Consider the following 57,671-nt stretch of genomic DNA (forward strand, 5'->3'; position numbering starts at 1 on the left):
TTTATTTGTCGTTTGGGTGTTTTTTATTCTAAAAGGCGAGTTTTTACTACTCTTCTACCCCTATATACCCTTTAATCGCCCATAATAAGGAGAAAAGATGAGTTCAATAAGAAGTTATAAAGGTATAAAGCCTCAGCTTGGTGAGCGAGTTTACGTCGATTCAACATCTGTTTTAGTCGGAGACATCGTTATTGGGGACGATTCTAGCGTTTGGCCGTTGGTTGCTGCGCGTGGTGACGTTAATCATATCCACATCGGCGAACGAACAAATATCCAAGATGGCAGTGTATTACACGTGACACACAAGAATCAGGAAAACCCAAACGGCTATCCATTAATTATTGGTAATGATGTCACTGTCGGTCACAAAGTCATGCTGCATGGTTGTGAGATTCACGATCGCGTATTAGTAGGTATGGGAGCAATCGTTCTTGATGGTGCAGTTATACAATCTGAAGTGATGATTGGCGCTGGCAGTTTAGTTCCGCCTGGCAAAGTATTAGAAAGTGGTTACCTCTATGTTGGTAGCCCGGTAAAACAAGCACGCCCACTGTCAGAAAAAGAGCGCGCTTTTTTACAAAAGTCTTCAGATAACTACGTCCAGAATAAGAACGACTACATGAATGAAGTCGAAATCATTGGTTAGTCATCCGATAATCTAGTTAATCAATTACAATGTGGCCTTCTTCATTGAAGGCTTCATCTTCTATGAGCTCTTCGGCCATTTCTTCCAGATCAAAGCGTAAGGCTAAAAATGCTTCTACAGCTTTTTGCTCATCTTCAATATCCAAGCCACTCATTTTTGAGAGTTGTTGTTTCGTGACGTAGCATTCAATCAGTGCGCCCGATTGCTGCGCAGGAAAGTGGATTGATTGTGATGATTCATCCCAGGACTGGATGTCTGGGAATAAAATGGATTGATTCATCGATTATTGACCTTCAAGATTTTTTCTAAGCTCACGTAAAATCTGTTTAGCGCCAGGACGCAAACCACGCCAGAGCATAAAACTTTCTGACGCTTGACCGACCAACATTCCTAAACCGTCATAAGCTTGAGCTGCACCATGTTCTTTAGCCCATTGGTTAAACTTGGTATCACCACCGCCATACATCATGTCATAGCTTGTGCTGTTGGGAGCAAAGATAGCTGACGATATTTCAGGAAGTTCGCCACTCAGCGAAGCTGACGTTGAGTTAATAACGACGTCGTATTCTTGAGTAATACTGTTCATCTCTTTCGCTGCCACAGGCCCGTAATCTGAAAACAGCGCTGCCAATTCTTTAGCTTTAGAAAATGTACGGTTGGTTACCGTCAATGAAGCAGGCCTTTGCTCAAGTAACGGAAGAATTACTCCTCGAGAAGCGCCACCAGCTCCGATGATTAGGATACGAGCGCCTTCTAAAACGACTTGGTGCTGCAGTAGGTCTTGCACCAGACCAGCACCGTCGGTGTTGTCACCGATGATTTCACCATCATCAAGCTTTTTGAGTGTATTCACAGCTCCGGCAAGTTGGGCACGCTCTGTTAAACGAGTGGCAAACTGATACGCCTGTTCTTTAAAAGGCAAAGTGACATTACATCCTTTACCACCTTCAGCAAAAAACACGTTCACGGCTTCAATAAACCCGTCGACAGGGGCACATTCGGCTGTGTAAGTCAGCGATTGATTCGTTTGGCGAGCAAAGAGTGTGTGAATAAATGGCGACTTACTGTGCCCGATGGGATTACCAAACACCGCATAGCGATCAACTTGCTGAGTCATTTCCTTACCTTTATTCCTTACCTTAATATAGAGAAAAACAGGGCCATCTGATTAAAGATGACCCTATCACTATCTTTCTATATAGAAAAGGAGATTCAGCGCTTACCAGTCACGTGGTTTTAGGTATCGCTCGTAAAGCTCGGCTTCAGGTGTCCCAGCTTCAGGCTGATAACTGTATTCCCAGCGTGCTAGTGGCGGCATGGACATAAGAATCGACTCCGTACGTCCACCACTTTGCAAACCAAACAAGGTGCCACGGTCGTACACCAAGTTAAACTCAACATAACGGCCACGACGATACAACTGAAACTCTCGCTCTCGCTCGCCAAACTCAATATCTTTACGTCGTGCCACGATTGGCAGATAAGCCTGACAGAAGCCTTCACCCACCGCTTTGATGTAATCGAAACATTTGTCGAACTCCCAATGGTTCAAATCATCAAAGAACAAACCACCGACACCACGAGTTTCGTTTCGATGTGGAAGGAAGAAATACTTATCGCACCAAGCCTTGTGATCCGAATAGACTTCATCACCGAACGGGGCACAGATTGCCTTCGCGGTATCGTGCCATGACTGGCAGTCTTCTTCGAAAGGATAGAACGGCGTTAAGTCGAAGCCACCACCGAACCACCAAATCGGATCTTCTCCGTCTTTTTCTGCAATAAAGAAGCGCACATTGGCATGTGACGTCGGCACATACGGGTTTTTAGGGTGAATAACCAAAGAGACTCCCATCGCTTCAAAACGTCGCCCCGCCAATTCAGGACGATGCGCTGTTGCTGACGCTGGCATTTCTTTGCCTTCTACATGAGAGAAGTTCACTCCACCTTGCTCAAACACGTCGCCATCACGCAGAACACGTGAACGACCACCACCACCAAGACGCTCTCCCGGCTCACGATGCCACGCATCTTCGACAAAGACGGCCTTTCCATCTTCTTGTGCTAACTGCTGACAAATGGAATCCTGAAGCGACATCAGGAACTGCTTTACGGCATGCTTATCGATTGCTGACATACGTTATTACCTATTATCTGGTACCTAATTGAAGGCTGGTAGGCAGGGTTAGCCCTGTCTTAATATTTGCGAGGTTTTGGCGTCACGAATTTCACTTGGCTTATCACGCCCGCTGGTTTCACCACGAAGAATCGCCACCAGCTTATCACCCAGCTGCTGCTCAACTTCTTCTGTCGTCATACACGGCGGCAAGCCTGAAAGATTCGCGCTGGTAGAGGTTAACGGCTTTCCGAATGCATTACACATTTTTTGCACCAAAGGATGATCGGTCACACGAACTGCAATCGAATCAAACTGCCCTGAAACCCAATTAGAGACTTTATCGCTCGCAGGCATGATCCAAGTGTAAGGACCAGGCCAGGTGGCATGAACTTTATCTAACTGCGCTTGCGTCAGCTGAGACTCGTCAATGTAAGGTAATAGCTGATCATAGCTGGCAGCAATAAGGATGAGCCCCTTTTCTACCGGGCGCTGTTTTAGTTCCAGCAGCTTTTGGATTGCCTCTGGATTATCAGGATCACACCCGACGCCAAAAACACCTTCTGTTGGATAGGCAATCACTTCGCCTTGCTGTAGTGCATTGAGCACCTGTTCAAAGTTATCCACCGATTACTTCCTGATTATCTGACTGTATTATTTTCTCTATACCTAAGTGTACAAAGATTCATTCTCAGAGACTAAAGCAATTTTTTTATAAAATGTATCAATAGCATTTACAAAGGCGCGCAAACGTTTGCTTGAGATAAAAATCCCCGTATAATGCGCACAAATTTATCAGCTCACCTAATTTTGCAGCTTGAAGGAGTTTGAGATGAAAGTCGGTATCATCATGGGTTCTAAATCAGATTGGCCAACCATGAAACTAGCAGCGGACATGCTGGATCAATTTGGCGTGTCTTACGAAACAAAAGTGGTGTCAGCTCACCGTACTCCTCAACTATTGGCTGATTACGCAAGCAGTGCGAAAGAGCGCGGCATCAAAGTAATCATCGCAGGTGCGGGCGGCGCAGCTCACCTACCAGGTATGGCGGCGGCATTCACGAGCTTGCCAGTACTTGGCGTTCCAGTTCAGTCACGTGCTCTGAAAGGAATGGACTCTCTGCTGTCTATCGTACAAATGCCTAAAGGTATTGCGGTCGGCACGTTAGCGATTGGCGAAGCAGGTGCGGCAAACGCCGGTATCCTGGCAGCACAAATTCTGGGTACGCATGATGAAAGTATCATGGCGAAGGTAGAAGCATTCCGCAACGAACAGACAGAAACGGTTCTGGCTAACCCAAACCCAGCTGAGGACTAATCGGATGCACGTACTGGTTCTAGGAGCTGGTCAGTTGGCTCGTATGATGTCTCTGGCTGGTGCACCTCTGAATATTCAAATCTCTGCTTACGATGTGGGTAGCGGCAATATCGTTCACCCTCTTACTCAACATGTGCTTGGTCATGGTCTGGAAAATGCCATTGAGCAAGTCGATGTGATAACAGCAGAATTCGAACATATCCCTCACGATGTGCTCGACATCTGTGAAGAGAGTGGAAAGTTCCTTCCGAGCACAGAAGCGATCAAGGCAGGCGGTGACCGTCGTCTTGAAAAAGCTCTACTCGACAACGCTGGCGTGCGTAATGCGAAATACTACGTGATTGAAACACGTGAAGATTTTGACCGCGCGATTGAACACGTGGGTATGCCAATGGTACTGAAAAGTGCATTAGGCGGTTACGATGGTAAAGGCCAATGGCGCTTGAAAGAAGCTTCTCAGGTAGACGCTATCTGGACGGAAATGGCCGAGTGCATCGCAGCAACACCAACCCAAGCTATAGTGGCTGAAGAGTTTGTTCCATTTAACTGTGAAGTATCTTTAGTTGGTGCTCGCGGTAAAGATGGCAGCATTGAAGTTTATCCACTGGCAGAGAACGTGCACACTGATGGTGTACTGAGCCTTTCTACCGCCATTGATGAACCAGAACTTCAAACCCAAGCCAAGCAGATGTTTACTGCGGTTGCAGAAAGTCTGGGTTATGTTGGCGTATTAGCCCTAGAGTTCTTCGATGTAGATGGCACTTTACTGGTGAATGAGATCGCGCCACGCGTTCACAACTCAGGTCACTGGACACAGCAAGGTGCAGAAACCTGTCAGTTTGAAAACCATTTGCGCGCGGTTTGTGGTTTGCCACTAGGCAGCACAAAACTGGTTCGCGAAACGTCGATGGTTAATATTCTCGGTGAAGATACTTTGCCAGAAGCCGTATTAGCGATGGATGGTTGCCATATTCATTGGTATGGTAAAGAAAAACGAGCAGGACGCAAGATGGGCCACATTAATGTGTGTGGAGACTACCCTGGCGAACTTCATCGCAGATTATGTGCGTTAGGCAAAGTACTGGATGCAGAGGCTTTCCCTGCCGTGCATGATTTTGCCAAGCAGTCTCAAGCTTAGAATCCAGCTAAAAACAACAAAGGGTCGCATCATGCGACCCTTTTTAATTGGTAGTTTCGTTTACTTAGCTTGCGTATGCTGACACTTGCGGTTAGCGCACTGTAACTTCACCCCGCTGGCGAGCTTCTTCTCAACCAGCAATGAAAAACCGCACGCTTCGCAACGGCCTTTGACCGGTGGCAGGTTCACGGCAAACTTACATTTCGGGTAGTTATCACACGCATAAAATGTTTTGCCGAAGCGTGTCTTACGCTCAACTAAATGACCTTTACCACATTCAGGACAAGCATGCTGTTCTTGTGACTGCTTTTCCGGTTCAGGCTGGTTAATAGACTCAATATGATGACAAGCTGGGTAACTGCTGCACCCGACAAACATGCCATAACGTCCCTGGCGCAACACCAATTCATTGCCACAGTCGGGGCAAGGTACGCCCAATTCTTTGACGATGTGACCATCGTTACTGTGCAGTGCTTTGATGTAATCACAACCTGGATACTGGCTACAACCAAGGAATGGGCCGTGCTTACCGTGTTTTAGCGTCAAGTCTGACCCACACTTAGGACACGGCTCATGTTCGAGCGCATGTTCATGGGCAGAGAAAAGGCTGTTGTCGATTTTACTACTCATACTTACCGTTTAATTGAAAGACACACCAAATACACAAGCTCGTGTTCACATCCAACGGAACACGAACTTGTTGGGATTAGGCTTAATGAAGGATCCCTTGTTCTTTGGTGTACAACAGCTCTTCCATCAGCGTATAAGCGTTCTCATTACCCGGTACATTGAACAGCACCATCAGAATGATCCATTTGAGGTCTTCAAGCTCAAATTCGTTTGTTTCCAGTCCCATCACCCGATCAATCACCATTTCACGAGTTTCTGTTGTTAGGACATTAATTTGCTCGAGGAATAACAAAAAGCCTCGGCATTCTAGATCCAAACGCTGCATCTCTTTCGCAGTGTAGATACGAGTCGATGACGATGCGATACAAGCCGATATAGCAGAAGATGTATCACTTTGCTGCAGCGCGGCAAGCTCTTCTAACCAGACAAGGGCTTTGTAGATATCTTTTTGCTGGAAGCCTGCACGAAGCAACTCATCTTCCAACTCGTCTTGTTCGACCTGTAACTCTGCATCGCTATGGATGTAGGTTTCGAATAGATACATCAGTATATCCATCATCATAGCTAGCCCCTCCCCTTTCGAATATAGCCACCTGAAACTGCAACAACGTGCCCTGAGAGCTCAAGCTCTAAGAGCTGCATCATGACTTCCTGGACAGGTATATTGGTCCTGCTTGCAAGAATATCAACTGGTGTAGCCTCATTTCCTACGTTAGCTAACAGCTGAGGAAATGGCAATTCTTCTTCATCAATTAAGGTAGAAAATAAATCTCTGCTCTGATTAACAGACCAATCAAGTAATGACTGTATTTCATCGAGTACATCTTTTGTCTTTTCTACGAGGCAAGCACCATTGCGAATCAAATGATTTCCGCCACTGGCATTTTTCGCATTAATAGAAGCGGGCAGAGCAAACACTTCTCGTCCTTGCTCAAGCGCATAACGCGCCGTAATTAAAGAACCGCTTTTCTCTGCCGCTTCGACAACAAACACCCCCAGAGATAACCCACTAATAATTCGGTTGCGACGTGGAAAGTGTTCCGGCCTTGGTTTCGCATTGGGGCGAAATTCTGAAATCAGTGCACCGCTCTCTGCGACGCGCTGCGCCAACCCCCGGTGCCGCGCTGGGTAAATATGAGCTAAGCCAGAACCAAGAACTGCTATCGTCTTTCCTCCCGCTTGCAACGCTCCGTCATGCGCATGACCATCAATGCCCAAAGCTAATCCACTGGTTACAACAAGATCATTACTAACGAAATCTGCAGCAAAGTGTCGGGCGTACTGTAATCCGTCAACACTCGCGTTACGGCTTCCCACCATAGCAATCTGAGGCTGAGATAAACACGTAGGATCGCCTTGCAAAAACAACAGGGGCGGCGGTGCAACAATCTGTTTAAGTAGCGGAGGGTAAAGCGGGTCATCTAAAGTCAGAATATGGTGACTCGAAGCGAGCTCTTTCCAATTGAGGCAAGCTTCAACTTCTTTATCGGCTGACGTCCAAGCCTGAAGTTGCTTCTGACTTAATCCAAGGCGCTGCAGGTATTCATGAGAGGAGTTGATGATGTTTCGAGGCGTGTCTTTAGCTAGTAACTTGTTCAGCTTGACCCCGCCTATGCCTGGCAAGCAACTTAGCTTTAGCCAGGCAACAAGGTCATTCTCATTGAGTGGTTTCATCTGTGACAGGCACTTCAGCAAGAGGCGAAACGACCGTTACCTCGTTACTAATTGGTTTAGTACTGTTAGTGATCAAAGCCAAGCTGAAGTATTCATAAGGACGGATTACCAGCAGTTCACCCACTTTACTTTGGGGCAGAATAATTGCTTTATCGAATAAACCCACCTCTTTTTGGAAGCCATCGCCATCTTTAGCAACCGGATGAGCGTCTTCTTTAAGATCAAAAACACTGCCTTGTTTCAGCTTATCCGCCATTCCTTTATCAATAACAACAACCTGATTGGTTGAACTGAAGCGAATACCTTCGATATTTCCCAGGAGCTTCGCAGTACTACCCTGCGGCGAAGGAAGGGGATAGAACGTCGTGGAAAACTCGCCACTCTCTACCATTTGATTTGGTAAGGCGATGTCATTACGGAGAATTTCTTGTAACTGAGCGGTGATTTTTAATCCAGAAAACGCTTCAGATGCATCCACCAACTCCCCTTTTGCGATCAAGCGCAATGCGGTGATTTCCTTTGAAACGTCTTCACGAGAGTAAGTCTCGACCGGGCGATAAATCGCCCATTCCGTCGCGGTCTGCTCACCGCTGATGTACAACACATCTTCTGCGGTCAAATACCGACTGCCTTTGGAACTGCCCATCACTTTGACTGCATTGTCGAGCGTCTCTTTATCTACCAGTCGGTCAGAACTGAGATAAGGCATCACCAGACCTTCCGCAACCGTCGGCACAGCCTTCTTTTCGGTAATTCGAGCCTGTGGACTCAGTTTTTTAACGGGCTTTAAGCTTAGGACTGGCTGACCGTTAATCCACACCAGTGACAACTTATCGCCGGGATAAATCAAATGTGGATTATCTATCTCTGGGTTAATTTGCCACAAGCGGGGCCACAACCACGGACTGTCCAGGTACATCGCCGAAATGTCCCATAGAGTATCGCCTTTCACTACCACATAGGTTTGTGGGGCATCCGCTTTGACTGCGAGCGGTTTAGAGTCAGCATTTGCTGCTGCAGTGAAGGAGAATAGTAACGGCAACATAATGCTGGAAACATTGCGAAAAATGCGATTCATGCCCCTCATCCTTGGTCTATTAAGCAGTAGTTGGTATGGAAATTAATGCAAGGATGCTGTCATTTAGGTCATAAAATGTCTAGAATTGAGCCAACAAGGTTTGTGCTGTTTCGGCACAGTTCAATATTTCGAGTGAATATGTCTGTATTACAAGTATTAACATTTCCAGATGATCGCCTACGCACAGTAGCTAAGCCTGTGGAAGAGGTGACACCTGAAATTCAAAAAATCGTCGATGATATGATTGAAACCATGTACGACGAAGAAGGTATTGGCCTTGCTGCAACGCAGGTTGATATTCATAAGCGTATCGTAGTGATTGATATTTCAGAAACTCGTGATGAGCCAATGGTGCTTATCAACCCTGAGATTCTGGAAAAGCGCGGCGAAGATGGCATCGAAGAAGGCTGTCTATCGGTACCGGGTGCTCGCGCCCTTGTGCCTCGCGCCGCTGAGGTTACCGTTAAAGCATTGGATCGCGACGGCAAAGAATTTACCTTTGACGCTGACGACCTGCTAGCGATTTGTGTTCAACACGAACTGGATCACCTACAAGGTAAATTGTTTGTTGATTATCTATCGCCTCTGAAGCGTAAGCGCATTCAGGAAAAGCTGGCGAAGATCAAACGCTACAACGAAAAGCAGCTAAACGCTTAATCGCGACCCATACCAATTAAGAAGGAAGTCTACCTTGAGTCAGTCTTTACGTATTGTCTTTGCAGGTACTCCGGATTTCGCCGCCCGTCACTTGGCGGCGTTGTTGTCTTCGGAGCACGAAGTAATTGCAGTGTATACTCAACCAGACCGCCCTGCGGGTCGCGGTAAAAAGCTTACTGCAAGCCCGGTTAAAAACATTGCACTAGAACACGACATCCCTGTTTATCAACCAGAAAACTTCAAATCAGATGAAGCGAAACAAGCGCTGGCTGATCTGAACGCCGATATCATGGTTGTTGTGGCTTATGGCCTTCTGCTACCACAAGCGGTATTAGACACGCCTAAGCTCGGTTGTATTAACGTACACGGTTCTATCCTGCCTCGCTGGCGTGGTGCGGCACCAATCCAACGTTCTATTTGGGCAGGTGATGCAGAAACTGGCGTAACCATCATGCAGATGGATATTGGTCTGGATACGGGTGATATGCTGAAAATCGCGACGCTACCAATCGAAGCGACCGATACCAGCGCATCTATGTACGAAAAGCTTGCCGACCTTGGCCCGCAAGCGCTGATTGATTGTCTGGCAGATATCGCTGCGGATAAAGCAGTGCCAGTTAAGCAAGATGATGAGCTCGCAAACTACGCGAAAAAGCTCAGCAAAGAAGAAGCTCGCATCAACTGGAGCGAAGAAGCAGCACACATCGAGCGTTGCGTTCGTGCATTCAATCCTTGGCCTATGAGCCATTTTGAAGCGGCTGAAAACAGCATCAAGGTTTGGCAAAGCCGAGTAGCAGAGCAAACCAGCGATAAGCCAGCTGGCACAATTGTGCAAGCAGACAAAACCGGTATTTATGTAGCGACAGGCAATGGCGTATTAGTTCTGGAGCAACTACAGGTTCCTGGTAAAAAAGCCATGCCAGTTCAAGACATTCTGAACTCGCGTGCATCTTGGTTTGAAGTTGGCACCCAGCTAATTTAAGCCATACTAGGGTGCGTTATTCCCCTAATAATACGAACTTTTAGAGGGCAGAGATGCCCTCCTTTACTTTAAGGTACTCATCATGAATGTTCGCGCTGCGGCTGCCAACGTCTTGTATCTTGTCGTCGACAAGGGCCATTCTCTTTCTAGCGCTCTACCAGCGGCTCAACAAACCATCCGACCTCGTGATCACGCGCTTTTGCAAGAGATCTGTTACGGAGCACTTCGCTACTTACCTCGCCTTGAAACCATTTCAAGCCAGCTAATGGATAAGCCTCTGAAAGGTAAACAGCGTGTTTTCCATCACTTAATCCTGGTTGGTATTTATCAGCTGAGCTTTATGCGTATTCCTGCGCATGCAGCCGTTGGTGAAACCGTTGAAGGCACTAAAGATTTAAAAGGCCCTCGCCTGCGTGGTCTGATTAATGCGGTATTGCGTAATTACCAACGCAACCAGGAAGAGCTTGACCAGATCGCTGTTAGCCACAACGCTGGTAAATATGGCCACCCAAGTTGGCTACTTAAGCTGCTGCAAGACGCTTACCCAGAGCAGTGGGAAAGCATTGTCGAAGCCAACAATCAGAAAGCGCCAATGTGGCTGCGGGTTAACCACCAGCACCATAATCGTGATGAATATCTGGCACTACTCAAAAATGAAAACATTGAGGCCACGCCGCACACAGAGGCAATGGACGCGCTAAAATTGGCTGCGCCATGCGATGTGACCAAGTTGCCTGGGTTTGAGAAAGGCTGGGTATCGGTACAAGATGCTGCCGCTCAACTTTCAATTAACTACCTAAAGCCAAAAGATGGTGAGTTGATTCTGGATTGCTGCGCAGCACCAGGCGGCAAAACCGCACATATTCTTGAACGTACATCCGACAGTGAAGTGGTCGCGATTGACTGTGACGACACTCGCCTGAAACGCGTACATGAAAACCTGAAGCGTCTCAATCTTCAGGCAAAAGTGGTTTGCGGCGATGCACGTAATCCTCAAGAATGGTGGCAAGGTGAGCAATTTGACCGCATCTTGCTGGATGCGCCGTGTTCTGCGACGGGCGTGATTCGTCGTCACCCTGATATCAAATGGCTGCGCCGAGCCGACGATATTGCGGCATTAGCAGAGCTGCAAAGCGAAATTTTCGATGCGATGTGGACACAGCTAAAACCAGGCGGCACAATGGTTTATGCAACTTGTTCAATCACTCCACAAGAAAACGTAGAGCAAGTGAAAGCATTCTTAGCTCGCACCGCTGATGCGAAATTGCTGGATTCTGACCCTGAACACCCTGGACGTCAAATTCTACCAGGTGAAGAAGACATGGATGGATTCTACTACGCTGTGCTGACGAAAACACACGCGTAACAGCAGGCTAAATAGGGCGATTGGAGTCATTCAATCGCCTTTTTCAGATAACGAGAAAAGAGTATGAAGATCATTATTCTTGGTGCTGGTCAGGTTGGCGGCACACTGGCAGAAAACCTGGTTGGTGAAAACAACGACATCACCATCGTCGATAACAATTCTGACCGATTGCGTGAACTACAGGACAAATATGACCTGCGTGTGGTCAATGGCCACGCAAGCCATCCGGATGTACTCCACGAAGCTGGCGCGCAAGATGCCGACATGCTGGTTGCAGTCACCAACACTGACGAAACCAATATGGCAGCATGTCAGGTAGCCTTCACTCTGTTTAACACGCCTAACCGTGTTGCACGTATCCGTTCGCCTGAGTATCTGGCAGAAAAAGAAGCCCTATTTAAATCTGGTGCGATCCCCGTCGACCACCTAATCGCACCAGAAGAGCTGGTAACCAGCTATATCGAACGTCTGATCCAATATCCTGGCGCACTACAGGTAGTCAGCTTCGCTGAGCAGAAAGTCAGTCTTGTTGCCGTAAAAGCCTACTATGGCGGCCCATTGGTCGGTAACGCACTCTCAGCGCTACGAGAGCACATGCCTCATATCGATACCCGTGTAGCAGCAATCTTCCGTCAGGGTCGTCCGATTCGTCCGCAAGGCACGACTATCATTGAAGCTGATGATGAAGTGTTCTTTGTCGCGGCAAGTAATCATATTCGCTCCGTAATGAGTGAACTACAGCGCCTTGAAAAGCCTTACCGCCGTATTATGATTGTTGGTGGTGGTAACATCGGTGCGAGCTTAGCAAAACGCTTAGAGCAGACTTACAGCGTGAAATTAATCGAGCGTAACTACCAACGCGCTGAACAGCTGTCTGAGCAGCTCGGTAACACCATCGTCTTCTGTGGTGATGCAGCAGATCAAGAGTTGCTGACCGAAGAAAACATCGACCAGGTCGATGTGTTCATTGCGCTGACGAACGAAGATGAAACCAACATCATGTCCGCGATGCTGGCAAAACGCATGGGTGCCAAAAAGGTAATGGTACTGATTCAGCGTGGTGCCTATGTCGATCTTGTACAAGGTGGTGTGATTGATGTAGCCATTTCGCCTCAGCAAGCAACAATTTCTGCATTGCTGACCCACGTTCGCCGTGCCGATATTGTTAACGTATCTTCTCTACGCCGCGGTGCAGCGGAAGCGATCGAAGCCGTTGCCCATGGTGATGAAACCACATCGAAAGTGGTCGGTCGCGCCATTGGAGATATTAAACTTCCACCAGGAACCACCATCGGTGCCATCGTTCGTGGCGAAGAAGTTCTTATCGCTCACGACCGCACTATCATCGAACAAGATGACCATGTTGTGATGTTCCTGGTCGACAAAAAATACGTACCAGACGTCGAAGCTCTGTTCCAGCCGAGCCCATTCTTCCTCTAGGACTCTCTTATGGTCAACTTACGTCCCGTACTGTTCGTTATCGGGCTGGTTTTATCCAAACTGGCCCTTTTCATGTACGTGCCTACTTTGGTCGCTTTCTTCACTGGTACGGGCGGGTTTCTCGACTTTGCCCAAGCCGTCTTGATTACGCACCTGGCTGCGTTTATCTGCCTGAGTATCGGCCGAACGGCTAAATTCAAACTCAGTGTGCGCGACATGTTCCTCATTACCAGCTTAGTCTGGACCATCGCCAGTGCTTTCGCAGCGTTACCGTTTGTTTTCATCAACCATATCAGTTTTACCGATGCCTATTTCGAAACCATGTCGGGCATCACCACTACTGGTTCAACGGTTCTAAGCGGCTTGGATGATATGGCACCAAGCATCTTATTGTGGCGTTCTATTCTGCAGTGGCTTGGTGGCGTGGGCTTTATCGTAATGGCGGTAGCGGTACTACCAATGCTTAACGTCGGTGGTATGAAGCTGTTCCAAACGGAATCTTCTGACTGGTCTGATAAAAGTAGCCCAAGAGCCAAGACCGTGGCGAAAAACATCGTGCTGGTTTATCTAATCTTAACCGGAATGTGTATCGGCGGTTACATACTGACAGGTATGACGGTATTTGAAGCAATAAACCATGCTTTCACCACCCTGTCGACAGGTGGCTACTCGACCTCTGATGGCTCAATGAATCACTTCTCAAATGGAGCGCACTGGGTAGCGACAACCTTTATGTTCTTAGGTGGGTTACCATTCTTGCTATTCGTGGCAGCACTGAGAAAACGTCGCATTGATATATTACTCAAAGACGCCCAAGTTCGTGGTTTTGCTTACCTGTTCCTCTTCTCAAGCCTAGTGATTGCCAGTTGGCTGGTTATTCGCGATGGTTACACCATGGTCGATGCGCTACGTGTATCGATGTTTAATATCGTGTCCGTCGTGACGACCACCGGATTTGGCCTGGAAGACTTCACTGCATGGGGCGCATTACCGACCACACTATTCGCCTTCTTGATGATTGCAGGTGCTTGCTCAGGTTCAACATCCGGTGGGATCAAAATATTCCGCTTCCAGGTTGCCATGACCCTGCTGAACAAGCAGATGCTGAAGCTGGTTCACCCTTCTGGTGTGTTCGTCCAGCGTTATAACCAACGCCCTGTGAATGACGACATTGTGCGCTCTGTAGTTGCATTTGTTTTGATGTTCTTTATCACCATCATCTTTATCGCTGGTTGTCTGAGTGCTCTCGGTTTAGACCCAATCACCAGCATATCCGGCTCGATTACGGCAGTCGCCAACGTAGGCCCGGGTATGGGCTCTGTGATTGGCCCGACAGGTAACTTTGCACCATTACCAGACTCCGCAAAATGGCTATTAAGTTTTGGCATGTTAATGGGTCGTCTGGAAATTCTGACTATTCTTGTATTGTTCTTTCCAGCCTTCTGGCGTCGTTAACGGCAATGAAATAAAAGGTACAACAATGAAAACTTGGATTACATTGGCTACTCTGCTGGCCACATCATCGGTCTATGCTGCCGAGGTAGTAACGTTAGCTGATGGAAGAAACGTAAAGTTAAATGATGATTTTACTTGGGAATATGTGGTTGAGTACTCGGCACCTAAAGCCACTACTGCTTCAGCAACCAAAGCGGTCACCGCAGCGACTGAATCAGTTGCTGTTCCAGTAATAGCGACCATTCCTGTCGTCTCGAAAACCGTGGGCACGACGGTTACCGTCAATGCAAAAAAACCAACCATGCAGCTATCAGATTCAGGTGTGGATATATTGATTGGCTCTGCAAGTTACGAAGGCGGCGAACTGGTTTTTCCTACTTCGATCACTAATCAAAGCTCGCAGTCAGTAATTCAGATTGAAGTCGAAGTTCAGGTGTTCGATATGTCTGGAGAGGCATTGGCGAAAGAAAAGGTCACTGTTTGGCAGTCAATCAAGCGTATGGCGGATACCTATCTTCGCCCACAACAAGCTGAGCAAGGTAAAACCATCAAACTGGCAGTGCCGCAATCGCAGCAATACCAGTTTTCGGCAAAAGTGGTCGAAGTACAAACGCGCTAATACGCCTACGTTGTCGAGCTGATTTAGCCAAGCTTAGATCGGCTCGACAAAATAGTAGATAGCGAAGAAGTGGCACACGCACCCCGCCAGAACAAAGCCATGCCAAATCGCATGATTAAATGGAATGCGCTTAGCCACATAAAATATAACGCCAAGAGAATAGATCAAGCCGCCTGCAGCTAGCAGCGTCAGACCACCGATATCTAGGTTGATCGCCAACTCATAGATAACAATCAGCGATAACCAGCCCATCACCAGATAGCTCGTCAGTGAAAGATGCTTAAAGCGATGAATGAACGCGACCTTCATGATGATGCCAAGCAAGGCAATACTCCAAATCACGATCATCAAACCAATCGCGAGAGGCGTACGTAAGCTCACCAATAAAAACGGCGTGTAGCTACCCGCTATCAATAAGTAGATCGCGCAATGGTCAAACGTTTTCAGCCAGCGTTTGGCTTTCGGGTGTGGAATGGCATGGTAGAGTGTTGATGCGAGAAACAGCACAATAATACTTGAGCCATAGATCGCCATGCTGGTTATGGTCAGGGTATCAGCTTGCTGATCCAATGCTCTTACTAACAGCAGAATCAGCCCTACAATACCTAGAACCATCCCGAGGCCATGGGTGAGAGAATTGGCAAATTCTTCACTCTGACTGTATTCAGGTTTCTGTGATGATGACATCGAAGCACCTATACTAGAGCGTGTGATTTCACTCTAGTATGGCACATTAGGCGTACACGTGTAAGCTAAAATTCAGAGTCGTGAGCGGCCGTAGTTTGGTCGAGATAATTTAGCACCATCTCTCCCACGTCTTCAGGGCTGGTCGTCACTGGAATCGTCAATTCTCGGTTGAGCTTACCGCTTCCGAGCAAGCTTGCCAGCATCCCTCCAGCACCGCTGCGCGTTCGGTCAACTTCAAACCATAGTTTCAACTCGTCCTCGCTGCGATGGGCAACAAATTCCAACTCACGCCATACACCATGGTATGGCCCATCAGTTGGCACCATTTCAAATTCCTGAACAAATGGCAGATCGAAGCCATTCACTTCTTCACACTCCACTTGGCGAATACGTAATCCTTGCGCTTCAAATGCCGACAAAATGGCGTCCATAAGCGGATCAGGTCGAATGGTGAGCGTGTCTTTATCGGTTGGATCAAGTGAGGCGGCAACGTCCAGCCCTGTTTCAAGCCACACTTTCGCATCGCCAATCGTGACAGGGGTATTCCAGGGAACATCGAGCTTCACATCAAAGGTACGCTCTTCTGCGGAATGAATGGTGAACGAGTAAGGGAGGCTCCATTCAGCCAAGACATGAGTCTGTGGCACTCGACGCATGTTATGCCCTTCTCGAGAGCCTCGGTCATCAGGTGCCTCAGCAATGTAGCGACAACAGAGCTTCATATCGATGTTATCGATCTTTTGTTCTGTCGCTCCACCATAAACATGGATAGACACATCCACACTCTGACCGGGGTATATCACATCCTGATTGAGGATCGAATCTACCTTAGCACTGCCGATACCAAAACTCGCAAGTGTCTTCTTTAAAAATGACATATGCACCTCCTTTGTAGAGATCTCATACTACTACTGCTGATCAGGGGATCAAAACAAATTTTTGCACTCATTTTCGGTTTAAAATGACAAAATCGAAAGAATTCAATTGCTCAAGTATCGACCAATTATAACAAGAGTGCTAACCTATTATTTGATATGCATGCATATCGTTATTCCTGACTCACTAACTGGATTGGCGCGAGCCAAAAGAGCGAAGCTTTAAGCAGTTTGAGACTAGCTCGTAGTGCTTCAGGGCATTAGAACGGCAATGGATATGCCTGACAGTTAGGTAACTAAATGCGCCCAACAACAGTCAGGTTCGCACACACCAATAGTAGTGCAATGCGTCGCCGCAGTGGCTTTGCTGCTGCACCAAAGGCACACCAAGTTGCGCCTGCTAAAACATTGGTTGAGAAAAAAGCGGTAACGTCGAAAGCTCCGTCCAAAGTTATCAAAGCAGCTTAATAAAAAGCGCGGCATCAGCTGCGCTTTTTCTTTTCCTCTCACGCCTATTTGTATCCTCTCTACAATTTGATACCTTAAACAAAATACCTATAAAATTTGTGGAGAAAGAAATGAAGTGTCATCGTATCGAAGAACTACTTCAGCTGTTAGAGCCAGAGTGGCAAAAAGACCAAGACATGAACCTGCTACAGTTCATCATCAAGCTGTCTGAAGAAGCTGGTTATGAGGGCAAACTGGAAGACCTCACCGACGATGTTCTGATCTACCATTTGAAAATGCGTAACAGCAGTAAAGATGAAATGATCCCAGGTTTGAAAAAAGACCAGGAAGACGATTTCAAAACGGCTCTGTTGCGTGCACGTGGCATCATCAAATAAGCCACCCACCGGCAAAATTCCAAGCGACTCAATTGAGTCGCTTTTTTACAACCGAACGTAAGAGATAATAGGAAGTTAAAACTGTTCAGCCAATTATCAGGTTAACTGTGCTGACTTTTGTTGTTAAACATTGACTACGTTAAAGAAAAGGAAATGTTATTGGTTGTATAATCACCGTTTATCAGCATTAACTAAAATAGTTAACGAATAGCAATGTCATAGAGCGACATCATCAGAAATGACGCCGAACATTATAAAAAGCCTAAGAAGGATGAGTACATGAGTCAGGATAAAATCGACATTAAAGATGTGACTCCGAAAACTTTTAACCCCAAAACCCACAAAGGTAACGGGGATCGTTTTAACCCAAGCAATCGCATCTATGTACGTGAAAGTAAAGGAACCTATCAAAAACTAAGACGCTACGGCGGCTGGTTTTTACTGCTACTGTTTGCTTTGACACCTTGGATTCCGTACGGAGATCGCCAAGCGATTTTATTGGATATCGGTAATCAGCAGTTCAACTTTTTTGGCACCACACTCTATCCGCAAGATCTTACTCTGCTTGCACTGCTGTTTGTTATCGGGGCATTTGGTCTGTTCTTCATCACCACCTTTTTAGGTCGGGTCTGGTGTGGTTATCTGTGTCCACAAACTGTCTGGACTTTCATGTACATCTGGTTTGAAGAAAAACTCGAAGGCAGTGCGAATAAGCGCCGTAAACAAGACGCCAATAAGCTCACCGCCAACCTAGCCATGCGTAAAACGCTCAAGCATATCGCCTGGTTTTCGATAGCGCTGATCACCGGATTCACCTTTGTCGGTTACTTTGTGCCAATGAAGCAACTTGTGATCGACTTCTTCACGTTTAACTCCAGCTTCTGGCCTGTTTTCTGGGTGATGTTCTTTGCAGTCTGTACCTACGGTAACGCCGGTTGGATGCGATCTATCATGTGTATTCACATGTGCCCTTACGCGCGCTTCCAGTCAGCTATGTTCGACAAAGATACCTTCATCGTTGGTTACGATACCAAACGTGGTGAAAAACGCGGCCCACGCTCACGTAAGGCCGATCCAAAGCAACTTGGCTTGGGTGACTGTATCGACTGTGATTTGTGTGTGCAGGTTTGCCCTACAGGCATCGATATTCGCGACGGTTTGCAATATGAGTGCATCAACTGTGGTGCCTGTATTGATGCGTGTGACCAAACCATGGATCGCATGGGTTATGAAAAAGGATTGATCAACTACACCACCGAACACCGTTTATCAGGTAAACATACGAAGGTAATGCGTCCGAAACTGATCGGCTATGGTACGGTATTCCTGATTATGATCGGCTTATTCTTCGCTCAGATTGCGTCCGTTGATCCGGCTGGTATGAGCGTGCTTCGAGACCGTAACCAACTGTTCCGCGTAAATAGCGCCGGAGAAGTCGAGAATACTTATACGCTCAAAGTAATCAACAAGACCCAGCAAGTGCAAGAGTACCAACTGGATGTGAAAGGCATGAGCGATGTGAGCTGGTATGGAAAACAGACCATTCAGGTACAACCTGGAGAAGTATTGAACTTACCAATGAGTCTTGGCGCAGATCCTGACAAGCTAAACTCTGCGATAACCACAATTCAGTTTATACTCACCGATAAGAGCAATGAATTCACCATCGAAGTGGAAAGCCGGTTTATCAAGAAACTCTGATTTCAAATTCGATGACTAACGGAAAAAGGCTCAGTAATGAGCCTTTTTATTTATATGTCCCAAGGTACGTTTAACTTTGACGCCCTTACCCCAGACTTTATGTGGTATGCGTTAGAAAGCATTGGTATTCGCGCAGAATCTGGCTTTCTCCCTCTCAACAGTTATGAAAACCGCGTTTATCAGTTTACCGATGAGGAGCGTCGCCGCTATGTGGTGAAGTTCTACCGCCCTGAGCGTTGGAGCAACGAACAAATTCAGGAAGAGCACGATTTCACTTTAGAGCTAATCGAAAATGAAATCCCGGTCGCGCCACCTGTCATTCTTAACGGTCAAACATTACATCACTACCAAGGCTACGGTTTTGCCCTGTTTGAAAGTGTTGGCGGACGCCAGTTTGAAGTCGACAATCTGGATCAAATGGAAGGCGTCGGTCGATTTTTAGGTCGAATCCATAAGGTTGGTGGTAAAAAGACCTTTCAACACAGGCCAAGCATCGGTTTACAAGAATACCTCTATCAGCCTAGAGAGATTCTGCAAAATTCGAACATGATTCCAATGCATCTGGAGAACAGTTTCTTTAACGACCTGGATATCCTGATCAAAGCTATCGAAAATCACTGGCAGGACAGCTTTAGCTCTATTCGTCTGCATGGCGACTGCCACCCGGGTAACATTCTTTGGCGCGATGGACCGATGTTCGTCGACCTGGATGACGCCCGAAACGGACCCGCAGTACAAGATTTGTGGATGCTGTTGAATGGTGAGCGACAAGATAAGCTAATGCAGCTGGATATCGTTCTGGAAGCTTATCAAGAGTTTTGTGATTTTAACTCCGCAGAATTGAAACTAATTGAACCACTTCGCGGTCTACGAATGGTGCATTACATGGCATGGTTAGCAAAACGTTGGCACGACCCTGCATTTCCGTTGGCTTTTCCATGGTTTAATGAGCCAAAATATTGGGAAGGTCAGGTTCTTGGCTTTAAAGAGCAGATTGCCAACTTAGAAGAAGCACCCCTTTCTTTAATGCCTCAATGGTAAGTCAGCCAACTAATTCAAAATGGAGATATATAAATGAAAAAGCTGTTCGCACTGTTTTCTATGTTGATGCTGAGCCTTTCAGCACAAGCCGCACAATTCAACGAAGGTGAACACTACAAAGTATTAGATCTAGAGGCTTCTAATAAGCCTGTAGTGACTGAATTCTTCTCATTTTACTGCCCACACTGTAATTCGTTTGAGCCAATTATTCAGCAACTTAAAAAGCAGTTACCAGAAGGCGTGAAGCTACAAAAGAACCACGTATCCTTTATGGGTGGCAGCATGGGCCCTTCAATGAGCAAAGCATTCGCAACTATGGTTGCGCTTAAGGTTGAAGATAAAATGGTACCTGTGATGTTTAACCGCATTCACAATTTGCGCAAAGCGCCGCGCGACGATGCGGAACTGCGTCAAATCTTCTTAGATGAAGGTGTGGACGAGAAGAAGTTCGACTCAGCATTCAAAGGTTTTGCTGTCGACTCTATGGTTCGTCGTATGGACAAACAGTTTGAAGACAGTGGCCTGACAGGTGTTCCGGCAGTGATTGTAAACAACAAATACCTGGTACAAGCGCAAAGCATCAAAACCATGGATGAGTACTTTGCTCTGGTAAACTACTTATTAGAACTTAAATAATCCGTCTAGATTGCACAAAGGGGAGCTTCGGCTCCCCTTTGTTTTATCTGTGTATCTCTTGCAGTAACTGGTCTTTCTCTTGCCAGACATCACCCAGCCACTGCTGAAACTGACGCTTGTAGGGTTTATCGTTAAAGTAATCACCCTGCACTTGTTCATCGACCGGCAGTACCTTCACACGAACCACTATCTTGCTCATACGGCCCATTAACATGTCTCTGAATGGTTTATGGGTATTTTCCGGATAAGCCAACGTGACATCAATAATACTATCAAACTGATCACCCATCGCAGCCAGCGTGTAAGCGATGCCACCAGACTTTGGCTGCAACAAATGTTGATATCGTGCTTTGCTCTGGCGTTGCTTTTCTAGTGTAAAACGCGTGCCTTCTACGTAATTGACTACCGTCGTGGGAGTATGCTTAAACTTAGCGCAAGAGCGACGCGTGGTGGCTAAATCCTGACCACGCTTATGCGGATTACGGATCAGATATTCGCGCGAATAACGGCGCATAAACGGCATATCCAGAGCCCAGCAAGCCATACCAATAAATGGCACATACAACAGTTGCTGTTTGAGGAAAAACTTTGGCATTGGGATACGATCTTTAAACACACAACACAGCACCACAATGTCAGTCCAACTCAGATGATTGCTGATCAAAAGGTACCAGCCATCTTTCTTTAGCTCATCGCCACCTTGCACATCCCATTCAACGCGATTGGACAGCGCGAGTATCCCCGCATTTACCGTTGCCCACGCCCACATCACCTTGTTAGCGGCTTCGGTTCCCTTCGCTTTTAGCTTTACGCCTGGAAGTAACAGTTTAATCACGGCGATAAAGCAAATAACCAATGAACAGATCGCCGAATTGATTATGACTAGAGACGCATTAAGAAGAAGTAACAAATATGCCAACATGATAACAGCGCTAAGGTGTGAGTAATAAAACAGCGTGTAATTATACTGTCACATTGCTACATTGAAACATTTATGAGAATGGTCTGATTAGTTACCACTTACCTGCTTGACCTTGCACAATATGAAATAAAGGGAATATATTGTCGTATTGGTTGGGAAAAGAAATTAAGTCCCTCTCCAATACACATGAACGCTCAACCATTGCTCGAACCATTCATTCGCAAATAGGGAGATAATGAATGAAACCAAGACTAACGGTCTTGACCTTGGCCTTTATCGTCAGTTCAGCTCAAGCTCAGCTCACAGAAACCGCTGGATTCAGCGGTGAGATTTCACTTAACGCTGCCTTTATTGCCTCAGAATCTAACTTTAATACCGATAACAGCAAGACCATCGATTCACTCAATCACAGTGCAGACAGCGATAGCTCGGTAGTCGCAGCGCCGCTTGGAAACATCGCCTATACCTTCGGCACGCAGCTCAACCAGCAAGTCTATGCAGGTACCACTCGTTCAGATGTGGCCATTGGTACACTTGCATTTCAGCTAGGCTATCAGTACCAATTGCCATCAGGCACCGTACTCGATGTATCGTACTTGCCAACCATATTAGAAGGCGAAACCTGGCGTAATCCGTATCAGGTTGGCGTGGCTAGGCGCACAACCGATGAGGGTGGTAACGCGTACCGTTTTCAGGTTAAAGGGCTGATTGATAAAAACTTCAATCTTGATCTTGCCTACGCCAACAAAGAAATTGATAAAGAGGAAGTGACGGATCGCTCCTTGGCTCGTGATGCTGATATTTACTACATCAAAGGTGACTATCGAATTTCACTTGATCGGACTTCCATCCTGCAACCTGCATTTACTTACATTAACCAAGATGCCGATGGTAAAGCAGAATCCTTCGACTCGTATGGGTTGGAACTGAGCTGGTTTAAGTTCATCAATCGTCACCGCTTAGCACTCACTGGTGGTTATACCCTTGAGGACTATCAATCTAAAAGCCAGACCTTCACCAAGACGCGCAGTGACGATACGATGAGCCTGTTTGCTGCTTACGAATACCAAAATGTGTTTGATTGGCAAGACTGGTCTTTCATTTCATTCGCTGGCTACAGTCAAACCGACTCAAACATTACTTTCTATGACGAGAAGGAATACCTGTTCTCATTAGGCTTCAGCTATCGCTTTTAATTTTCTGGCCGCTATTTAGGGTAAGGACTGATTACACAGCCTGAGCAGTAAGCTGTTTCAGTAATCGGTCCATAGCACGATATCCGAGGGCTTCCGCCAGATGGGAGCGCTCAATTCGATCTTCCCCGTCGAGATCAGCAATAGTGCGGGCAACTTTAATGATTCGGTGATACGCACGAATGGACAGTCCCAGTCTATGTAAAGCTGTCTCCAGAAACTCTGCATCACTTTTTTGTAACGGGCAAAACGCTTCTATCTCACGACTACCCAGCAAAGCGTTCACCTTACCGCTGCGATTTAACATCTGCTGACGAGCGTCATTAACGCGCTCTTTCACAACCACTGTTGGCTCACCGCGGTCCCCACCCTCAGATAATGTGCCCTTTGGCAACGCTGGAATTTCCAGAGACATATCGAATCGATCCAGTAGCGGTCCCGACAGACGGCCTAAATAACGCAGAATGGCTTGTGGATTGGTACGAGCCTGGTTGCCTTCGTAGTAGCCAGTCGGGCTGGGGTTAAGAGCGCCCACCAGCTGAAAGCGGGCAGGAAATCGGGTTTTGCCCTGAGCCCGAGAGATGATGATTTCGCCCGACTCCAGCGGTTCTCGCAACGAATCCAGCACCTTACGATCGAACTCCGGCATTTCATCCAGAAACAACAAGCCATTGTGAGCCAGAGAAATTTCTCCCGGCCTCGGAACCGAACCTCCGCCGACTAAAGCCGCCATCGAACTGGAGTGGTGTGGAGAACGAAACGGCCGTATCTTCCAGTTATGCTCATTGATTTCGCTTTGTGTTAATGACGCGACGGATGCGGTTTCCATCGCTTCATCATCACTCATTTCAGGTAACAAATCGCATAAGCGCGACGCTAACATGGTTTTTCCTGTTCCCGGCGGTCCAAGGAAAAGTAAGTTATGGTTTCCTGCTGCAGCAATCTCAAGCGCTCGCTTACCCTGTTGCTGGCCAATGATGTCCTGTAAATCTCGGTTATGGCTTTCTGTTGTTTTACGCTTAGGTGATTTATGCAGATTAAGCCGATGTTGACCACACAATTCAGCACACACCTCAAGTAACGACTGAGCGGATTTATGCTGTTCTTTACCCACCAGCGCCGCCTGATCACCATTCACATGTGGCACAACTAAATGGCGCTGAAACTTGCTTGCAGCGAGCGCGGCAGGTAGCACACCTTTTACTGGTCTTAAGCCTCCAGACAATGCTAACTCACCAACAAATTCGTAGTTTTTGAGCTTATCTGTCGCGATTTGCTCTGAAGCGGCCAAAATACCCAGCGCAATGGGTAAGTCAAAGCGTCCGCCCTCTTTGGGTAGATCCGCCGGAGCTAAGTTGACCGTGATGCGTTTGGCAGGAAATTGAAAATTGGAATTGATAATGGCACTACGTACACGATCCTTTGATTCTTTTACCGTGGTTTCTGGCAGCCCGACCAGAGTAAAGCCCGGCATACCGTTACTAATATGTACTTCCACACTAACTGACGGCGCTTGTACACCGACGCTTGCCCGACTATGAATGATTGCCAGCCCCATACGATCCCCAACCAGTTATTGATTGCTTTATAAACAAATGTTTTCACTATGTGTTTATGTTATATACCGCGTCTTAATTGGGAGTTAATGTGAAAAAAGAATGACTTTTTGCTTGTCATGCAGAGGAATTGTGTGATACCACTAGTGACGCAAACAATTTCGTAGAACATTACACAACAAAATTTAACGAAAACAGAACGACAGACAGATGAATCTTTTCGCTTACATTAACTCACTGCTAGCCCTGATTATCGTGGTCATTATTGGCACCGCGCGGGGTATTGTGGGCGAAAGATAACCACAAATTACAAAAAACCCCCGCACTGAAAGGTCCGGGGGTTTTTTTACAACTACAAGTTGTCATCTGTCTAACCCTTAGACAGTTTAACGGGAAGAATGGGAGTGCACATGAAGTGCAAAACAAATGGTAATAGCTACGAGCCGCAACGTAGCAAAGGAGGTTTACGATGACTGGTGCACAACTTGTCGTAGCCGCTTTAAGACAGCAAGGTATCAAGACCATCTTTGGTTACCCCGGTGGGGCGATCATGCCAATCTACGATGCTTTGTATGACGGAGGTGTAGAACACATCTTATGTCGTCATGAACAAGGGGCAGCCATGGCTGCAATCGGTATGGCTCGCTCGACTCAGGACGTTGCAGTTTGTATGGCAACTTCTGGCCCTGGCGCCACCAACCTAGTAACTGGCCTTGCCGACGCTTTCCTTGATTCAGTTCCACTGGTAGCCATCACAGGTCAGGTTGCCAGCTCTCATATCGGTACCGACGCTTTCCAGGAAATGGATGTGATTGGTATGTCTCTAGCCTGTACTAAGCACAGCTATCTGGTTACCGAGATCGAAGATCTTGCCCCGACTCTGGCTGAAGCCTTTGAAGTAGCGAAAACCGGACGTCCGGGTCCTGTCATTGTTGATATCGCGAAAGATGTTCAACTCGCTCAAGCACCAACCGATTTACTGACTCCTTACGTTGCTCCAGCAATCGAAGATGTCGCTGCCGAAGATATTAAACGTGCGCAAGAAGTGCTAGCAGCTTCTACTCGCCCGGTTTTATACGTCGGTGGTGGTGTTCAGTTAGCTAAAGCGACCGATGCAGTACGAGAGTTCTTACGTCTGAACCCGATGCCAGCGGTAAGCACTCTGAAAGGCCTAGGCACGATTGAACGCCATGACCCTCACTATCTAGGCATGTTAGGCATGCACGGCACTAAAGCGGCCAACCTCGTCGTTCAGGAAGCCGATCTGCTGATTGTGGTCGGTGCACGCTTTGACGACCGTGTGACGGGCAAGCTTGATACTTTTGCACCCAATGCGAAAGTGATTCACATCGATATCGATGCGGCAGAAATTCATAAATTGCGCCACGCAAACGCACCACTACGTGGCGATATCAATACCATTCTTCCTCAGCTTGAACTTACACAAGACATCACACCTTGGGTTCACCATAGTGAAAGCTTACGCAGTGGCTTCAAGTGGCGTTACGACCATCCGGGTGAACTGATCTACGCACCACTGCTGCTTAAGCAGTTGTCTGACATGATGCCGGATAGCTCTATCGTCTCAACAGACGTAGGCCAACACCAAATGTGGGCAGCGCAGCATATTCAGCCGCGTGATCCACAAAACTTCATCACTTCTGCCGGTCTGGGCACCATGGGTTTTGGTCTTCCAGCTGCAATGGGCGCTGCAGTCGCACGTCCGGATGATCAGTCTATCCTTATTACTGGTGACGGTTCATTTATGATGAACGTGCAGGAATTAGGTACGCTAAAACGCCGCCAGATTCCGGTGAAGATTGTTCTTCTTAACAACCAACGTCTTGGCATGGTCCGCCAATGGCAGTCATTGTTCTTTGATGGCCGACACAGTGAAACTATCCTGGATGACAACCCTGATTTCGTGATGCTGGCAAAAGCATTCGACATTCCGGGCAAAACCATCACCAAAAAAGAAGAAGTGGAACCGGCTCTGAAAGAGATGCTGGAAAGCAAAACTTCTTACATGCTTCACGTGTTAATCGACGAAGAAGAAAACGTGTGGCCTTTGGTGCCACCTGGCGCATCAAACAGTGATATGTTGGAAAACACCTAGGAGACGATCACATGGACAGATATTTACTCGACATCAAAGCCGATGACAAACCGGTATTGTTAGAGCGCGTTCTACGTGTGATTCGTCACCGAGGCTTCGTGATCAAACAAGTTGCTGCGACTCAAAACCACGAAAGTAAAGTTGCCAGTGTGGAAATCATCGTCGACAGCGATCGACCAATCTCATTTTTGATCAATCAAATTGAAAAACTGTGGGATGTTCGCAAAGTTGAGGTACTAAAAATCCGCAACGATGAACTGCCAAATCACAACTTACAACAACAGGTAAGTGCATAACAGCCCTGTGGTAACAAGCGAAACAATGGAAATGGACAGCGCCGAGCGTTGTCCAACAACTAAACTACTGCAAGAGGCCGACGATGGCCTATTTAACAGCACCACGAAAGAGAAGTGGGCTGATTAGACTGTGTGTACTCAGAGCAGAAGTAAGAAGGAATTAGGAAATGCCAAAATATAGATCAGCAACCACCACACATGGTCGTAACATGGCGGGCGCACGCGCGCTTTGGCGTGCAACTGGCGTAAAAGATGAAGACTTTGGTAAGCCAATCATCGCTGTGGTGAACTCGTTTACTCAATTTGTACCTGGCCACGTACACCTGAAAGATATGGGTCAATTGGTTGCAGGTGAAATCGAAAAAGCAGGTGGCATCGCAAAAGAATTCAATACCATTGCTGTCGACGACGGTATCGCAATGGGTCACGGCGGTATGCTTTACTCACTGCCTTCACGTGAATTAATTGCCGACTCTGTAGAGTACATGGTCAATGCACACTGTGCCGATGCTATGGTGTGTATCTCTAACTGTGACAAAATCACTCCAGGAATGATGATGGCCGCTATGCGCCTGAACATTCCGGTTATCTTTGTTTCTGGCGGCCCAATGGAAGCAGGTAAAACCAAGCTTTCTGATCAAATCATCAAGTTGGATTTGGTTGATGCGATGATCCAGGGCGCAGATCCAACCGTGTCAGATCAACAGAGCGAACAGGTCGAACGCTCGGCCTGTCCAACCTGTGGCTCGTGCTCAGGTATGTTTACCGCCAACTCAATGAACTGCCTGACAGAGGCGCTAGGCCTCTCTCAACCAGGCAATGGTTCGATGCTGGCAACACACGCTGATCGTGAACAACTGTTTATTAACGCTGGTAAACGTATCGTTGATCTGACTCGACGCTACTACGAACAAGATGACGAGTCCGCCTTACCACGCAACATTGCTAACCGCGACGCCTTTGAAAACGCAATGGCGCTGGACATCGCAATGGGTGGCTCAAGCAACACCGTTTTACATCTTTTAGCTGCGGCTCAAGAAGGTGAAATAGACTTCGATATGAACGATATCGATGAAATGTCTCGTCGCGTACCACACTTGTGTAAAGTGGCGCCATCGACACAGAAATACCACATGGAAGATGTACACCGTGCAGGTGGCGTAATGGCTATCTTAGGTGAACTCGACCGTGCTGGTTTGCTAAACGGCAGTACGAGTACGGTATTGGGCATGACTATGCAGCAGCAGCTTGCCGAGTACGACATCATGCAAACGGAAAACGAAGAAGTACTTAAGTTCTTCCGAGCAGGCCCTGCGGGTATCCGCACCACCCAAGCATTCTCACAAGACTGCCGCTGGGATCGCCTAGACGATGACCGTGCCAATGGCTGTATCCGTTCAAAAGAGAACGCATTCAGTCAAGAAGGTGGCCTAGCCGTTCTCTCAGGCAACATTGCGGTTGATGGCTGTATAGTCAAAACGGCTGGTGTTGATGAGGAAAACCTTAAATTCCAAGGTCCTGCAATTGTTTTTGAAAGCCAAGATTCAGCAGTTGATGGCATCTTAGGTGGTAAAGTTAAAGCGGGTGAAGTCGTAGTTATTCGTTATGAAGGTCCTAAAGGCGGTCCGGGTATGCAGGAAATGCTCTACCCAACCACTTACCTGAAATCGATGGGATTAGGCAAATCTTGTGCCTTGCTAACAGATGGTCGCTTCTCAGGTGGCACATCGGGTCTGTCAATTGGTCATGCATCCCCAGAAGCAGCCAGTGGCGGTACGATTGGCTTGGTTCAAGATGGCGACATTATCACCATTGATATCCCAAGTCGCTCTATCACCCTCGATGTAGCAGAAGATGAGCTGGCAGCACGTCGTGCAAAACAAGATGAACTCGGTTGGAAACCAGTTGATCGCCAACGTGAAGTTTCTTTTGCACTTAAAGCGTACGCTAGCATGGCAACCAGTGCTGACAAAGGTGCAGTACGAGACAAGTCTAAGCTAGAGGGCTAGCAATGATGGAATCTCAACCCGCAAAGAAAGTAAATCAAACTGGCGCAGACTATCTGCGCCAAATCCTGCGTGCGCCTGTTTATGAAGTCGCAACGGTTACGCCACTGCAAGATATGCCGCGTCTGTCGGCACGCATTGGCAACAATGTGCAAATCAAACGTGAAGATCGCCAGCCAGTGCACTCTTTCAAGCTGCGTGGCGCTTACAACATGGTTGCCAGTCTGTCTGAAGAGCAAAAAGCTGCTGGTGTCATTGCGGCGTCGGCGGGTAACCATGCTCAAGGGATGGCGTTATCGGGCACTAAACTAGGCATCAAAACCACAATCGTAATGCCAAAAACCACGCCGGACATCAAGGTCGATGCGGTACGTAGCTTTGGTGGTAACGTTGTGCTGCATGGCAACAACTTTGATGAAGCAAAAGCAGAAGCTGAACGCCTGTCAGAAGAACATGGCTACACCTTTGTGCCACCGTTCGATCATCCATTGGTGATTGCTGGTCAGGGCACCATTGGTATGGAAATGCTGCAGCAAAATGGCCATCTGGACTACATCTTTGTTCCGGTAGGCGGTGGTGGTCTGGCGGCAGGTGTCGCGGTATTGGTTAAACAGCTGATGCCGGAAATTAAAGTGATTGCTGTCGAGCCAGAAGATTCTTCCTGTTTGAAAGCAGCCTTAGATGCCGGAGAGCCTGTCGTACTTGATCAGGTCAGTATGTTTGCCGATGGTGTGGCGGTAAAACGCATCGGTGAAGAGACATTCCGTTTATGTCAGAAGTACATTGATGGGCACATTGCGGTATCAAGCGACGAAATCTGCGCAGCCGTGAAAGATATCTTTGAAGATACACGAGCGATAGCAGAGCCTTCAGGAGCGCTTGCTCTGGCAGGTTTGAAAAAGTTTGCTGAACAGAACAAACTTAAAGACAAAAACCTCGGTACGGTACTGTCTGGTGCCAACACCAACTTCCATGGCTTACGTTATGTATCTGAACGCTGTGAGCTTGGTGAAAAGCGTGAAGGCTTACTCGCTGTCACGATCCCAGAACGTCAAGGCGCTTTCTTTGAGTTTTGTAACTTGATTGGTGGCCGAGCGGTTACTGAGTTCAACTACCGTTACAACGATGATGAACTGGCAAACATCTTTGTTGGTGTGCGTCTTCAGGGCGGCCAGGAAGAGCTGGATCATATTATTCGCGATCTACGCGAAGGCGGTTATCCGGTGGTGGATCTATCTGATGATGAAATGGCAAAGCTACACATTCGCTACATGATCGGTGGAAAACCTTCTAAGAAGCTCAAAGAACGTCTTTACAGCTTCGAGTTTCCGGAATATCCGGGCGCGCTGCTGAAGTTCTTAAGCACACTTGGTACCCACTGGAATATCAGCCTGTTTAACTACCGCAACCATGGTGCAGATTATGGGCGTGTTCTTTGTGGTTTCGAGCTAGATGAAAGCGATTTAGCCCAATTTTCCGCACATTTACGCGAACTTGGCTACCAGTGTAAAGACGAAACGGACAACCCATCCTATAAGTTCTTCTTATCATAAACAGCCCAAAAAACACCTCGCTATAGCGAGGTGTTTTTATTTGATATTTAAGCCTGCAGCCAATCCTGATGTAGCTGACTGGATGATCCTAAGTAATCCACCATCCATTGGATCAAATTATGGTTCTCATCTTTACGCCATACTAAACAACAACGGCTTACGGGCTTGTCGTCCGGTAGAACCTTCTCCACCAGCACGCCATCATTGATCAATGGCATTGCGATATGGCGCGGCATAAACCCGACCCCTACCCCATTTTTCAGACATTCAATCGCGGCGTACCAGTTTGGCAGTAATAGACGGCGCTGATGGGGATAATGACCTGTGTGTCGCTTAGGCAATACGTTCGAAGTATCATCCAGACAGATAGCAGGAAACTGGCTGACATAGGCTTCCGTTAACGCCTGCTGACGAACACAGGGATGCGCCGGAGACATAACGAATGCCCAGTCCAGCATTCCCATGTCTCTGACTTCAAAGTCACCACCAACCGGGATGGCACTTGTTGCTCCAATTACAATATCCGCCCGACCCTGCGCAATTGCCTCCCAAGAGCCGTTAAACACTTCCATGTTGATCTGCAGCTCGGCAAACTCAAATTCGCGATAAAAGTCTTCAATCAATGGTTTTAACTTTTCCAGTTTCACCACGTTATCCAAAGTTAGCTTGAGCGTCGTCTGCCAGCCATGTGCCGCCCGGCGAGTTTGAGCTTTAACCTCTTCCATTTGACGCAATAACACTCGCGCCTCTGATATAAACAACTCTCCCGCAGGTGTCAGCTCAACCTTTCTTGGCAAACGGCGAAACAGCACCACGTCCAGATCTTGCTCTACCTGACGGACACCATAACTGATTGCTGAAGGCACTTTGTGCAACACCTCTGCAGCAGCGGTAAAGCTCCCCAACCGGGCAACGGTATCCAGCATTTCTAATGAAGATTTGGAAAACATCACTAAGTACCTTTCAAATTTTTTGATTGATAGTGAACAATTTTAACGTTTTATTTTTTGTAAATCGAAAAATAGAATAAAAGAACAAGTAAATCAGGGTTGGCGCCAACTGATATTGGTTAAAAAGTAATTAAATAATTTGATTGGTTAATAATGAAAATATCAAAACTACAACTCGTTTATCTTGCAGTGCTGTCGATGCTTGGCTTTGTTGCTACCGACATGTACCTGCCAGCTTTTAAAGCAATGGAAATCGACTTCGCGACAGGTCCGGAACAAATTGCCCTGTCTCTTACCGTATTTTTAGGGGGAATGGCATTTGGTCAGCTGATGTGGGGGTTGGCTTCGGATAAGTTTGGCCACCGCAATACACTAGCCGCAGGTTTAGTTGTATTTACTCTTGCGTCATTCGGTCTGGCATTCTGCGATCAGGTTTGGCAGCTACTCTCTCTCCGCTTTGTCCAAGCTATCGGAGTCTGTGCACCAGCGGTTATCTGGCAAGCGATGGTTATTAAACGTTACTCGAGCAGCAGCCAGCAGATTTTCGCCACTATTATGCCTTTGGTTGCCTTATCACCAGCACTTGCTCCTCAATTAGGTGTGGTACTGGCAGACAACTTTGGCTGGCACAGTATTTTTATCACTTTAACACTGGTTGGCGTATTGCTTGTCGTGGCAACCATGATGCAGAAAGACGAAAAGGTGGAAGTAAAGCAGACCAGCATCTCAACAGATATTAAAGCACTGCTGGGCTCTAAGACTTACCTTGGCAACGTGACTATGTTTGCCACCGCTTCCGCTGCATTCTTTGCTTACCTGACAGGTATGCCAGAAATCATGGCGCAACTGGGTTATGAAGCCAAAGACATTGGTATGAGCTTTATTCCACAAACTATTGCATTCATGGCTGGTGGCTACTTAGGCAAAGTCGGTGTGCGCAAATATGGTGACAAAAACGTTTTACGCCAGTTGATAGGCTTATTTAGTGTCGCGGCACTGATGGTATTCGTTGCGTCACAATGGACGTTAACCTCTATCTGGCCAATTCTGGCGCCTTTCTGTCTGATTGCTGTCGCAAACGGTGCGCTATACCCAATCGTAGTAAACCGAGCGCTAGAGAGTGCTCATCAAAGCCCAGCAACCGCAGCTGGTTTGCAAAACAGCTTACAGATCTGCGTGAGTAGTCTTGCCAGCGCATTTGTTGCTGCGATGGCTAGCCAGGCTCAATCGGTCACTGGTATCGCGATTGTGATTTGTATGGCTGGTTTGTGGGTCGGCTACATTCTGTCTAATCGAGAGCTGGCTAAGCACTTTGCTGCACCAGACAATTCTCGCGTGGTCAGCGAAGAGTAACCCTAAACCAGAGTTCGATGACAACCTAGTGATAACAAGAGCCGTTCGATACGGCTCTTTGCATTTTATAAGCTTTTTAAGCCCCACTTTTCAGCAACTTGCTTGAAGAACCCTTGGGTTTCTTTCAGCTTCACCCAGTGATTGATGTAGTTAATCCAGACCTGATCATCTTGTGGCAGTAACATGGCTATCGGTGTTGGCCTGCGCGGTGTTTCGACTGGGACTATCGCCAACTGATTAAATTTCTCCACCAGCGTGGCGGCTTCCACATTCGATGTCACTGACACGTCAGCGCGGCGGGCTAATAGCTCCTGAAAATCTCGCGCGGGCGCTTCTATCACAATATGCTGCGCGGAAGGGAAAAACTCTTTCACCATCTTTTCTTGTACCGTGCCTAATGTCGCCGCGACTTTCACCTCAGAGTTATCAAAATCAGCCCAATCGGTATATTTCTCGAGGTCGCTCTTCTGTACGACTGGCACAAACGCAAGATAGAAATAAGGCTGGCTATAGCCGGCCACTTTGGCACGTGACATATTTAATGACGCGCTTCCGGTGATGTCATACTTATTGGCGGTAATGCCATTAACCAACGTCTTCCAGTCTGTGGCAACGTATTCCACTTTTACCCCGAGATCTTTGGCTAACTCTGTCATCACATCAATATCGAATCCTCGATAACTATTCGTCGCGGGATCTTTCATTGTCATCGGGTTCCAGTCACCCGTAGTGCCGACTCTCAATACCCCTTTATCTAAAATATCTTGAAGACGACTCTGGGCGTACGCAACTTGAGTCATGGTGAGTAAACATATGCCTAAAGTGAGCAAAATTTTTTTCATGTTTATTCCCTTAACATTAATGACCTTATACAGGTTACTGATTAACCTTTATTACAACCCCATTGAAAAACATAGCAGTAACAATGGAAATGTTTGGTTAATTCAGGAAATCAACGTGAATTATCGATATCTATGGCTCACCACTTCACTACTTTTACTCACTGGCTGCTCTGATTATCAATGGGGCTGGTACGTGCTCGCCCCCTCAACAGAACAAGGCCTTACCAATCTTAGATTCCTGGTGTCTGGATTTAATGACACGATTCAAGTATCGCTTCTGAGTATGCTGTTTGCCATGACTCTGGGGTTACTCATCGCCTTACCCGCCCTATCTAATTCGCCTGCGCTTAAATGGATAAACCGTATTTATGTTGAAGTGATTCGCGCAATTCCGGTTCTGGTACTGCTGCTGTGGGTGTATTACGGCATGCCTACGTTACTTTCAGTCTCACTCAATCACTACTGGGCAGGCGTGGTCGCGTTAACCATTGCGGAGAGTGCATTTATGGCAGAAGTGTTTCGTGGTGGGATTCAGGCAATCAGTCGCGGTCAGCATGAAGCGGCAGAGTCGATAGGTTTAAATTACTGGCAAAAGATGCGCTTGGTTATTTTACCTCAGGCGTTCAGGCAAATATTACCGCCGCTGGGCAATCAGTTTGTCTATATCCTCAAAATGAGTTCACTGGTCAGTGTCATTGGACTGAGTGATCTTACACGTCGGGCTAACGAGCTGGTGGTCAATGAGTACTTACCATTAGAGATATACACCTTCTTAGTGCTGGAGTACTTACTATTGATTCTATTGGTCTCTCAGGCTGTACGCTGGCTGGAGAAACGCATCGCAATTCCAAGCTACTAGTCCAAACAGTGTAATCGGGAAGGAAAACAACAAAGCCGCTCAAATTGAGCGGCTTTGGTTTAAATTTGTTTTACGCTGAGATGTGTTACTTTTTCTTTACCGGACGTTGCCAGCCTGTGATTCTGCGCTCTTTAGCACGAGTAATCACTAACTCACCTTCGGCTACGTCTTTAGTCAGAGTCGTGCCTGCACCAATAGTCGCACCATCAGCGATAGCCACAGGTGCCACTAACTGGCTATCCGAACCAACGAAAACATCATCACCGATGATGGTTTTGAACTTGTTCGCACCATCGTAATTACACGTAATCGTGCCAGCGCCAATGTTAGTGCGTTGGCCAATTTCTGCATCGCCCAGATAAGTCAGGTGGTTCGCTTTAGAGCCTTCACCAATACGCGCATTCTTCACTTCCACAAAGTTACCGACGTGAGAGTCGTTACGCATATCCGCTCCAGGACGCAGACGAGTGAATGGACCAACAGTACAATCTTCACCAACGGTCGCGCCTTCAATCACGCTGTATGGACGTACGATCGTGTTGTCATCAATCTCACAATCTTTCAATACACAGCCAGCACCGATAACCACGTTATCACCAAGCGATACACTGCCTTCGATAATAACGTTCACATCAATTTCACAGTCCATGCCGCATTGAAGCTCACCACGTAAGTCAAAGCGAGCTGGATCACGTAGCATAACACCCTGCTCAAGCAGTTTTTGCGCTTGCATCGATTGGAATGCGCGCTCTAGGCGAGCAAGCTGGGCACGATCATTCACACCTTCAACTTCAATTGCATTCACAGGATGGACAGCTTCCACTGCACGACCTTCATCGTGAGCAGCAGCAATGATGTCAGTCAGGTAGTACTCGCCTTGCGCATTATTGTTGTTTAAGCCAGACAACCAGCGTTTCAGATCACCACCAGTCGCAACCATCACACCTGTGTTGATTTCTTTGATCTGTTTTTGTTCTTCGGTGGCGTCTTTCTGCTCGACGATAGCAACGACAGGACCATTCTTACGCACGATACGTCCATAACCAGTCGGGTTATCCAGAACAACCGTCAGCAACGCGATACCCCCCGTTGGCTGGGCATCAAGTAAGCTCTCAATAGTTTCCGCAGAAATCAGTGGTACATCCCCATACGAGATAAGAATTTTTTCGTCATCTTCGAACTGTGCTGACGCCTGATCCACCGCATGACCAGTACCTAGCTGCTCCGCCTGAAGTACCCAGTTTACAGGCTCTTCCGCTAGCACCTGTTTCATTTGGTCACCACCATGACCATAAACTAGGTGAATATTTTGAGCACCAAGACCGGTACACGTATCAATGACATGTTTTGCCATTGGCTTCCCTGCCAAAGTGTGAAGCACTTTAGGCATGTTCGAATACATGCGGGTTCCTTTACCCGCAGCAAGAATTACAGCACTGAATTTCATGGACAACCTATTGACGTTATTTATTTAATCGGCGGATATTTTAGACAGCTTGAAGGGATAAGTTAATGGTGAAAGGTCAATTTCTAACTAAAAATAATCAAAAAGGCGACCATTTGGCCGCCTTTTTCATGCAACGTTGCTAATTGAGCTTAGCGACGCTTTTTGGTCAGCTCGATAACTCGTAGCTGAGCAATGGCTTTAGCCAGTTCACTGGCCGCTTGTGCGAAGTCCATATCGCCATGCTGATTCTGGATATTCTCCTCAGCACGACGCTTAGCTTCTTCTGCCTTCGCTGCGTCTAGATCTTCACCACGAATCGCTGTATCAGCCAGTACTGTAGCAGTACCAGGCTGAACTTCGACCATACCACCAGAGACATAAATGAACTCTTCGTGGCCGTGCTGTTTCACAATACGCACCATACCAGGCTGAATAGCGGTCAGAAGCGGAGTATGGCCATGGAAAATACCAAGCTCACCTTCGCTACCGGTCACCTGAAACGTCTCTACACGACCAGAGAAAATGCGTTTCTCAGCGCTTACTACGTCTAGGTGAAAGGTTATTGGTGCCATATCGCCTCCTAGTTAGCCTTATAGCTTCTTAGCATTCTCAATAGCATCATCGATGCTACCGCAGTACATAAATGCCTGCTCTGGAATGTCATCGTATTCACCAGCTAGTAGACCTTTAAAGCCACGTAGAGTCTCTTTAAGAGGTACGTAAACGCCCGGGTCACCTGTAAATACTTCCGCTACGTGGTAAGGCTGAGTAAGGAAACGCTCAATCTTACGTGCACGAGATACAACTTGCTTATCTTCTTCAGATAGCTCGTCCATACCTAGAATCGCGATGATGTCTTTCAGCTCTTTGTAGCGCTGAAGTGTCTGCTGAACGCCACGAGCGATGTCGTAGTGATCTTGACCTACTACTAGTGGGTCTAGCTGACGAGACGTTGAATCTAGTGGGTCGATCGCTGGGTATAGACCCATTGCTGCGATGTTACGGTTAAGTACAACCGTTGCATCCAAGTGCGCGAACGTTGTTGCTGGAGACGGGTCAGTCAAGTCATCCGCAGGTACGTATACCGCCTGTACAGACGTGATAGAACCTTGCTTAGTTGACGTGATACGCTCCTGAAGTACACCCATCTCTTCTGCAAGAGTTGGCTGGTAACCTACCGCAGAAGGCATACGACCTAGAAGTGCTGATACCTCTGTACCTGCAAGTGTGTAACGGTAGATGTTATCAATGAACAGTAGTACGTCACGACCTTCGTCACGGAAACGTTCTGCCATTGTAAGACCAGTCAGTGCAACACGTAGACGGTTGCCCGGTGGCTCGTTCATCTGACCGTAAACCATTGCTACTTTAGATTCTTCAGGATTCTCAACGTTTACAACGCCCGCTTCCTGCATTTCAAAGTAGAAATCGTTACCTTCACGAGTACGCTCACCAACACCAGCAAATACTGATAGACCTGAGTGTTGTAGTGCGATGTTGTTGATAAGTTCCATCATGTTAACGGTCTTACCTACACCTGCACCACCGAATAGACCGATTTTACCACCCTTAGCGAATGGACAAATTAGGTCGATTACTTTAACACCCGTTTCTAGAAGTGCTGTTTCGTTTGATTGCTCTTCGTAGCTTGGTGCTGCACGGTGGATAGAGTAAGTCTCTTCCGCACCGATTTCACCACACTCATCAATCGCGTCACCTAGGACGTTCATGATACGACCTAGAGTTTTAGTACCTACTGGTACTGAAATTGGAGCGCCAGTGTTAACCACTTCTACTCCACGACGTAAACCATCAGAGCTACCCATTACGATACAACGAACTACGCCACCGCCTAGCTGTTGTTGAACTTCAAGAACTAGACGCTCTTTTGAGTCCGTTACGTTTAGAGCGTCATATACACTAGGTACATCGCTCTGTGGGAACTCTACGTCGACTACCGCACCGATGATCTGTACGATCTTACCTGTAGCCATCGTTAATCCTCTAAACTATTTCGTTTTACCTAAGCTTAAACCGCAGATGCACCACCAACGATTTCCGACAGTTCTTGTGTGATCGCAGCCTGACGGGCTTTGTTGTACACAAGTTCCAAATCATCAATCAAGTTGGTTGCGTTATCCGTTGCAGCCTTCATCGCAATCATTCGAGCCGCTTGCTCACAAGCAAGATTCTCTACCACACCTTGGTATACCTGAGACTCTACGTAACGCACTAGTAGCGTATCCAGTAGAGGTTTTGGCTCAGGCTCATAGATGTAGTCCCATGAGTGCTCACGCTGCATCTCTTTGCTGTCCGATTTAGGCAAAGGTAGCAATTGATCGATCGTTGGTTGCTGAACCATAGTGTTCACAAACTTGTTGAACACTACGTATAGACGGTCCAGTTCACCTTCATCGTATTTCTTAAGCATTACGCCAACAGAACCGATTAGGTCTTCCAGGCTTGGATTATCACCAAGGCCAGAAACCTGTGCCGCAACTTTTGCGCCACCATGTTTAAAGAAACCGGTCGCTTTTGAGCCAATTACCGCTAGCTCAATTTCCGCACCTTTTTCTTTCCATGCTTGCATGTCTGTAACGGCTTTCTTGAACACGTTAATGTTCAAACCACCACACAGACCACGGTCTGTCGAAACGATGATGTAACCAACACGTTTAGCTTCACGCTCTTCTAGGTACGGATGACGGTACTCTAGATTTGCGTTTGCCACATGACCGATCACTTTACGCATTGTTTCAGCGTATGGACGAGAAGCTTCCATTGCATCTTGAGAGCGACGCATTTTTGAAGCTGCTACCATTTCCATCGCTTTCGTAATTTTCTGCGTGCTTTTAACACTACCGATTTTATTACGTATCTCTTTTGCGCCGGCCATCGTTACTCTCCGTTAGTTGGTGGCAGAAACTGCCACCGACCTAATTACCAAGTTTGGGTTGCTTTGAAGTCGTCAGTCAGTTTCTTCAACTGAGCTTCGATTTCATCGTTGTAAGCACCAGACTTGTCGATCTCAGCTGCTAGTTCAGCGTATTGACCGCGAGCGTACGATAGTAGAGCCGCCTCGAAATCTAGAACTTTGTTCAGTTCTATATCATCAAGGTAACCGCGCTCTGCCGCGAAGATAGTTAGCGCTTGGTCAAATACAGACATTGGAGCGTACTGCTTCTGCTTCATTAGTTCTGTAACTTTTTGACCATGGTCTAGCTGTTTCTTCGTTGCTTCATCAAGGTCAGAAGAGAACTGAGCAAATGCTGCTAGTTCGCGGTATGCAGCTAGTGCTGTACGGATACCACCTGATAGTTTCTTGATGATTTTCGTCTGAGCTGAACCACCTACACGAGATACTGAGATACCTGGGTCAACAGCTGGACGTACGCCTGCGTTGAATAGCTCAGTTTGTAGGAAGATCTGACCATCGGTAATTGAGATTACGTTAGTCGGTACGAATGCTGAAACGTCACCTGCTTGAGTTTCGATGATAGGAAGAGCAGTCAAAGAACCAGTCTTACCTTTCACTTCACCGTTAGTGAAACGCTCTACGTACTCTTCGCTTACACGAGCTGCACGCTCTAGTAGACGAGAGTGTAAGTAGAATACGTCACCTGGGAATGCCTCACGGCCTGGTGGACGTTTAAGTAGTAGAGAGATCTGACGGTAAGCCACTGCTTGCTTAGATAGATCATCGTAAACAATCAGTGCGTCTTCGCCGCGATCGCGGAAGTATTCACCCATCGCACAACCTGCGTATGGCGCTAGGTATTGTAGCGCTGCAGATTCAGAAGCGGATGCAACTACAACGATAGTGTTTTGTAGTGCGCCGTGCTCTTCTAGTTTGCGAACCACGTTAGCAATAGTCGATGCTTTCTGACCGATTGCTACGTAGATTGAGAAAATACCAGAGTCTTTCTGGTTGATAATCGCATCGATCGCCAGTGCTGTTTTACCAATCTGACGGTCACCGATGATAAGCTCACGCTGACCACGACCGATTGGGATCATTGAGTCAACTGACTTATAACCAGTTTGCACAGGTTGGTCTACCGATTTACGGTCGATTACACCTGGTGCGATCACTTCTACAGGCGAAGTCATTTTCGCTTCGATTGGACCTTTACCATCGATAGGCTCACCCAGCGTGTTTACTACGCGGCCTAGTAGTTCTGGACCAACTGGCACTTCAAGAATGCGGCCAGTACCTGTAACTTTCATGCCTTCCCTAAGGTCAGCATATGGGCCCATTACAACTGCACCAACCGAGTCACGCTCAAGGTTAAGTGCCAGTGCAAAACGGCCACCCGGTAATTCAATCATTTCACCTTGCATCACGTCCGCTAGGCCGTGGATGCGGATGATACCATCGCTTACCGATACGATAGTACCCTCGTTACGAGCTTCACTAACAACTTCGAAAGATTCGATACGTTGTTTGATCAGATCGCTAATTTCCGTGGAATTAAGTTGCATGCTCCAATCCCCATTAAGACTGCAATGCATCGCTCAGGCGGTTCAAACGACCACGCGCTGAGTCATCGATGACTAGGTCTCCGGCTCGAATAATAACCCCACCAAGTAGGGTCTCATCTACACTGCAATTCAGCTTCACTTTACGTTCAAGACGCGCTTCAAGTTTGCTGCCGATATTTGCAAGCTGTTCATCAGAAAGTTCTGACGCTGAAATTACTTCAACATCAATTTCTTTCTCATGCTCTTTCTTCAGAATGAAGAATTGCTCACAAACATCGGGAAGGGCCGTTAAACGACCATTCTCAGCCATCACCTTTAAAAGGTTTTGACCGTTTGCATCAACTTGGTCACCGCAAACTGCAACAAATATTTCTGCCATTTTTTCAGCAGAGAATGAACTGGTTAGCAGTTCACTCATTTGTTCGTTTTTAGCAACTTCAGCAGCAAAAGACAGCATTTGACCCCATTGGTCTAGTTGGTCTTTTTCTACCGCAAAGTCGAAGGCTGCTTTAGCATAGGGGCGTGCGATTGTAGTCAAATCAGACATATGCGCCCCCAGACTTAAAGTTTTGCAGTAATGTTGTCGAGAATATCTTTTTGCGCATCTTTATCGATAGTACGCTCAAGGATTTTCTCAGCACCAGCTACAGCCAGAGTAGCAACTTGTTTGCGCAGCTCATCGCGTGCACGATTACGCTCAGCTTCAAGTTCAGCTTCTGCTTGCGTTAGGATTTTCTGGCGTTCTGCCTGAGCTTCCTCGCGAGCTTCTTCTAGAATTTGAGACTTACGCTTATTCGCTTGCTCGATGATCTCAGTTGCTGTGCGCTTCGCTTCTTTCAACTGATCAGAAGCGTTGGCTTGTGCTAGATCCAAGTCTTTAGCAGCACGTTCAGCTGCTTGAAGACCGTCAGCGATTTTCTTTTGACGTTCTTCGATCGCTTGCATCAATGGTGGCCATACATACTTCATGCAGAACCACACAAATAGTGCGAACGAGATTGCTTGACCTAGCAGAGTTGCGTTTATGTTCACAACAGCTACCCCTCTATTTGGACTTAGTGTTAATCAGTGACAAGCCGAAGCTCGTCCCGAGTTAAAGGTGATTAACCTAGTTGACCAACGAATGGGTTTGCGAAAGTGAATAGTAGCGCGATTACGATACCGATCATTGGAACCGCATCAAGTAGACCTGCGATGATGAACATCTTAACTTGTAGCATAGGAGCCATTTCTGGTTGACGTGCTGCACCTTCTAGGAATTTACCACCTAGCAGTGCGAAACCAATCGCTGTACCAAGAGAAGCAAGACCGACGATAATACCTACGGCGATTGCAGAAAAGCTCAGTAAAGTTTCCATTACTATCTCCAATTTATAGTTGTTGGCTTAGTGCCCAAATAAAAAAGCTAAAAAAATTAATGATCAGGATCTTCGTGTGCCATTGACAGGTAAACAATTGTCAACATCATGAATACGAAGGCTTGAATCGTAATAACCAAGATATGGAAGATTGCCCACGGTAGTGAACCCATCCATTGTAAGTACCATGGTAGCATTGCCGCACAAAGAATGAATACAACCTCACCCGCGAACATGTTACCGAATAGACGCATACCAAGTGATAGAGGTTTCGCAAGTAGCGATACCACTTCAATCAGTAGGTTAAACGGAATCATCAGTGGGTGATTGAATGGATGTAGTGCAAGTTCTTTTGCGAATCCACCTAGACCTTTCACTTTGATGCTGTAGAAAATCATCAATGCAAAAACGCCTAGAGCCATAGCCATGGTGATATTCACATCAGCAGACGGTACGACCTTAAGGTAAGGAATACCAAGCCAATGTTCTGCTGGGTATGGTAAGAAGTCGATCGGGACTAAGTCCATCACGTTCATCAAAAATACCCAACAAAAGATAGTCAGTGCTAAAGGCGCGATCAGTGGGTTGCGTCCATGGAACGTATCTTTGACGTTATCAGCGACAAATTCTACGATCATTTCTACAGCACACTGAAGCTTACCCGGTACACCCGCTGTTGTTCTCTTCGCTACTTTGTAAAAAATTCCGAGGAAAATTAAACCAGTAAACCAAGAAAAAAACAGGCTATCGATATGTACGTTCCAGAAACTTGTCTCCTCCGCAACTAAGCCTAACTTGTATAACGATAGGTTAGAAAGGTGGTGGGCAATGTATCCGGACGATGTTAGCGCTTCACCTGGCGCAGCCATAACTCATCCTATTTTTTGTTGTTAATGAATAGCACTGGTGCAAAGATATTAATACCTAGTACCAGCAAATAGGTTAGTTTGAGGGGAACAAGTTCCACCTGCATATACATGTAGGCGACATAGAACAGTGCAACCGTGATGAGAATTTTCAGTACTTCACCTGTATAGAAGGAGGCAGCGATGCGCTTGGCAGCGCGAGCTCCACTAAACATGAAAGCACATAATGCGAAAACTGCATTGGCAATGACAAAAATGCCCCCACCAATTAACGCTGAAAGTCCCCAATCAGGATTTACGGCTAACGCCATTCCTGCAGCCACAAAAATAACCGCGCCAGACTCGATCATTAACAATTGCCTTGCAAGCTCTCGTCCTGGTCTAGCTAACGCAGCTACCATGTATTCGTACCTCTAGTAATATCCACTTCGCACTAAACTCTCTGTGCAGGGAAATTGGCGAAAATTATACGTTCAGTCCAACCGAATGCAATTAAATTGCATCAAAAACTTACAGTTTTGTTTACAAAACGACAACTTTCGCACAAAATTCGAATTATTCAGTTAATTGACCTAAATCAATTATCTCACTTAGGCCTCAAGCTTGGCAATAAGTTGCTCTAATTTGTGAGGTTCATCAATACTTATCGTCAGTTTCGCTTTTCCGCTTGCAGAACGAACCAAAGAAACTTTAGCGTCAAGCATCTGGCTTAATTTATGCGACATTTGCATAGCTTCGGTATCTTCTTGTTGCCCTTTTTGCTCATTTTGTGGCGCTAAACACTTTTTTACTAACTGTTCGGTTTGACGAACGGTCATTTGTTTGTTTGCAACCTGCAAAGCGACTTCGATTTGCTGCTCACCTTCAAGAGCTAAAAGTGCACGGGCATGGCCCATTTCTAGTTTTTTATCAGCGACTAAGCGCTTTACTTCAAGCTCAAGCTGATTCAAACGCAGTAAGTTACTGACCGTCGTTCTTGATTTACCAATCACGTCAGCAACCTGCTGGTGAGTCAGGGTAAACTCATCTTGCAAACGCTCCAGAGCCTGTGCCTCTTCGATGACATTGAGGTCTTCACGTTGAATGTTCTCAATCAACGCCATTGCAATCGCAGCGCGGTCTTCTACCTTTTTCACTAAGCATGGAACACGCTTCAATCCTGCTTGCTTAGCAGCGCGCCAACGTCGTTCACCGGCAATGATCTCGTATTGGCCACTATTCACCTGACGGACCACAATCGGCTGAATGATGCCTTGTGATTGAATTGAAGCCGCCAATTCTTCCAGCGCTTCTGGTGCCATATCTTTACGCGGTTGGTAGACACCCGGCTGCAATTGACCAATCGCGAGTTCAATTAACTCACCGTCTGCTGATAAGGCTTGGCTTTGCGATGCAATATGCTGTTTCTCACGAGCAAATGAACTGGTCGACAACAACGCATCCAGTCCTTTTCCTAGACCACGCTTAGACATGGGATTGAATTCCTTAGGTTAGAGTTAAACTGGGATTTCTTCGCGGCGAAGCATCTCACCCGCTAAGGCAAGATACGCTTTGGCACCCGCAGAGTACTTATCGTAATACATGGCAGGTTTACCATGGCTAGGCGCTTCGGCCAGACGAACATTACGTGGAATCACTGTGCGGTAAACTTTTGTACCAAAGTGCTTTTTAAGTTGATCGGATACTTCATTCGATAAGCGGTTGCGCGGATCGTACATAGTGCGTAACAAACCTTCAATTTTCAGGTTTTCATTCACTACCGCCGCTAATTTGCTAATTGTATCCATAAGAGCAGTTAAACCTTCTAACGCAAAGTATTCACATTGCATTGGCACCAACACTGAATCAGCTGCAGCCATAGCGTTGATTGTAAGAAGGTTTAGAGAAGGGGGACAATCGATAAAGATGAAATCATAGTTATCACGAACTGACGATAACGCATTTTTCAGGCGAACTTCGCGCGCGAAGACTTCCATCAGTTTGATTTCTGCTGCGGTAACATCACCGTTTGCTGCGATAAGATCATACTTTCCGGTTGTTTCAGAGCACACCACTTGTTCAAATGGCGTGTCTTCCACTAAAAGATCGTATGCAGTGGCATCCACCATGTACTTATCAACACCACTGGCCATCGTAGCATTACCTTGAGGGTCAAGATCGATAACCAAAACTTTGCGCTTTGTTGCCGCCATCGAAGCCGCTAAGTTAATGCACGTTGTTGTTTTGCCGACCCCACCTTTCTGGTTGGCGATTGCTACAATTTTACCCACACGACTACCTCGCTAATTTTCCTTGCGCGATAAGATTACTAGATGACGATCCCCTTCCAACTCAGGAACAGTCAAAGATACGACATCGGTCACATAACACCACTCAGGAAGCAGATCTATTTCATCTTTAGGGTGCTGACCTTTCAATGCAAGAAACAATCCATTTTCCTGTTTCGGCAGATGGTGACACCATTCCACCATATCCGTCATTGAAGCAAAAGCACGACTCAACACACCATCGAATTTTTCTTCAGGCTGGAACTCTTCTACGCGGCTTTGGACCGGAGTGACGTTCTTCAGACCTAGTGTGTGCACGACCTGTTTTAGAAAACGAATGCGTTTACCCAAGCTATCGAGCAGGTAGAATTCTTTGTCCGGATTCATGATCGCTAATGGGATACCCGGTAATCCAGGGCCAGTGCCAACGTCGATAAAGCGCTTACCTGGTAAGTGAGCGCTAACCACTATGCTATCAAGAATATGTTTCACTAACATCTCAAGTGGGTCACGTACTGACGTCAAATTGTACGCTTTGTTCCATTTGTCGAGCAGTTCAACATAACCGACCAGCTGATCACGTTGCTTCTCTGAAACTTCAAGGTCGGTTTGAGCAATCAATGCATCCAGTTTAGTTCGAAGTACACTCATTACTCGTCCTCACCTTTTTTCAGTAAGCCATGCTTCTTCAGGTGAACCAGTAGAATAGAAATAGCAGCTGGTGTAATTCCTGAAATACGAGATGCGATACCGATGCTTTCAGGCTTCGCTTCACTTAATTTTGCCACTACCTCGTTCGATAGACCTTTTACTTGTTTGTAATCCAGCTCAACCGGTAACTTGGTGTGTTCGTGGCGGAGTGACTTCTCGATCTCATCTTGCTGACGCTTGATGTAGCCATCGTATTTCACCTGGATTTCAACTTGCTCAGCAGCCTGTTGATCGTCCAAAGCTGGTGCAAATGCGTCTAATTGAGTCAACTGAGAGTATGAGATCTCTGGACGACGCAGCAGATCCTCACCACTGGCTTCACGCGCCATTGGTGTTTTTAGCAGTTTGTTGAGCTCATCAATGCCCGCTGAGTTTGGATTCATCCAGGTTGACTTAAGGCGTTGACGTTCCGTTTCCATGTTTTCGATTTTTTCATTGAATCGTGCCCAACGCACATCATCAACCAAACCAAGCTCACGCGCTTTTTCCGTTAAACGTAAATCAGCATTGTCTTCACGTAGCAACAGACGGTATTCCGCGCGAGACGTAAACATGCGGTACGGTTCTTTGGTGCCCATGGTGGATAGGTCATCAATCAATACGCCCATGTAAGCCTGATCACGACGTGGGTTCCAGCCTTCTTTGCCCTGGCTGTACAAACTGGCGTTCAAACCCGCCATCAAGCCTTGAGCGGCCGCTTCTTCGTACCCGGTTGTACCGTTAATTTGGCCTGCAAAGAACAAACCATGGATAAATTTCGTTTCGTACGTCTGCTTCAAATCACGAGGATCAAAGAAATCGTACTCAATCGCGTAACCCGGACGCACAATGTGTGCGTTCTCAAAACCTTTCATTGAACGAACAATTTGTACCTGAACATCAAACGGCAAGCTGGTCGAAATACCATTCGGGTACAGCTCGTTGGTTGTCAGGCCTTCTGGCTCGATAAAAATCTGGTGACTGTTTTTGTCAGCAAAACGCATCACTTTGTCTTCAATCGATGGACAGTAACGAGGACCAATACCTTCGATAACGCCAGCGTACATCGGACTGCGATCAAGGTTAGCGCGGATCACATCGTGTGTACTTTCGTTGGTGTGAGTGATGAAACACGGAATTTGACGTGGATGTTGCTCACGATTACCCAGAAATGAGAATACTGGTGTTGGGTTATCTCCGTGTTGCTCTTCGAGTACAGAGAAATCAACGGTACGAGCATCAATACGTGGTGGTGTCCCTGTTTTGAGACGATCCACGCGGAATGGTAGTTCACGTAGACGATCAGCAAGTGCGATCGATGGTGGATCACCTGCACGGCCACCAGAAGAACTTTCCATACCGATATGGATCTTACCACCCAGGAAGGTACCAACCGTCAATACAACCGATTTGGCGTGGAATTTAAGACCCATTTGAGTCACGACGCCAACCACATGATCCTGTTCAACAATCAGATCATCTACCGATTGTTGGAATAGCGTTAGGTTTGGTGCATTTTCTAATGCACTGCGAACGTAGGCTTTGTAAAGGGCACGATCAGCTTGAGCACGAGTTGCTCGTACTGCCGGGCCTTTAGAGGCATTAAGCGTTCTAAATTGAATACCTGCATGGTCAATAGCTTGCGCCATCAAACCGCCCATTGCATCCACTTCTTTAACTAAATGACCTTTACCAATACCACCAATCGCCGGATTACAAGACATTTGGCCTAATGTATCGATGTTATGGGTAAGGAGAAGCGTTTTTTGTCCTGTACGTGCAGATGCGAGTGCGGCTTCCGTTCCAGCATGTCCGCCACCAACAACAATGACGTCAAAATTTTCGTGATAAAGCATGAACCGACCTCAGGTATTCAAAGGATTTATTGGACAGATAAAGGAGCAGCATTTTACCTGCTTTATGCCACAGAGAAAATCGTTTTCTCGCTTTATCCATTTTAAGCTCCAAGTAATATATATATAAGATCTATATATATGATCTTTTATTAGATCTATTATTAGGATCGACCGTTTCTGTGGATAACCGAAAAATGATCAACAAGATCATGGATCTTCTTTGGATCATATCTTGTGATCTTGCTTGGATCTGATCGAGGATTAGCTGGGATCAAAATGGGTGGTTATACACAGGTGGGTAAAACGATCAAAGTTGTTCTTTGGATAACTAAAGGAAAGTAACTGGATATTAGCTTACTTATCCACAGTCTGATTGCTCGTTTTTTAATCGGTTGATTGGCTGTTTAGAGAAAAAGTTATTCACATCGGGTAGGACAGAGCCGCAATGCGACTCTGTAAGTAGGATAAAATGGCAGTTAAAATTGTTCGATGTTCTCTTTTAGCCATTCTTCTGCGGCGTCTTCTGGCACTTCATGGCTAAGGACATCAATCTTTAAGCAGTCTGTGATTGGGGTTGCACCGATGTCTTCCAGTAAATCATACGCATGCTGTCCAGCGGCACAGAACGTATCATAGCTTGAGTCACCAATTGCAATCACAGCAAACCTAACATCCGTCATCTTTGGCGGTGTATTCTGTAGTGCGGCAATAAACGGCTGAATGTTATCTGGGTATTCACCTGCACCGTGAGTAGAGGTGATCACCAGCCAGGTGCCGTGATTGTCAATTGACGCCAATTCCGGTTGGTTGTGGATCGTGGTTTCAAATCCGTTCTCGATAAGTAGATCACTCAGGTGATCCCCCACGTATTCAGCGCCACCCAGGGTACTGCCTGTAATTATGTGGATCATTTATCTTCCTTATAAGCCATACTTGCGCTCGTACAGATGAGCGAGGGTACAAAAAGAAACGCGGTGATAAACCTAAGCTTAACACCGCGCGTTATATTATTTGCCGATACAGAATGAAGAGAAAATACGGCCGAGCAGATCGTCTGAGCTGAACTCCCCGGTAATCTCGTTCAGATGTTGCTGAGTGATGCGCAGCTCTTCTGCGAGTATCTCACCCGCCATATAGCCTTCAAGCTGCTCCTGACCGATTTGAAGGTGCTGTGCAGCACGTTCTAATGCATCCAGATGACGGCGACGAGCCATAAAGCCACCCTCGGTATTACCCGAGAAGCCCATGCACTCTTTCAAATGTGCACGTAAGGCGTCAACACCAGTCCCTGTTTTTGCCGACAGGCGGATCAAAGTGGGGTTATTCACATGACAGATCCCCATTTCTTCACCGGTTTGATCGGCTTTGTTGCGGATCACCGTCATACCAATACTGTCTGGCAGGCGATCGACAAAGTCGGGCCAGATGTCCTTTGGATCGGTCGCATCAGTTGTGGTGCCGTCGACCATAAACAGAACTCGGTCTGCTTGTGCTATCTCATCCCAAGCGCGCTCAATACCGATTTTCTCGACTTCATCGGAGGCGTCACGCAAGCCAGCAGTATCGATGATGTGCAGTGGCATACCATCAATGTGGATGTGTTCTCTCAGTACGTCACGAGTGGTACCTGCGATATCAGTCACGATGGCTGATTCTTTACCAGAGAGTGCGTTCAGAAGACTGGATTTACCTGCGTTAGGGCGACCCGCGATAACCACCTTCATACCTTCGCGCATAATTGCGCCTTGATTGGCTTCACGGCGCACGGCATCAAGGTTATCGATGATAGTTTGCAGATCTCCAGCCACTTTGCCGTCGGCAAGAAAATCAATTTCTTCTTCTGGGAAATCAATGGCGGCTTCTACATAGATGCGCAGGTGAATCAGTGATTCCACCAGCGTTTGAATGCGTTGAGAGAACTGGCCTTGCAGTGATTGCAGGGCTGATTTCGCCGCTTCTTCAGAACTGGCATCAATCAGGTCAGCAATCGCCTCTGCTTGCGTCAGGTCCATTTTATCGTTGAGGAATGCGCGTTCAGAGAATTCCCCCGGACGCGCAGCTCGCACGCCTTCAATGCCCAGAATACGTTTAATCAGCATGTCCATGACGACCGGGCCACCATGGCCTTGCAGTTCAAGTACATCTTCGCCAGTAAACGAATGTGGGTTAGGGAAGTACAGAGCGATGCCCTGGTCAAGCACTGTCCCGTTCTCTGCCTGAAATGGCAGATATTCTGCGTAGCGAGGTTTGAGTGTTTTACCCGTCACTTCCTCTGCCACCAAATTGGCCTTGGGGCCGGAAACACGAATAATGCCGACACCGCCACGACCAGGTGCGGTCGCTTGAGCGACAATCGTATCTGTAGTCATAATCTTGCCTTTTGAGCTGGGCTGTAGGGTTTATCTCCCTAGGGAGCCAGAACCAATTAATTAGCTGAATTGTAATCAGCCAAAAACAAAAAGGCGACCTTTTGGCCGCCTTTCTCAATCATTTCCTAAAGGATTACTTAGTGTGTAAGCCTTTTTTCTCTAATCCTTTATAGATCAGAGTTTGCTGGATAAGCGTAACGATGTTCGAAACCAACCAGTAAAGAACCAGACCTGATGGGAAGAACAGGAAGAAGAAGGTAAACATAACCGGCATGAAGGTCATGATCTTCTGCTGCATAGGATCCGTTACTGTTGTTGGGCTCATCTTCTGGATCATGAACATTGAAGCACCCATCAGTAGTGGCAGGATGTAGTATGGGTCCTGCGCTGAAAGGTCATGAATCCAACCGAAGAATGGAGAGTGACGTAGCTCAACCGATTCCATTAGTGCCCAGTATAGCGAGATGAAGATTGGCATCTGCAGGATAAGAGGTAGACAGCCACCAAGTGGGTTAACTTTCTCTTTCTTGTACAGTTCCATCATCTCTTGGCTCATACGCTGGCGGTCATCACCGATACGTTCACGCATTGCTTGCAGCTTAGGCTGTAGCATGCGCATTTTCGCCATAGACGTGTATTGAGCTTTTGTTAGTGGGTACATTGCACCACGAACCACGAAGGTCAACAGGATGATTGCCACACCCCAGTTAGACACGAAGCCGTGAATCATAGACAGCAGCCAGTGTAGTGGCTTCGCGATGAACCATAGCCAGCCGTAATCCACAACAAGGTCTAGGTTAGGCGCAACGGCTTCCATTTGGTCCTGAAGTTTTGGACCTACCCATAGCGTTGCTTCAAACTTCGCTTGGTCACCATTTGCAATCGTCTTGTTCGGCATACGTACGCCGATATCGCCCATATTACCGATTACACGAGTGTAAAGGTTTGTGCCAGGTTCGTTACGTGGAATCCAAGCAGCAGCGAAGTAGTGTTGGATCATTGCTGCCCAACCTTGGCCATCTGCTAGGTTGATAGACAGGTTACGATCCTGCATATCATCAAAGCTGTATTTTTTGTAACGCGTGTCTTCTGTAGAGAAAGCACCGCCGCGGTATGTTGGCATCGTGATGCTGCCGCCATCGTCCATTAGGTTTTGACGCAGGTGAGCGTACATACCAAATGTTGCGTTGTTACCTGAGTTGTTAACTACATCGTACTCAACGTTAAGTGCGTAGCTGCCGCGCTTAAAGATGTAAGTCTTCGTGTACTCAAGGCCGTTTGCTGTGAAAGTCATTGGAACGCGTAGTTCGTCTTGACCATCAGCAAGCGTAAAGCTGTCTGCACTTACATTGTAGTGAGGGCGGTTAGTGCTGCTAAGATCGATACCCTGTGGACCCACAAGGCCGCTTTGCGCGATGAACTGGTGACCTTGAGTGTCTTTTAGCAGAACAAACGGGTCAGCAGAATCAAGTTCAGCAGAATATTGATTTAGGTCGGCATGTACCACATCGCCACCAACGGTGTCGATCGACAGAGTTAAAACATCAGTCGTTACTGTGATAGTTTTTGCAGAAGCTTGCTGGTGTCCCGGAGCTGGGTCTAGATCATCAGCAAAAGATGGTGCAGGTAGACTGCTGTTTGATTGAGCCTGTTCAACTGCTTGAGGTTCTGGATTCTTCGCTACTTGCCATTGTTGAAACAGCAAAAAAGAAACCAGGGCCAAACCGATGAGCAGGATATTACGTTGAGAATCCATCGTTAGTTATCTCTGTCTTGTTTTTGGACTGGTGGAACGGGGTCATACCCCCCTTCATTCAAAGGGTGGCATTTTAATAGACGTTTGCCTGATAACCAACATCCTTTTACAAAACCGTGAGCTCTCAAAGCTTCTAGCGCGTAAGTGGAACAAGTTGGTGTGAACCGGCAACGAGGACCAATCAAAGGGCTGATAAACCAGCGATACAGATAAACGAGCCCAATGGCTATCCACGTGAAGGGCGAGACAGGCGTTGCCATAGCTTATCAAACAATTTAAATAATTCCTCATTGCTTAAATCTTGCGCGCTTTTCTTCGCGATCACAACAAAATCTTTGTTTGGAAGTTGATGTTGCTTATTACGGAAGCTTTCACGAGCCAGGCGCTTAAATCGGTTACGACCGACGGCAGTTTTAATCTGCTTTTTCGGAACGGCTAGACCTAATCGTGGATGAGAAAGAGTGTTATTGCGAGCAATGATGGTGAAATGAGGCGAGCCAGCACGATGAGCCTGCTGGAAGACGTTTTGATAATGCTCGGGAGTTAACAAACGTAACTCCCGATTAAACGCGTACGTGTTCAAAATAAACTAGCGATTATTTTGATAGGCGCGCACGGCCTTTTGCACGACGTGCGTTGATAACTTTACGACCGTTCTTAGTTGCCATGCGAGCACGGAAGCCGTGAGTACGCTTGCGCTTTAGAACTGTAGGTTGAAAAGTGCGTTTCATGATAATTACCTTTACTGATCAGTAGTTTTAGGTTCTTGTTAAACCCGGCGTGGGCACATGCTTTCTTATATAAAGAAGCTCTTTACATAGAGAAGGCAACCGACGCCTCTCAACAAAGAGGCGGAATTGTAATCACACTCACATAATGTGTCAATGACTCAATGCGTATGAAATTCCGGCCGGGCGATTATACGTAGTGTGAGTAAAATCTCAAGGATCAATCGATCCTATACCTTGATCGTTACTCTATTCCCACTTGGTTAAGGAATTTTTTCAAACGAGGATCTTGTGGATTATCGAATATATCCTGTGGAGAACCTTGTTCAACAATATTGCCTTCCGCCATGAAGATCACCCGATCGGCGACTTCTTTGGCAAATTGCATTTCATGTGTCACCACCAGCATGGTTTGATGCTGGTTAGCTAACTTCTTCATTAATGACAACACTTCGCCAACCCATTCTGGATCCAGAGCGGAAGTGGGTTCATCAAAGAGCAGAAGCTCAGGTTGCAGAGCCATAGCTCGGCCAATGCCGACACGCTGCTGCTGGCCACCAGATAGCGCAGCCGGATAGCTGTCGCCTTTGTCGCCAAGGCCAATATCATCCAGAATCTGCTGAGCACGAGTCAGCGCTTCCTGTTTCTTCCAGCCACGCACGGTAATCAAACCTTCGGCAATATTCTGACGAGCGGTCATATGAGCAAACAGCGCGTAGTTCTGGAACACAAATCCAGTGCGACGGCGTAAAGCCAGTACTTCTGCTTTAGTGTGTTTATTTACATCAACCGACACATCATCAATTGTGATGCGCCCTTCGTCAGCTTGTTCTAAAAAGTTAACTGTGCGTAATAAGGTGGATTTACCGGTACCACTGGAGCCAATGATAACGATGATTTCACCTTGTTTTATGTCGATATCGATGCCCTTGAGTACTTCAGTATCACCAAAGCGCTTATGAATATTCTCTAATTTAATCATCGAACGTACGCCTTATTCAGTTTCGCTTCAGCCCAAATTTGAACGCGGGTCAGAATCACGACCACGCCCCAGTAAATCAGAGCGACGGCAAGGAAAGCTTCAAAGAATCGGAAGCTGGATGATGCTTCCATCTGCGCTTTCGCCATGATTTCTGCCACGCCCAGAGTAAAGGCGAGGGAAGTCGATTTAATCATATCGATGAAGTAGTTCATCAGAGATGGCAGCGCAACACGAGTCGCTTGCGGCAAGATAACTCGACGCATCGCCTGAGTGGTCGTCATGCCCACCGATAAGCTCGCTTCCATCTGGCTGCGATCAATACCTATGATTGCCGCTCGAATACTCTCTGCCATGTAGGCGGCAAAGTGGAGAGTTAAACCGATCACGGCCGCAGAGAAAGCGTCGAGGCCAACCATAAATGGAAAGATTTGCGGTAAGCCGTAATAAAGCAGGAACAGCTGAACTAAAAGTGGGGTTCCTCGGAAAAAGCTGATGTACAGCTGGCTCAATTGATCGAGTACTGGAACCTTAAAAACGCGGATATTGGCTAAAATGATGGAAAGAATCAGTGAGAACACCAATCCCCATGTTGCCATTTCCATGGTTGTGCCAAGATATTTGAGCAATATCGGCAACAGTTCCAACATGTAATTAAAATCAAATCCCATTCGGCATACCTGAACGCTAGAGAAAAGAAAAGGTGGAAAACTATGTTCCACCTTCACGTAAATTTATAGAGGTGAGGAGGGTATCTCTCCGCACCTTATATTTCAAAGTGTTTTATTTGGTAATGTCGGCACCAAACCACTTCACGGAAATCTTCTCAACCGTACCGTCTGCACGCATTTCTGCAAGTGCTTTGTTAACTTCAGCTTGTAGCTTTTGACCTTTTTCGTTGTTTACGAACGGCCAGGCGTTTTGAATGGTTTCAAATGGTTCGCCAGCTAATTCTAGTGGAAGACCGGTTTTCTTGATCAGCTCTAGTGCTGACAGACGATCCATAACAAAAGCGTCAGAACGACCTAAAGCAACATCGTGCTCGATACCGGTATCGTATGTCTTGATGTTGATTTTGCCGTCTTTATCGTACTTACGAAGAAGCTGCTCAAAGTTCGAACCTAGGTTTACTGCTACGGTTTTGCCAGCCAGATCATCGATGCCTTTGATGCTGTCGTTGCCTTTACGTACTGTGATTTGTGCACCGTCAACCACGTATGGGTCAGCAAACAGGTATTTTGCCTTACGTTCTTCTGTCATGGTGATCTGGTTTGAGATCGTATCGATTCGCCCCGTTTCTAACAGACCAAACAAACCAGAAAAGTTCGCAGTGACGTATTCGATCTTGTAATCATTGCGCTTACCAATCTCATCCCACATATCCACTTCAAAGCCTTGTAGCTTATCTTGCTTTACAAAAGTGAATGGGAAGTAGCGGCCTGACATGCCAACTTTTACTTCTGTTGCTGCTTGAACAGTCGCCGCAGATAGTGCAATAGCCGCCACAGCAACCTTAATCCAGTTTTTCATCATAAATCTCCACAATTTTATGGTCAGATATACTACTGTTAAATAACTCAATTAAATAATAACCAAGTGCAATAATCTAGACCGTAGTGTAATAAGTTATTTGTCTAATCTATCATAATTACATTTTTACAAACTACTAACAAAAACGATCTCATCGATGACTGGAGATCAAAAAATCCCTGCCGGAAATAAAACAATACACAGAGTTATCACCAATCACATGATCTGGCCATTTTTGCCCAATTGTGGATCGTTATGTGGGCAAATTTGGGGCAAGGTGTGTTGATCTCACTATGTTTGACGAAATAATTGTGAATAACTTCGATCTTATTCACTGGATCGTCGATCAATTGCTGGCGATCTTGGTTATCAACAGGTAAAATTGCCAGTCTTTTCCGATAATTCAACTACTCAGTGGGGGCGCCGTGTCATCTTCGCTTTGGCTGCAATGCTTGCAGCAGCTTCAAGAAGAGCTACCAGCAACAGAATTCAGTATGTGGGTTCGTCCGCTACAAGCGGAGCTCAATGACAATACGCTCACTCTATTCGCACCAAACCGTTTTGTGTTGGATTGGGTGCGTGATAAGTATCTGAACAGTATTACACGCTTACTGCAGCAATATTGCGGTAACGACATCCCTAACTTACGTTTTGAAGTGGGTAGTCGTCCTGTTTCAGCACCTAAACCTGCGCCGACGCGCACGCCTGCGGATGTTGCCGCTGAATCTTCAGCGCCAGCACAATTACAGGCTCGTAAACCGGTTCATAAAACGTGGGATGATGACGCACAAGCGATCGCAGACATCAATCACCGCTCTAACGTGAACCCAAAACATAAGTTCAACAACTTTGTCGAAGGTAAATCGAACCAGTTAGGTTTGGCTGCGGCACGTCAGGTATCGGATAACCCGGGCGCAGCGTACAACCCATTGTTCCTTTATGGTGGGACTGGTCTGGGTAAAACTCACTTGCTCCACGCGGTGGGTAATGCGATTGTGGATAACAACCCGAACGCGAAAGTGGTGTACATGCACTCTGAGCGTTTCGTACAAGATATGGTAAAAGCGCTGCAAAATAACGCGATTGAAGAGTTCAAACGTTACTACCGCAGTGTTGACGCACTTCTTATCGATGATATCCAGTTCTTTGCCAATAAAGAGCGCTCGCAGGAAGAATTCTTTCATACCTTCAACGCGTTATTGGAAGGCAACCAACAGATCATCCTGACTTCTGATCGTTATCCAAAAGAGATCAGTGGGGTAGAAGATCGCCTGAAATCTCGTTTCGGTTGGGGTCTGACGGTTGCGATCGAACCACCTGAGCTGGAAACGCGCGTAGCGATTTTGATGAAGAAGGCCGAAGATCACCAAATTCACCTGGCTGACGAAGTGGCATTCTTTATTGCTAAGCGCTTGCGTTCAAACGTTCGTGAACTAGAAGGTGCACTAAACCGAGTTATCGCCAATGCGAACTTTACTGGTCGACCAATTACGATTGATTTTGTACGTGAAGCACTGCGCGATCTACTGGCTCTGCAAGAAAAACTGGTGACTATCGATAATATTCAAAAGACCGTTGCGGAATACTACAAAATTAAAGTGGCGGATCTACTGTCTAAGCGTCGTTCTCGTTCAGTCGCTCGTCCTCGTCAGCTGGCGATGGCATTGGCGAAAGAACTGACTAACCACAGCTTGCCAGAAATTGGCGATGCGTTTGGTGGTCGCGACCACACCACGGTACTGCATGCATGTCGCAAGATTGAGCAGCTGCGTGAAGAGAGCCACGATATTAAAGAAGATTACTCTAACTTGATTCGCACCCTGTCCTCTTAATCGGTTAGAATAACGGTATTCTAAGCAAATCATTTATTGAGCTGACAGCGTAAAGAGCCAAGCATGAAATTTACTATTGAACGTAGTCATTTAATCAAACCGCTACAACAGGTCTCGGGTGCTTTAGGTGGCCGACCAACCCTGCCTATTCTGGGTAACTTACTACTTAAAGTAGAAGAGAACGTGCTTTCAATGACCGCGACCGATTTGGAAGTGGAATTGGTGAGCAAAGTGACTCTGGAAGGGGATTTTGAAGCGGGCAGCATTACCGTTCCTTCGCGTAAGTTTCTCGACATCTGCCGCGGTTTACCTGACGATGCGATCATTACCTTCGTATTAGAAGGCGATCGCGTACAAGTTCGCTCTGGCCGCAGTCGTTTCTCATTGGCGACGCTACCTGCGAACGATTTTCCAAACATTGAAGACTGGCAAAGTGAAGTAGAAGTCTCACTGAGCCAGGCTGATCTGCGCACACTGATCGACAAAACCCAGTTCTCGATGGCGAACCAGGACGTTCGTTACTACCTCAACGGTATGTTGTTTGAAATTGATGGCACGACATTGCGCAGTGTCGCGACCGATGGTCACCGTATGGCGGTGTCTCAAACTGAATTGGGTGCGGACTTTGCACAAAAGCAAATTATTGTGCCACGTAAAGGTGTCCAGGAACTCGTTAAGTTAATGGATGCTCCAGAGCAACCGGTCGTATTGCAAATTGGTAACTCTAATGTACGTGCTGAAGTGAACAACTTTATCTTCACTTCTAAGCTGGTTGATGGTCGTTTCCCTGACTACCGCCGCGTATTGCCGCAAAGCACTAACAAAACGTTAATCGCAAGCTGTGATGAGTTGCGCCAGGCATTTTCACGTGCTGCGATTTTATCCAATGAAAAATTCCGTGGCGTGCGAGTAAATCTCGCGGATACGGAAATGCGCATTACTGCCAACAACCCAGAGCAAG

The 57,671-nt window shown here is 46.8% G+C and carries 60 protein-coding genes (1 of these 60 running past the window's edge); 23 read left to right on the top strand and 37 right to left on the bottom strand.

The window, feature by feature from the left end; all coding sequences use genetic code 11:
- Positions 1–97: 97 nt before the first annotated feature.
- Positions 98–646 (top strand): gamma carbonic anhydrase family protein, encoded by a 549-nt coding sequence (locus V1U08_RS20660; protein ID WP_065297555.1) that lies wholly within the window; start codon positions 98–100, stop codon positions 644–646.
- Between the two features lie 16 nt (positions 647–662).
- Here the strand turns inward: V1U08_RS20660 and V1U08_RS20665 are convergent, their stop codons facing one another.
- The 4 genes from V1U08_RS20665 to V1U08_RS20680 all read right to left on the bottom strand — a co-directional run bounded on the left by V1U08_RS20665 (position 663) and on the right by V1U08_RS20680 (position 3,389).
- Positions 663–926 (bottom strand): DUF1488 domain-containing protein, encoded by a 264-nt coding sequence (locus V1U08_RS20665; RefSeq protein WP_020333537.1) that lies wholly within the window; start codon positions 924–926, stop codon positions 663–665.
- 3 nt (positions 927–929) lie between these two features.
- Positions 930–1,763, bottom strand: coding sequence for a shikimate dehydrogenase (gene aroE / locus V1U08_RS20670; RefSeq protein ID WP_330471353.1), 834 nt, complete (start codon positions 1,761–1,763; stop codon positions 930–932).
- Between the two features lie 102 nt (positions 1,764–1,865).
- Positions 1,866–2,783 (bottom strand): oxygen-dependent coproporphyrinogen oxidase, encoded by a 918-nt coding sequence (gene hemF, locus V1U08_RS20675; RefSeq protein WP_239950315.1) that lies wholly within the window; start codon positions 2,781–2,783, stop codon positions 1,866–1,868.
- A 48-nt stretch (positions 2,784–2,831) separates the two neighbouring features.
- The gene (locus V1U08_RS20680; protein WP_014233380.1) at positions 2,832–3,389 is read right to left on the bottom strand and encodes an L-threonylcarbamoyladenylate synthase; all 558 of its coding nucleotides are present in this window, start codon (positions 3,387–3,389) and stop codon (positions 2,832–2,834) included.
- 205 nt (positions 3,390–3,594) lie between these two features.
- Here V1U08_RS20680 and purE point away from each other — a divergent pair, with 205 nt between their 5' ends.
- Together purE and V1U08_RS20690 are read left to right on the top strand one after the other, a co-directional pair.
- Positions 3,595–4,080 carry a 5-(carboxyamino)imidazole ribonucleotide mutase gene (purE, locus tag V1U08_RS20685; protein ID WP_005394016.1) on the top strand — a complete coding sequence of 162 codons (486 nt, stop codon included), beginning with the start codon at positions 3,595–3,597 and terminating at the stop codon, positions 4,078–4,080.
- A gap of 4 nt (positions 4,081–4,084) precedes the next feature.
- Positions 4,085–5,218, top strand: a complete 1,134-nt coding sequence (locus tag V1U08_RS20690; RefSeq protein ID WP_014233381.1) for a 5-(carboxyamino)imidazole ribonucleotide synthase — start codon at positions 4,085–4,087, stop codon at positions 5,216–5,218.
- Between the two features lie 60 nt (positions 5,219–5,278).
- Here the strand turns inward: V1U08_RS20690 and V1U08_RS20695 are convergent, their stop codons facing one another.
- From V1U08_RS20695 to V1U08_RS20710, 4 genes are all read right to left on the bottom strand, one after another.
- Positions 5,279–5,848, bottom strand: coding sequence for a DNA topoisomerase family protein (locus V1U08_RS20695; protein WP_014233382.1), 570 nt, complete (start codon positions 5,846–5,848; stop codon positions 5,279–5,281).
- 82 nt (positions 5,849–5,930) lie between these two features.
- Positions 5,931–6,410, bottom strand: a complete 480-nt coding sequence (locus V1U08_RS20700) for a DUF494 family protein (protein ID WP_031779194.1) — start codon at positions 6,408–6,410, stop codon at positions 5,931–5,933.
- 2 nt (positions 6,411–6,412) lie between these two features.
- Positions 6,413–7,522: a DNA-processing protein DprA gene (gene dprA, locus V1U08_RS20705; protein WP_330471354.1), complete on the bottom strand. Its 1,110-nt coding sequence runs from the start codon at positions 7,520–7,522 to the stop codon at positions 6,413–6,415.
- Positions 7,506–8,600: a LysM peptidoglycan-binding domain-containing protein gene (locus V1U08_RS20710; RefSeq protein ID WP_330471355.1), complete on the bottom strand. Its 1,095-nt coding sequence runs from the start codon at positions 8,598–8,600 to the stop codon at positions 7,506–7,508. The genes dprA and V1U08_RS20710 overlap by 17 nt, the downstream gene beginning before the upstream one ends.
- Positions 8,601–8,738: 138 nt before the next feature.
- Between V1U08_RS20710 and def the strand changes: the two genes are divergently transcribed.
- From def to V1U08_RS20740, 6 genes are all read left to right on the top strand, one after another.
- A complete protein-coding gene (def, locus tag V1U08_RS20715) occupies positions 8,739–9,257 on the top strand; it encodes a peptide deformylase (protein WP_014233386.1) in 519 nt (172 codons plus the stop codon).
- Positions 9,258–9,291: 34 nt separating this feature from the next.
- Positions 9,292–10,239: a methionyl-tRNA formyltransferase gene (fmt, locus tag V1U08_RS20720; protein ID WP_330471356.1), complete on the top strand. Its 948-nt coding sequence runs from the start codon at positions 9,292–9,294 to the stop codon at positions 10,237–10,239.
- An 82-nt stretch (positions 10,240–10,321) separates the two neighbouring features.
- Positions 10,322–11,605, top strand: coding sequence for a 16S rRNA (cytosine(967)-C(5))-methyltransferase RsmB (rsmB, locus tag V1U08_RS20725; RefSeq protein ID WP_330471357.1), 1,284 nt, complete (start codon positions 10,322–10,324; stop codon positions 11,603–11,605).
- Positions 11,606–11,668: 63 nt separating this feature from the next.
- Complete coding sequence (gene trkA, locus V1U08_RS20730) at positions 11,669–13,045, top strand: Trk system potassium transporter TrkA (RefSeq protein WP_014233389.1); 1,377 nt, start codon at positions 11,669–11,671, stop codon at positions 13,043–13,045.
- A gap of 9 nt (positions 13,046–13,054) precedes the next feature.
- The gene (locus V1U08_RS20735) at positions 13,055–14,500 is read left to right on the top strand and encodes a TrkH family potassium uptake protein (RefSeq protein WP_014233390.1); all 1,446 of its coding nucleotides are present in this window, start codon (positions 13,055–13,057) and stop codon (positions 14,498–14,500) included.
- Between the two features lie 25 nt (positions 14,501–14,525).
- Complete coding sequence (locus tag V1U08_RS20740; protein ID WP_330471358.1) at positions 14,526–15,119, top strand: DUF3157 family protein; 594 nt, start codon at positions 14,526–14,528, stop codon at positions 15,117–15,119.
- A gap of 33 nt (positions 15,120–15,152) precedes the next feature.
- Here the strand turns inward: V1U08_RS20740 and trhA are convergent, their stop codons facing one another.
- On the bottom strand, positions 15,153–15,806 hold the full coding sequence (gene trhA / locus V1U08_RS20745) for a PAQR family membrane homeostasis protein TrhA (RefSeq protein WP_065297568.1): 654 nt from the start codon (positions 15,804–15,806) through the stop codon (positions 15,153–15,155).
- Positions 15,807–15,871: 65 nt separating this feature from the next.
- On the bottom strand, positions 15,872–16,684 hold the full coding sequence (locus tag V1U08_RS20750; protein ID WP_065297569.1) for a sporulation protein: 813 nt from the start codon (positions 16,682–16,684) through the stop codon (positions 15,872–15,874).
- Positions 16,685–16,981: 297 nt separating this feature from the next.
- On the opposite strand from V1U08_RS20750, the gene V1U08_RS20755 reads away from it, so the two are divergent.
- The 5 genes from V1U08_RS20755 to V1U08_RS20775 all read left to right on the top strand — a co-directional run bounded on the left by V1U08_RS20755 (position 16,982) and on the right by V1U08_RS20775 (position 20,904).
- Positions 16,982–17,149 (top strand): hypothetical protein, encoded by a 168-nt coding sequence (locus tag V1U08_RS20755; protein ID WP_014233394.1) that lies wholly within the window; start codon positions 16,982–16,984, stop codon positions 17,147–17,149.
- 110 nt (positions 17,150–17,259) lie between these two features.
- Positions 17,260–17,526 (top strand): YihD family protein, encoded by a 267-nt coding sequence (locus V1U08_RS20760; protein WP_014233395.1) that lies wholly within the window; start codon positions 17,260–17,262, stop codon positions 17,524–17,526.
- 279 nt (positions 17,527–17,805) lie between these two features.
- The gene (gene ccoG, locus V1U08_RS20765; RefSeq protein ID WP_330471359.1) at positions 17,806–19,227 is read left to right on the top strand and encodes a cytochrome c oxidase accessory protein CcoG; all 1,422 of its coding nucleotides are present in this window, start codon (positions 17,806–17,808) and stop codon (positions 19,225–19,227) included.
- A gap of 54 nt (positions 19,228–19,281) precedes the next feature.
- A complete protein-coding gene (locus V1U08_RS20770) occupies positions 19,282–20,268 on the top strand; it encodes a serine/threonine protein kinase (RefSeq protein WP_330471374.1) in 987 nt (328 codons plus the stop codon).
- Between the two features lie 33 nt (positions 20,269–20,301).
- Positions 20,302–20,904: a thiol:disulfide interchange protein DsbA/DsbL gene (locus V1U08_RS20775; protein ID WP_014233398.1), complete on the top strand. Its 603-nt coding sequence runs from the start codon at positions 20,302–20,304 to the stop codon at positions 20,902–20,904.
- 43 nt (positions 20,905–20,947) lie between these two features.
- On the opposite strand, the gene V1U08_RS20780 is transcribed toward V1U08_RS20775, so the two are convergent.
- Positions 20,948–21,826 carry an acyltransferase gene (locus V1U08_RS20780; protein WP_065300401.1) on the bottom strand — a complete coding sequence of 293 codons (879 nt, stop codon included), beginning with the start codon at positions 21,824–21,826 and terminating at the stop codon, positions 20,948–20,950.
- Between the two features lie 239 nt (positions 21,827–22,065).
- Here V1U08_RS20780 and V1U08_RS20785 point away from each other — a divergent pair, with 239 nt between their 5' ends.
- On the top strand, positions 22,066–23,022 hold the full coding sequence (locus tag V1U08_RS20785; RefSeq protein WP_330471360.1) for a DUF2860 domain-containing protein: 957 nt from the start codon (positions 22,066–22,068) through the stop codon (positions 23,020–23,022).
- 31 nt (positions 23,023–23,053) lie between these two features.
- On the opposite strand, the gene V1U08_RS20790 is transcribed toward V1U08_RS20785, so the two are convergent.
- Positions 23,054–24,577 carry a YifB family Mg chelatase-like AAA ATPase gene (locus V1U08_RS20790; protein WP_330471361.1) on the bottom strand — a complete coding sequence of 508 codons (1,524 nt, stop codon included), beginning with the start codon at positions 24,575–24,577 and terminating at the stop codon, positions 23,054–23,056.
- 467 nt (positions 24,578–25,044) lie between these two features.
- Here V1U08_RS20790 and ilvG point away from each other — a divergent pair, with 467 nt between their 5' ends.
- From ilvG to ilvA, 4 genes are all read left to right on the top strand, one after another.
- Entirely contained in the window at positions 25,045–26,691 is a 1,647-nt protein-coding gene (ilvG, locus tag V1U08_RS20795) for an acetolactate synthase 2 catalytic subunit (protein ID WP_020333557.1), read from the top strand.
- A gap of 11 nt (positions 26,692–26,702) precedes the next feature.
- Positions 26,703–26,987 carry an acetolactate synthase 2 small subunit gene (gene ilvM, locus V1U08_RS20800; RefSeq protein WP_014233403.1) on the top strand — a complete coding sequence of 95 codons (285 nt, stop codon included), beginning with the start codon at positions 26,703–26,705 and terminating at the stop codon, positions 26,985–26,987.
- Positions 26,988–27,154: 167 nt separating this feature from the next.
- Entirely contained in the window at positions 27,155–28,996 is a 1,842-nt protein-coding gene (gene ilvD, locus V1U08_RS20805; RefSeq protein WP_014233404.1) for a dihydroxy-acid dehydratase, read from the top strand.
- A gap of 2 nt (positions 28,997–28,998) precedes the next feature.
- Complete coding sequence (ilvA, locus tag V1U08_RS20810) at positions 28,999–30,546, top strand: threonine ammonia-lyase, biosynthetic (protein WP_014233405.1); 1,548 nt, start codon at positions 28,999–29,001, stop codon at positions 30,544–30,546.
- A 47-nt stretch (positions 30,547–30,593) separates the two neighbouring features.
- Here the strand turns inward: ilvA and punR are convergent, their stop codons facing one another.
- Complete coding sequence (gene punR / locus V1U08_RS20815; RefSeq protein ID WP_014233406.1) at positions 30,594–31,496, bottom strand: DNA-binding transcriptional activator PunR; 903 nt, start codon at positions 31,494–31,496, stop codon at positions 30,594–30,596.
- 153 nt (positions 31,497–31,649) lie between these two features.
- Here punR and punC point away from each other — a divergent pair, with 153 nt between their 5' ends.
- On the top strand, positions 31,650–32,849 hold the full coding sequence (gene punC, locus V1U08_RS20820; RefSeq protein WP_268669067.1) for a purine nucleoside transporter PunC: 1,200 nt from the start codon (positions 31,650–31,652) through the stop codon (positions 32,847–32,849).
- 65 nt (positions 32,850–32,914) lie between these two features.
- Here punC and V1U08_RS20825 read toward each other — a convergent pair whose 3' ends face one another.
- On the bottom strand, positions 32,915–33,691 hold the full coding sequence (locus tag V1U08_RS20825) for a transporter substrate-binding domain-containing protein (protein WP_330471362.1): 777 nt from the start codon (positions 33,689–33,691) through the stop codon (positions 32,915–32,917).
- 115 nt (positions 33,692–33,806) lie between these two features.
- On the opposite strand from V1U08_RS20825, the gene V1U08_RS20830 reads away from it, so the two are divergent.
- Positions 33,807–34,550, top strand: a complete 744-nt coding sequence (locus V1U08_RS20830) for an amino acid ABC transporter permease (protein WP_330471363.1) — start codon at positions 33,807–33,809, stop codon at positions 34,548–34,550.
- Between the two features lie 85 nt (positions 34,551–34,635).
- On the opposite strand, the gene glmU is transcribed toward V1U08_RS20830, so the two are convergent.
- From glmU to V1U08_RS20945, 23 genes are all read right to left on the bottom strand, one after another.
- Positions 34,636–35,997 (bottom strand): bifunctional UDP-N-acetylglucosamine diphosphorylase/glucosamine-1-phosphate N-acetyltransferase GlmU, encoded by a 1,362-nt coding sequence (gene glmU, locus V1U08_RS20835; RefSeq protein ID WP_014233410.1) that lies wholly within the window; start codon positions 35,995–35,997, stop codon positions 34,636–34,638.
- Positions 35,998–36,146: 149 nt separating this feature from the next.
- Positions 36,147–36,569 carry a F0F1 ATP synthase subunit epsilon gene (locus V1U08_RS20840; protein WP_014233411.1) on the bottom strand — a complete coding sequence of 141 codons (423 nt, stop codon included), beginning with the start codon at positions 36,567–36,569 and terminating at the stop codon, positions 36,147–36,149.
- 18 nt (positions 36,570–36,587) lie between these two features.
- Complete coding sequence (gene atpD, locus V1U08_RS20845; RefSeq protein ID WP_014233412.1) at positions 36,588–37,991, bottom strand: F0F1 ATP synthase subunit beta; 1,404 nt, start codon at positions 37,989–37,991, stop codon at positions 36,588–36,590.
- 35 nt (positions 37,992–38,026) lie between these two features.
- Positions 38,027–38,893, bottom strand: coding sequence for a F0F1 ATP synthase subunit gamma (gene atpG / locus V1U08_RS20850; RefSeq protein ID WP_014233413.1), 867 nt, complete (start codon positions 38,891–38,893; stop codon positions 38,027–38,029).
- A gap of 44 nt (positions 38,894–38,937) precedes the next feature.
- Positions 38,938–40,479, bottom strand: coding sequence for a F0F1 ATP synthase subunit alpha (gene atpA, locus V1U08_RS20855; protein WP_014233414.1), 1,542 nt, complete (start codon positions 40,477–40,479; stop codon positions 38,938–38,940).
- 13 nt (positions 40,480–40,492) lie between these two features.
- A complete protein-coding gene (atpH, locus tag V1U08_RS20860; RefSeq protein WP_014233415.1) occupies positions 40,493–41,026 on the bottom strand; it encodes a F0F1 ATP synthase subunit delta in 534 nt (177 codons plus the stop codon).
- Positions 41,027–41,040: 14 nt separating this feature from the next.
- Complete coding sequence (gene atpF / locus V1U08_RS20865) at positions 41,041–41,511, bottom strand: F0F1 ATP synthase subunit B (protein WP_014233416.1); 471 nt, start codon at positions 41,509–41,511, stop codon at positions 41,041–41,043.
- Between the two features lie 71 nt (positions 41,512–41,582).
- Positions 41,583–41,837 (bottom strand): F0F1 ATP synthase subunit C, encoded by a 255-nt coding sequence (atpE, locus tag V1U08_RS20870; protein WP_002540812.1) that lies wholly within the window; start codon positions 41,835–41,837, stop codon positions 41,583–41,585.
- 56 nt (positions 41,838–41,893) lie between these two features.
- Positions 41,894–42,706: a F0F1 ATP synthase subunit A gene (atpB, locus tag V1U08_RS20875; RefSeq protein WP_014233417.1), complete on the bottom strand. Its 813-nt coding sequence runs from the start codon at positions 42,704–42,706 to the stop codon at positions 41,894–41,896.
- 8 nt (positions 42,707–42,714) lie between these two features.
- Positions 42,715–43,104 (bottom strand): F0F1 ATP synthase subunit I, encoded by a 390-nt coding sequence (locus V1U08_RS20880; protein WP_014233418.1) that lies wholly within the window; start codon positions 43,102–43,104, stop codon positions 42,715–42,717.
- Between the two features lie 189 nt (positions 43,105–43,293).
- The gene (locus tag V1U08_RS20885) at positions 43,294–44,175 is read right to left on the bottom strand and encodes a ParB/RepB/Spo0J family partition protein (protein ID WP_014233419.1); all 882 of its coding nucleotides are present in this window, start codon (positions 44,173–44,175) and stop codon (positions 43,294–43,296) included.
- 24 nt (positions 44,176–44,199) lie between these two features.
- Positions 44,200–44,973 carry a ParA family protein gene (locus V1U08_RS20890; RefSeq protein WP_014233420.1) on the bottom strand — a complete coding sequence of 258 codons (774 nt, stop codon included), beginning with the start codon at positions 44,971–44,973 and terminating at the stop codon, positions 44,200–44,202.
- Positions 44,974–44,985: 12 nt separating this feature from the next.
- Complete coding sequence (rsmG, locus tag V1U08_RS20895) at positions 44,986–45,621, bottom strand: 16S rRNA (guanine(527)-N(7))-methyltransferase RsmG (protein ID WP_020333571.1); 636 nt, start codon at positions 45,619–45,621, stop codon at positions 44,986–44,988.
- Positions 45,621–47,516: a tRNA uridine-5-carboxymethylaminomethyl(34) synthesis enzyme MnmG gene (gene mnmG, locus V1U08_RS20900; protein WP_330471364.1), complete on the bottom strand. Its 1,896-nt coding sequence runs from the start codon at positions 47,514–47,516 to the stop codon at positions 45,621–45,623. The genes rsmG and mnmG overlap by 1 nt, the downstream gene beginning before the upstream one ends.
- A gap of 476 nt (positions 47,517–47,992) precedes the next feature.
- Positions 47,993–48,427 (bottom strand): FMN-binding protein MioC, encoded by a 435-nt coding sequence (gene mioC / locus V1U08_RS20905; RefSeq protein WP_268669070.1) that lies wholly within the window; start codon positions 48,425–48,427, stop codon positions 47,993–47,995.
- Positions 48,428–48,523: 96 nt separating this feature from the next.
- Positions 48,524–49,885, bottom strand: a complete 1,362-nt coding sequence (mnmE, locus tag V1U08_RS20910) for a tRNA uridine-5-carboxymethylaminomethyl(34) synthesis GTPase MnmE (RefSeq protein ID WP_014230416.1) — start codon at positions 49,883–49,885, stop codon at positions 48,524–48,526.
- A 133-nt stretch (positions 49,886–50,018) separates the two neighbouring features.
- Positions 50,019–51,641 (bottom strand): membrane protein insertase YidC, encoded by a 1,623-nt coding sequence (gene yidC, locus V1U08_RS20915; protein ID WP_014230417.1) that lies wholly within the window; start codon positions 51,639–51,641, stop codon positions 50,019–50,021.
- Positions 51,642–51,643: 2 nt separating this feature from the next.
- Positions 51,644–51,901 (bottom strand): membrane protein insertion efficiency factor YidD, encoded by a 258-nt coding sequence (gene yidD / locus V1U08_RS20920; protein ID WP_005378822.1) that lies wholly within the window; start codon positions 51,899–51,901, stop codon positions 51,644–51,646.
- A complete protein-coding gene (gene rnpA, locus V1U08_RS20925) occupies positions 51,868–52,191 on the bottom strand; it encodes a ribonuclease P protein component (RefSeq protein ID WP_020333575.1) in 324 nt (107 codons plus the stop codon). The genes yidD and rnpA overlap by 34 nt, the downstream gene beginning before the upstream one ends.
- A 46-nt stretch (positions 52,192–52,237) precedes the next feature.
- A complete protein-coding gene (gene rpmH / locus V1U08_RS20930; RefSeq protein ID WP_005378825.1) occupies positions 52,238–52,372 on the bottom strand; it encodes a 50S ribosomal protein L34 in 135 nt (44 codons plus the stop codon).
- A gap of 241 nt (positions 52,373–52,613) precedes the next feature.
- Positions 52,614–53,351 (bottom strand): amino acid ABC transporter ATP-binding protein, encoded by a 738-nt coding sequence (locus tag V1U08_RS20935; protein WP_020333576.1) that lies wholly within the window; start codon positions 53,349–53,351, stop codon positions 52,614–52,616.
- The gene (locus V1U08_RS20940) at positions 53,348–54,019 is read right to left on the bottom strand and encodes an amino acid ABC transporter permease (RefSeq protein WP_014230420.1); all 672 of its coding nucleotides are present in this window, start codon (positions 54,017–54,019) and stop codon (positions 53,348–53,350) included. The genes V1U08_RS20935 and V1U08_RS20940 overlap by 4 nt, the downstream gene beginning before the upstream one ends.
- A gap of 112 nt (positions 54,020–54,131) precedes the next feature.
- Complete coding sequence (locus tag V1U08_RS20945) at positions 54,132–54,878, bottom strand: amino acid ABC transporter substrate-binding protein (RefSeq protein WP_014230421.1); 747 nt, start codon at positions 54,876–54,878, stop codon at positions 54,132–54,134.
- Positions 54,879–55,303: 425 nt separating this feature from the next.
- Here V1U08_RS20945 and dnaA point away from each other — a divergent pair, with 425 nt between their 5' ends.
- Positions 55,304–56,710, top strand: a complete 1,407-nt coding sequence (gene dnaA / locus V1U08_RS20950; RefSeq protein WP_014230422.1) for a chromosomal replication initiator protein DnaA — start codon at positions 55,304–55,306, stop codon at positions 56,708–56,710.
- Between the two features lie 63 nt (positions 56,711–56,773).
- Positions 56,774–57,671, top strand: the 5' portion of a protein-coding gene (gene dnaN, locus V1U08_RS20955; RefSeq protein ID WP_330471365.1) for a DNA polymerase III subunit beta. Its footprint extends 203 nt past the window's final position; 898 of the gene's 1,101 nt are visible here — the first part of the coding sequence; it begins with the start codon at positions 56,774–56,776; its stop codon lies off the right edge, out of view.

The organism is Vibrio sp. YYF0003 (assembly GCF_036350715.1).
In the GTDB taxonomy this organism is placed as follows: Bacteria; Pseudomonadota; Gammaproteobacteria; order Enterobacterales; family Vibrionaceae; genus Vibrio; species Vibrio natriegens.

Bases quoted from the DNA above. Each gene is read 5' to 3' on its own strand.
- V1U08_RS20660 (WP_065297555.1), top strand. From the start codon at position 98: ATGAGTTCAATAAGAAGTTATAAAGGTATAAAGCCTCAGCTTGGTGAG.
- V1U08_RS20665 (WP_020333537.1), bottom strand. From the start codon at position 926: ATGAATCAATCCATTTTATTCCCAGACATCCAGTCCTGGGATGAATCA.
- aroE (WP_330471353.1), bottom strand. From the start codon at position 1,763: ATGACTCAGCAAGTTGATCGCTATGCGGTGTTTGGTAATCCCATCGGG.
- hemF (WP_239950315.1), bottom strand. From the start codon at position 2,783: ATGTCAGCAATCGATAAGCATGCCGTAAAGCAGTTCCTGATGTCGCTT.
- purE (WP_005394016.1), top strand. From the start codon at position 3,595: ATGAAAGTCGGTATCATCATGGGTTCTAAATCAGATTGGCCAACCATG.
- V1U08_RS20690 (WP_014233381.1), top strand. From the start codon at position 4,085: ATGCACGTACTGGTTCTAGGAGCTGGTCAGTTGGCTCGTATGATGTCT.
- V1U08_RS20695 (WP_014233382.1), bottom strand. From the start codon at position 5,848: ATGAGTAGTAAAATCGACAACAGCCTTTTCTCTGCCCATGAACATGCG.
- V1U08_RS20700 (WP_031779194.1), bottom strand. From the start codon at position 6,410: ATGATGATGGATATACTGATGTATCTATTCGAAACCTACATCCATAGC.
- dprA (WP_330471354.1), bottom strand. From the start codon at position 7,522: ATGAAACCACTCAATGAGAATGACCTTGTTGCCTGGCTAAAGCTAAGT.
- V1U08_RS20710 (WP_330471355.1), bottom strand. From the start codon at position 8,600: ATGAATCGCATTTTTCGCAATGTTTCCAGCATTATGTTGCCGTTACTA.
- def (WP_014233386.1), top strand. From the start codon at position 8,739: ATGTCTGTATTACAAGTATTAACATTTCCAGATGATCGCCTACGCACA.
- rsmB (WP_330471357.1), top strand. From the start codon at position 10,322: ATGAATGTTCGCGCTGCGGCTGCCAACGTCTTGTATCTTGTCGTCGAC.
- trkA (WP_014233389.1), top strand. From the start codon at position 11,669: ATGAAGATCATTATTCTTGGTGCTGGTCAGGTTGGCGGCACACTGGCA.
- V1U08_RS20735 (WP_014233390.1), top strand. From the start codon at position 13,055: ATGGTCAACTTACGTCCCGTACTGTTCGTTATCGGGCTGGTTTTATCC.
- V1U08_RS20740 (WP_330471358.1), top strand. From the start codon at position 14,526: ATGAAAACTTGGATTACATTGGCTACTCTGCTGGCCACATCATCGGTC.
- trhA (WP_065297568.1), bottom strand. From the start codon at position 15,806: ATGTCATCATCACAGAAACCTGAATACAGTCAGAGTGAAGAATTTGCC.
- V1U08_RS20750 (WP_065297569.1), bottom strand. From the start codon at position 16,684: ATGTCATTTTTAAAGAAGACACTTGCGAGTTTTGGTATCGGCAGTGCT.
- V1U08_RS20755 (WP_014233394.1), top strand. From the start codon at position 16,982: ATGCGCCCAACAACAGTCAGGTTCGCACACACCAATAGTAGTGCAATG.
- V1U08_RS20760 (WP_014233395.1), top strand. From the start codon at position 17,260: ATGAAGTGTCATCGTATCGAAGAACTACTTCAGCTGTTAGAGCCAGAG.
- ccoG (WP_330471359.1), top strand. From the start codon at position 17,806: ATGAGTCAGGATAAAATCGACATTAAAGATGTGACTCCGAAAACTTTT.
- V1U08_RS20770 (WP_330471374.1), top strand. From the start codon at position 19,282: ATGTCCCAAGGTACGTTTAACTTTGACGCCCTTACCCCAGACTTTATG.
- V1U08_RS20775 (WP_014233398.1), top strand. From the start codon at position 20,302: ATGAAAAAGCTGTTCGCACTGTTTTCTATGTTGATGCTGAGCCTTTCA.
- V1U08_RS20780 (WP_065300401.1), bottom strand. From the start codon at position 21,826: ATGTTGGCATATTTGTTACTTCTTCTTAATGCGTCTCTAGTCATAATC.
- V1U08_RS20785 (WP_330471360.1), top strand. From the start codon at position 22,066: ATGAAACCAAGACTAACGGTCTTGACCTTGGCCTTTATCGTCAGTTCA.
- V1U08_RS20790 (WP_330471361.1), bottom strand. From the start codon at position 24,577: ATGGGGCTGGCAATCATTCATAGTCGGGCAAGCGTCGGTGTACAAGCG.
- ilvG (WP_020333557.1), top strand. From the start codon at position 25,045: ATGACTGGTGCACAACTTGTCGTAGCCGCTTTAAGACAGCAAGGTATC.
- ilvM (WP_014233403.1), top strand. From the start codon at position 26,703: ATGGACAGATATTTACTCGACATCAAAGCCGATGACAAACCGGTATTG.
- ilvD (WP_014233404.1), top strand. From the start codon at position 27,155: ATGCCAAAATATAGATCAGCAACCACCACACATGGTCGTAACATGGCG.
- ilvA (WP_014233405.1), top strand. From the start codon at position 28,999: ATGATGGAATCTCAACCCGCAAAGAAAGTAAATCAAACTGGCGCAGAC.
- punR (WP_014233406.1), bottom strand. From the start codon at position 31,496: ATGTTTTCCAAATCTTCATTAGAAATGCTGGATACCGTTGCCCGGTTG.
- punC (WP_268669067.1), top strand. From the start codon at position 31,650: ATGAAAATATCAAAACTACAACTCGTTTATCTTGCAGTGCTGTCGATG.
- V1U08_RS20825 (WP_330471362.1), bottom strand. From the start codon at position 33,691: ATGAAAAAAATTTTGCTCACTTTAGGCATATGTTTACTCACCATGACT.
- glmU (WP_014233410.1), bottom strand. From the start codon at position 35,997: ATGAAATTCAGTGCTGTAATTCTTGCTGCGGGTAAAGGAACCCGCATG.
- V1U08_RS20840 (WP_014233411.1), bottom strand. From the start codon at position 36,569: ATGGCACCAATAACCTTTCACCTAGACGTAGTAAGCGCTGAGAAACGC.
- atpD (WP_014233412.1), bottom strand. From the start codon at position 37,991: ATGGCTACAGGTAAGATCGTACAGATCATCGGTGCGGTAGTCGACGTA.
- atpG (WP_014233413.1), bottom strand. From the start codon at position 38,893: ATGGCCGGCGCAAAAGAGATACGTAATAAAATCGGTAGTGTTAAAAGC.
- atpA (WP_014233414.1), bottom strand. From the start codon at position 40,479: ATGCAACTTAATTCCACGGAAATTAGCGATCTGATCAAACAACGTATC.
- atpH (WP_014233415.1), bottom strand. From the start codon at position 41,026: ATGTCTGATTTGACTACAATCGCACGCCCCTATGCTAAAGCAGCCTTC.
- atpE (WP_002540812.1), bottom strand. From the start codon at position 41,837: ATGGAAACTTTACTGAGCTTTTCTGCAATCGCCGTAGGTATTATCGTC.
- atpB (WP_014233417.1), bottom strand. From the start codon at position 42,706: ATGGCTGCGCCAGGTGAAGCGCTAACATCGTCCGGATACATTGCCCAC.
- V1U08_RS20880 (WP_014233418.1), bottom strand. From the start codon at position 43,104: ATGGTAGCTGCGTTAGCTAGACCAGGACGAGAGCTTGCAAGGCAATTG.
- V1U08_RS20885 (WP_014233419.1), bottom strand. From the start codon at position 44,175: ATGTCTAAGCGTGGTCTAGGAAAAGGACTGGATGCGTTGTTGTCGACC.
- rsmG (WP_020333571.1), bottom strand. From the start codon at position 45,621: ATGAGTGTACTTCGAACTAAACTGGATGCATTGATTGCTCAAACCGAC.
- mnmG (WP_330471364.1), bottom strand. From the start codon at position 47,516: ATGCTTTATCACGAAAATTTTGACGTCATTGTTGTTGGTGGCGGACAT.
- mioC (WP_268669070.1), bottom strand. From the start codon at position 48,427: ATGATCCACATAATTACAGGCAGTACCCTGGGTGGCGCTGAATACGTG.
- mnmE (WP_014230416.1), bottom strand. From the start codon at position 49,885: ATGACTACAGATACGATTGTCGCTCAAGCGACCGCACCTGGTCGTGGC.
- yidC (WP_014230417.1), bottom strand. From the start codon at position 51,641: ATGGATTCTCAACGTAATATCCTGCTCATCGGTTTGGCCCTGGTTTCT.
- yidD (WP_005378822.1), bottom strand. From the start codon at position 51,901: ATGGCAACGCCTGTCTCGCCCTTCACGTGGATAGCCATTGGGCTCGTT.
- rpmH (WP_005378825.1), bottom strand. From the start codon at position 52,372: ATGAAACGCACTTTTCAACCTACAGTTCTAAAGCGCAAGCGTACTCAC.
- V1U08_RS20935 (WP_020333576.1), bottom strand. From the start codon at position 53,351: ATGATTAAATTAGAGAATATTCATAAGCGCTTTGGTGATACTGAAGTA.
- V1U08_RS20940 (WP_014230420.1), bottom strand. From the start codon at position 54,019: ATGGGATTTGATTTTAATTACATGTTGGAACTGTTGCCGATATTGCTC.
- V1U08_RS20945 (WP_014230421.1), bottom strand. From the start codon at position 54,878: ATGAAAAACTGGATTAAGGTTGCTGTGGCGGCTATTGCACTATCTGCG.